This is a genomic window from Sporosarcina sp. SAFN-015, from assembly GCF_051966875.1.
In the GTDB taxonomy this organism is placed as follows: Bacteria; Bacillota; Bacilli; order Bacillales_A; family Planococcaceae; genus Sporosarcina.
Window position 1 is genome coordinate 1 of the sequence record NZ_JBQCKP010000014.1, and the last position, 45,048, is coordinate 45,048.

Sequence of the window (45,048 nt, forward strand, 5' to 3'; positions counted from 1 at the left end):
AATCATCTGTATATTTAACCATAATAAAACACCCCAAAAGTTAGATTTTCAACTCTAACTTTTGGGGTGCACTTCACGATTCTTCCCGGTGCGTGCAGGCAGTTTTTCATTGTTCCATCTGTTTCGCCAAACAATGCACGGCGGTTTCTGCTGCTTTTTGTTCGGCTTCTCCGATGAAATGCACTTTCGATAGTAAATAAACAGCGCCAATTGTGTCTCCGCCCGCTACGATTGGGGCGATGCAGTAGGATTTCACTTTCTCGACTTGTCCAGGCACCCATTCCACTGCTTTTTCAAGCTTTTCCGTAACGATGGTGCGGCCCTTTAAGATGTCTTCCACGTCCGGAGCCAATTGGCGGTTCAAATAATCTTTTTTCGATAATTCGGATGCGGCGATCATTTCATCCCTGTGACCACCATCCCCAATAGCATATGGTCCTTTCCTCACCTATTTTAATCGCTGACGCTTTGATCTTGCCGGAAGGATGTTAATAACGTTGATTTCTCTATCATTTTCACGAACCACATAAAAAACAACATAATTTAGCATTCGATGCCGGCTCAGCCTTCAAAGGGTCCATGCTCAACCGTTCTGCCGACATACGGAAAAGAAGATAATAGACGATCAATTTCATCAATCATGTTATCTTCTTTAGAAAACCACCATTCAAGCACATCTTCTCCTTGTTCCGCAAAGAAAGCCTGAATTTGGTCTAAACAGTTATTGAATTCCTCTGTGAAATGAACCGAATAACTTCGGTTATTTTCTTCTCTCATGCCGCAATTCCTTTAGTTCTTTCGCAGTAAAGCGTGGCATATCAGGATTATCATAATAACGTTGGAGGGATTCCATTAACTCTGGATATACTTCAATTTGTTGTGCTAAGTTACCATCCTCTTCATCCATAAAAGACGTTTCATGAACTTCTAATGAAAACAGTTTTCCTTCTACAACAAACATTGCTGCATTTTGATCATTCAAGGCATTCGCAAGTTCTTCTTTTACATTTTTACTTAATGCACCCATTACGCATCACCTCAATAGATTTCTTTTCTTTATTATAGCACAGCAAAAGGTCCTTACTGATTATTCAGAACCCCCCACTCGCTGATTTTTCTCCTCCATGACGACAAATGAAAAACAGCCCATCCACACTTGGCAAGAATATGATATTAAATAGACGTTTTCCTCGTTGAAATGCAAATAACCTATTGTTATATTCGTTATAACAGTACTAACAAGGGTGTGAAAAGATTGGGGTTAATTGAAAAAAAAGTTACCAAGATCGGGAATAGTATTGGAATAACGCTGCCTTCGGAGATTTTAACACAAGCGGGATTATCGCAAGGATTCGACGTACAAATTGAAGTAAAAGACGGAAACATCCTTTTAAAAAATAAGGAGCATTTACAACATTCTAAATGATGCGATTAAGAAGCACGACAGAGCATTTAAAGGGCTAGTGGATGAATAATGGATTTGATTGTTTACTTAACACCTCATCAAGTAATTGCCATTTAGAAGTCAACGTTAGTTCAGCAGTACCCCCAGTATGCTAAGATGATTGATGATAGTCTAAAAATAGGACTCACTGAATTGGGGGAGTTATAATAAACTTATCCAATTGAGCGGAGTGAAAAAGATGAAAAGACAGTATGATAAAGAATTTAAAATGGATGCAGCCAGGTTAGTTGTGGAAGCGGGAAAAACAGCAGCCCAAGTGGCAAGGGACTTGGGTATCGCGGAACAGACGCTTCATAACTGGATTAAGAAATATAAAGAAGACAAGGACGGCAGTAGTTTTATCGGCAGCGGGCATAGTGCACCTGAGAAAGAGGCTATGCTGGATCTTCAGAAAAAGGTACGTGACCTAGAGGAAGAGAACGCCATCCTAAAAAAGGCTATGGGCATCTTCGCAAAAACCAGAAGTAATTTATAACTTCATCGAAGAGCACCGGCACGAATTTCGTGTCGCGAAGATGTGTCAGGTCCTAGGTGTATCTAAAAGCGGTTATTATAACTGGCGTGCTCGTGAGAAAAGTCCGCAGAAAGAGCGTCATGAAAGCCTTGTTCGCCATGTGAAGCGAGTACATCTTGCATCCAGAAAAATCTATGGTAGCCCCAAAATTACAGAGAAGTTAAATCAAGAAGGCATTAGCGTCTCGCAAAAAACAGTCGGCCGGATTATGAAAGAAGAAGGAATTAGATCCCAGACGGTCAAAAAATATAAAGCAACCACTAACTCTAAACATTCATTGCCTGTTTATCCAAACCTATTGAATCAAGAGTTTCATGTAGACGAACCAGGCAAGGTATGGGTCGGTGACATCACGTACATCTGGACAAAAGAAGGCTGGCTATACTTGGCGACCATCATGGATTTATATTCTCGACGGATACTCGGCTGGTACATGAGTGAACGAATGACAAAGGAGCTTGTCATCACTGCCCTCAAACGGGCAATCGGTCGTCAAACTCCATCTGAAGACCTTATTCACCACTCGGATCGAGGAAGCCAATATGCATCCCATGACTATCAAAATATCCTTCGAGGGTATCGTATAACCACAAGCATGAGCCGGAAAGGCAACTGTTACGACAACGCTTGCATTGAATCTTTCCATAGTATTATTAAACGTGAGTTGATCTATCACGAAACCTATAAGACGAGACAACAGGCGAAAGACAGCATCGTTGAGTATATTGAATGTTTTTATAACACAATTCGAATCCATTCAACAAATGGCTATTTGTCCCCAATTGATAAGGAAAATGCCTATTATCAGTGTCTATTAGTAGACGTCGAGGGAAGCCCCTTAACCTTGTCGTAAGTGAATAGAGTGAAACTCTGTTCGCTTATGACAAGGCGAACAAGCAAAGCGCGTTAGTTAGATTATACAAGTAGCTATGAATCTCAATTTATTGTGTCCAATTTATTGACTTAGTATCACCATTAGCTTCGCAATTTTCTCGGATATCCCATCTTTGTCATGAATGTGAACTTATAAAAGATAACACTGTTCTGTTCCATCATTAGGTGATGCAAGATATAAATTCTAAACCCTTACTACACCTGTATTTATCTTCGTCTTTCTTTTTCTTAAAGACAAACAACATTTGCCCGTAGTACCGAAAAAAACGGCGAATCGCCGCTTTTTTTGCTTATTATGGCTCAGAACTGATATTTTTAGTATCTATAATCAAGCACACACCTGTGGTGGGTTAATCAGCAACTTTCAGCGGTGTACTGCTTGTATAAAGAAACAAATCATAATGATTAAATACATCTATAATGTCTGTAAAAACTGGATGACCATTTTCTAACTTACCTACATGAATTCCTGTTAATACGTTTCCATTTGCACTAGGACGATAAATGGCTCCTCCACTATCGCCTTTGGCAGAATAATTTGCCCAGTCATCAGGAACTACTACAGACACTATTCTAGTGAATGGAGGGTTTTCCCAATTGTTAGACACAAAACCTTTCTGGATAACTCTTCCACATGTTTTAGGTGTACTTATACCAACACGACAAATTACTTGACTAAATGCAGGGCTTGTCGATGCAGCATTTACGAAATAATTATCAAATTCTTCTGATGCACTATCATCTGAAACTACTTTAATACCGTTAGTAGCATAGCGTCCACCTAACAACGCATTATCCATTATTTTCACTAAAGCAGCGTCTAAATTCACATAGCCTGCTGCAGTATGCTGGCGACCCACGTATGAACTCCATTGTCGTACACGACTGCCTGTACCGTCACTGGCTGTTGTTCCAGAGTTAAAACAATGAGCAGCAGTCAATAAAAAATATTGACCATTTTTATATGCTATCCCTGCTACAGAACAAGAACCGCCAGTTAGTTGAATACCGAGACCTGCCCCTAGTTTATTCCAATTTGATTTTACAGATTTCTCTGAAATGCTTTTTCCACTAAACTCCTTTAATCTAAACTCTAATACATCAGAGTGATTTTCCATAAGCTTTTCTAATAAACTATTATCTAAGTACTCAGCAGAAAACTTAACTTTTCCTTCAAATATATCTGGAACCAATTCAAATATAGGTAACTTTGATTCATCTCCGTAATAGTTTTTTACTTCTTCATAAATTATCATTTGCTGTTTAAATAAATCATCAAATGTGTAATTAGTTACTTCTGTTTTAATACCCCTTTTCTGAAGCTCATTGATTAATTCTCTTATGGCTTTATTGGAGATATATTCGCTCTCCTTATATCTAAAATGCAAAACGTCGTCCTCATCAAAGTATAAATCTCCAATCAACCCTATGTTACTAGACAATGTATTCAATTTATTTGCTATGCTATTAAATTCCTCTAATTGTTTGTCTTGGTTCTGGATAGTGGTTTCGGTTATTTTTTGCTGTGCAGCAAGTGTTTGACCATCAAAACTAAATAGAAGGATGACGACACTAAAGAGGAAGGTTCCAATAAATACCACTTTCTTCAAGTGAATCTACTCCCTTATTAGTAATTATGTTGCTGCCATGACTAATAATTGACTGATAACCCGGAATACCAACTCTCGATTTTAACGAGTTATTTATCCAAAAAATTAACTAACCTAGGAATAGCTTTTTCATTTAATGAATATTTTTCATCGGCTACCTCAAAACGTCCTGTAGTACTGGAAAAAAGCCATAAATCTACGACTTCTTTGGCATCATTTTTATAAGTCACCTCTAGCTTATATCTTGACCCGACATCTGATACAGGCCCTCGATATTTATCCGCATTCTGAATGGCGTCTACAAAAATATTGATTTCATCGGATTTTTTTATTTCTTGTGGGTCCATTGCCTCTGATCCTTGGTCTATTACAATAATTGACTGAATTTCGTCTTTAAATTCAAATGTATTTTCCTCCTTTTCTTTATTATTACATCCAACTAGCAACAGTAAGCTGAATAAGATAAACAGTTTTTTCATTATTGTTCCCTTCTTTCGTTTATGGTAAACTCACAAACTCATATTTTATTCCAATATCCCTTTTCTCCTTTAAACATATGACGTGTTGTCTAAAGAAATTGTTACATTTTTCTTTTTCAGTAATCAAAAAAGCTCCTTTCTTATCGTATTATTTATATTATCAATGTTTTTATTTTACCATTTTACAGGCATATGGATTCATGGATCAATTCGCTATTTATCAATATTGTTATGGCTGCTACCTTATTATCACGTGGTGAATTTTTTATTATTCGATACTGTTCTACCCCGGCTCTCCCCTCAGCGTGAACTTGCTTCGGGTGACGGCTTCATTATTATATCTCTCATGCTCATTTTCCCATTAATGGCTTGGCAAACGATAGGAAGGCAACCGTTTTATAAAAAAACTTGGATTTCACGCGAAAAAACAGCCCACCCACCCCGATTATTCCCGGTGCGTGCAGGCTGTTTTTCATTGTTCCATCTGTTTCGCCAAAAAGTGAGCTGCAGTTTCTGCTGCTTTTTGTTCGGCTTCTCCGATGAAATGTACTTTCGATAGTAAATAGACGGCGCAAATTGTATCTCCGCCCGCTACGATCGGGGCGATGCAATATGATTTCACTTGCTCGGTTTGGCCGGGCACCCATTCCACTGCTTTTTCAAGCTTTTCCGTGACGATGGTGCAACCTGTTAAGATTTCTTCCACGTCCGGAGCCAATTGGCGGTTCAAATAATCTTTTTTCGATAATCCGGATACGGCGATCATTTCATCCCTGTCACTGATCAGGGCGGGTGTTCCGAGGGTTTCGTATAGTGTTTCTGCGTACTCTTTCGCAAATTGACCGAGCTCGGAAATAGGAGAATATTTCTTAAGGATACCCTCGCCATCCCTGTCGGTGAAGATTTCAAGCGGGTCCCCCTCGCGTATGCGAAGCGTCCGTCTGATCTCTTTCGGAATGACCACCCTCACCAGATCATCAATTCTGCGCACGATTCTGTTGCTTTCATCGATAGCATACCATTGATTTCTGTCTTCCTTACATAACTAATGTTTCAATCGAGGGCATATGAAGCAATTAAAAACACAAATATACATTTACTTTTATGAGATGATTTTTTATTGTTGTTTGAAAAAGGTTTTTAAAAAAACAGATTAAAAAAAGTTTAAATGATACAGCAAACCATAGCAAATTAACATTGATCCTTTAAATGTTTTTGACTATCTGAGCGGTCTCACCATAAGTAAAATTTCCCAGCACCAAAAATTATGTAATAAATATACAGGGTACAGTGCTTATTCTCATAAGATTACTTATGAAATAATCGAAAGTATTCCTGTCTAATAATAGAAATTAGATATGGGAAAATACTCTAGTTCTTTTGACATGTTTTAAGAGTGTTTAGTTCAATTTCGATAATTGAACATGACGTATTGGCACCTGTAGTTGGGAAAATTGCTTATACGCTTGTATTTTGATTAAGAAATTGACACAATCAGGTTATAAGAAATTCAATTCCCACTATTATGAATAATTCCGCATTTAATAAAAAAAGGGAGGTTACGTGAATAGAAAAATCTAAAAAATTGCTAGAATTCTATTAGCGTTATGGTATTCAGGTGGAATGGTATAGCAATTACAGAGTTGATTTCTTCAACAGTGATCCATAATGTAACTTTTGATATTTAATGAAGAATGCAATGGTAATCCTCTGAATTTTACCACTCTGTAAAAAAGATTATTACTTAGAAGTAGATTTATTATAATCCTGTGTATCTAAAATATCTATTTACAAACAAAAACAGGGAGGGATTTTCATGGATAAAAAGAGTAAAAAGTTTATGATTTCTTTTATCTTATCTTTCTTTTTTCTATCGTTATTCAATTTTTCATTGGAATTTAACGTGAGTGCAGCAGTACCCCCTGTATGCTCAGATGATGTAAAAGCAGTACAGGCAATAGATGATGATTTAATTACAATTCAATGTTCTTCTAAGGATCAATGGGCTGCTATTAGATCTAATGCAACGTATTCCAATGTAAATGGAAATTTCGTTAATTATTCAAATACGGGAGGGTATACGAAAGCTAGACGAGATTTTGATTCGATGCCCGGGAGAGTTACAGTCAACACGTCCAGTACAATGGTAAAAGACACAGGCGAAGGGCTACATTTAACACTATATAGATCAACTGGCACTAATACAAATCCATGGTCATTACAATATCCACGCAGCCTAATTTCAGGTACTTATGATAAAATTAGATACTATGAGGGGTCGGTAATACCTATAGAACCATAAAATATGAAAGTTGGCCAGAGCATGATAAGAAAACCAACACTCATCACTTGGGAACCTACTGAAGAACTTACTAAAGGATTTATTGAAGTAGTAAAATTTGATGTGTGTTTCAGTGATAAGGGGTTAACTATAACTCTAATTGACAAAATGAGAACTACAGTAGACATCACATATGATAAGGGGACAAACTACTTGGGAGATTATGTTGTATCTTTCCGTTATACCAGTGAAATCCCCATGTCCATGCTTGCCTCACTTGCAGAGGCAGCCAGGGATAAGAGTTGTCTAAATAATTTCGAGACTTGTTTTTATAAAGCATTGGACTCTGATTATTTAGATCGGTTCAAGCCATATTTTCCCGGCGATTTAGCAGATGGTTTGGAGCACCATATATTTCCGGTGGGCACGGGAATAGTAGAGGTTATTAGTGACTATAAACCGAGCGTTACTTTAACTAAGACCACATTCTAATCAGTAGACCTATGTCGATTAACCCAAAAACAATAATCCATCCTTGAGTGTCTAGCTCGATAGGATGGATATCGAGCAGAGATGCAAAGCACGCAAGATAGCACTATTTCAAAAAAACAGCCCACCCACCCCGATTCTTCCCGTTGCGTGCAGGCTGTTTTTCATTGTTCCATCTGTTTCGCCAAAAAATGTGCAGCGGTTTCTGCTGCTTTTTGTTCGGCTTCTCCGATGAAATGCACTTTCGATAGTAAATAGACGGCGCCAATTGTGTCTCCGCCCGCTACGATTGGGGCGATGCAGTAGGATTTCACTTGCTCGACTTGTCCGGGCACCCATTCGACTCCCTTTTCAAGCTTTTCGGTTACCATGGTGCGGCCCTTTAAGATGTCTTCCACGTCCGGAGCCAATTGGCGGTTCAGATAATTTTTTTTCGATAATCCGGATACGGCGATCATTTCGTCCCTGTCACTGATCAGGGCGGGTGTTCCGAGGGTTTCGTATAGTGTTTCTGCGTACTCTTTCGCAAATTGACCGAGCTCGGAAATAGGAGAATATTTCTTAAGGATAACCTCGCCATCCCTGTCGGTGAAGATTTTCAAGCGGGTCCCCTACGTGGATCGTGAATATTCGTGATAGTCTGTTACAAGCATGCCAAGAATTCGATAGTAAATATAAGTTTTCCTCATTGAAATAGAAATAACCAAATGTTATATTCGTTATAACAGTACTAACGGGGATGTGAAAAGATTGGAATTAATTGAAAGAAAAGTTACCAAGATCGGAAACAGTATTGGAATAACTCTGCCTTCAGAGGTTTTAACACAAGCTGGATTATCGCAAGGGGACGACGTACAAATTGAAGTAAAAGACGGAAAGATCATTTTAAAAAAGAAAGAGCATTTACAGCTTCCAGATGGGGTTGACGCAGAGTTTATGGAAATTCTGAATGACGTGATTAAGGAGCATGATAAAGCATTTAAAGGGCTAGTGGATAGATAATGGAGAAAATTGTTTACTTAACAACCAATCAAGTAATTGCCATTAATACAGTGCAAATTCATCTATATTCACCAAAAGAACCGGTAGGCGTAAAAGATCCCGGACTACTCGACTCTGCAATTAACCGGCCAAAGCAGACAGTATTTGGTAGTGATGCCTACCCCTCAATTCATGAAAAAGCCGCTGCTCTATTTGAATCTATTGCTAAAAATTATGCTTTCCATAATGCAAATAAACGAACAGCCCTTGCTTCCCTAATTGTATTTTTGAAACTCAATCACTACAGGTGGACAATGGGAATACAAGAGGAACAGGATTTTACTGTGGACATGGTAAACCATGAATACACTTTTGAAGAAATTGTCCTCACTATTAAAGAGAACACCGAAGCAATTTAGTGTTATTTAAGAATCATGTCATAGCCGATTGAAATCCTATTATGCAGGCATATTTTATTGTACAGATATGCACCTAATTAATGGACAGCATGCATTTGCATAGTTTTTAAGCAAAAAACAGCCCACCCACCCCGATTCATCCCGGTGCGTGCAGGCTGTTTTTCATTGTTCCATTTGTTTCGCCAAAAAATGCGCGGCGGTTTCTGCTGCTTTTTGTTCGGCTTCTCCGATGAAATGGACTTTCGATAATAAATAAACAGCGCCAATTGTATCTCCGGCGGCTACAATCGGGGCGATGCAATAGGACTTCACTTGCTCGACTTGTCCGGGCACCCATTCCACTGCCTTTTCAAGCTTTTCGGTTACCATGGTGCGGCCCTTTAAGATGTCTTCCACGTCCGGAGCCAATTGGCGGTTCAAATAATCTTTTTTCGATAATCCGGATACGGCGATCATTTCGTCCCTTTCACTGATCAGGGCGGGTGTTCCGAGGGGTTCATATAGTGTTTCTGCGTACTCTGTCGCAAATTGACCGAGCTCAGAAATTGGGGAATACTTCTTTAGAATAACCTCGCCATCCCTGTCGGTGAAGATTTCAAGCGGGTCCCCCTCGCGTATGCGAAGCGTCCGTCTGATCTCTTTCGGGATGACCACCCTCCCCAGATCATCAATTCTGCGCACGATTCCTGTTGCTTTCATCGGTAGCACCCCATTGATTTCTGTCTTTATTAAATCATTAAGGTTTCAATCGAGGGCATATAAGCAATTAAAAACACAAATATACATTTACTTTTATGAGATGATTCTTTATCGTTGTTTGAAAAACATATGTTAAAAAAACAAATTAAGCAGTTAAAATGATACAGCAATCCAATGCACATTTACATTGGTCTTTTTGATGTTTTTGACTATCTGAGTAGCCTCACCATAAGTAAAATATCACAGTACCAACAATTATGTAATAAATATACAGGGAATAGTGTTTATTCTGATAAGATAACTTTTGAAAAAATCGAAAGTATATCCCTGTCCAATAATAGAAATTATATACGGGAAAATAATCTATTCCTTTCAACCTGTTTTAAGAGTATTTAGTTCAATTTTGATAATTAAACATGACATGTTGGCACCTGTAGTTGGGAAAATTGCTTATACGCTTGTATTTTAAATAAGAAACTGGCACAATCAGGTTACAAAAACCAATGCACACTACTATGAATAGTCCCATATTTTTAAAAACAGAAAGGAAGGTTAAGTGAATAGAAAAATCCAAAAAAATTGCTAAAGTTCTATTACGTTATGGTATTCAGAAGGAATGGTATAGCAATTACAGAATTGGTTTTTTCCTCAGTGTTGCATAATGTACCTTTTGATATTTTATGAAAAATGCAATGTAATTCCCCGAATTTTACCACTCTTTAAAAAAGATTATTACCAAGAAGTCGATTTATTATAGTTTTAAACTGTGTATCTTACGGCGATCATTTCATCTCTCTCACTGATCAGGGTTGGTATTCCGAGGGTTTCATATATTGTTTTGCGTACTCTTTCGCAAATTGACCGAGCTCGGAATTAGGAGAATACTCCTTTAATATAAACTCGTCATCCCTGTCGGTGAAGATTTCACGCGAGTCCCCTTCATGTATGCGAAACGTCCGTCTGATCTCTTTCGGGATAACCCCCTCACCAGATAAGATCTTAGCGCTATAAGTAATTAATAATTGATTACAGGGAGGCATTAACATGAATAAATACAAAAAGAAGTTAATATTTATTTTCTCTTTTTTACTTTGCCTTTTGGTTTTAACTAATCTTTTGCAAAGAGACGTATTTGCATACGAATTAAAAGGACATCGACAAGGAAACCCTTCATTTATTTCTTACAAATGGGGAAGTGGCTTGACAAGTTCAATGATACAAAATGGATGGACAAAGGGAGGAGACAGCTGGAGAGTATCAACCAAAAGTTATGTGAGGTTTTATTATAACTCAGGCTCTGTAAATACATTCTCACAATATTATATAAGAGATTATGGCGATTATGGTGAAATAATTTATCTAAATATATCTGGAGGGCTTTTGACAAGATTTGAAGCTAAATTAAATGAATATGCAATTTTAACGAATAATGTAGCACAAAGCGTAGCAGTTCACGAAATGGGACACGCTTTAGGATTAAGCGACTTGTCTAGTGGGGCATCCATAATGAATCATAATAGAAACCGAGCCGTCATAATAACGCCCCAAACAGATGACTTAAATGGTATTAGAGCTATTTATGGAGAATTTTAATCAAACACAAAGGAGTTGAAATAATGAAGAATACTTCCGAGCGCCCATACATCCTATTCATTATTCTACCAGTACTTTTATTAGCTTTTGGTGCGTTCATAATTATTCCTTTTGCAACTAGTAAGGAAAGTTCTAAAAATGTTGAAGTAGTTTTAACGCATGATTTGAATGTGCTTGGCGAACTATCCGATATGGTTACTAACTCCGACTATATTGTCTTAGGTTCTTACACTAGCTTCGATTCTACTTGGAACATGGCGAGCAATCCTCACAACCCAATGGATGAGTCAAATGACAAATATGTAGAGGGGAAATTATTTAATTTTAAGATTGAGGAAGTCTTAAAGGGCAATATTAGAGATGAGGTTATTAAGATTAACCACAGACATTCTGAAATTGTAGATCTAGAAATTACTTCAGGAGACGAGGTTATTTCTCCAGAAGGGTTACTAATCAAGTCGCCATCTAAGATTACAGTCCATAAAGTTAACAACAATTACCCTTTATTTATAGAACCGGAGTTTGGAGGAAGGTATATAGTCTTTTTAAAGAAGGATCAGTTTGATGAGATTTATTTAAGGCCGGGTGAACCTTACTTAATAAAAGTAAATAAAAATGATACGGTAGCATTACAAAGTAAACTGCTCAGTCCTGATTTGAGTTCATTCATAACCGAAAATAGAGGAGAGAAAAATATTACAATAATAAATGAATTTAGCACCACTATTGATGATAAAGTCTCTGGTATGGATTTAATTCAAGTACTCGAAAAAATCAAAGGTGAACTAGAATAGGTAGCTACGAATAATTGAGGAGCAATACCCGGTAACTATGCAAACCGTATTATGCGAATATGACTTTTTTTTAAAAAACAGCCCACCCACCCCGATGCTTCTCGGTGTGTGCAGGCTGTTTTTCATTGTTCCATCTGTTTCGCCAAAAAATGTGCTGCGGTTTCTGCTGCTTTTTGTTCGGCTTCTCCGATAAAATGGACTTTCGATAGTAAATAGACGGCGCCAATTGTGTCTCCGCCCGCTACAATCGGGGCGATGCAGTAGGATTTCACTTGCTCGACTTGTCCAGGCACCCATTCCACTGCCTTTTCAAGCTTTTCCGTTACAATGGTACGACCCTTTAAGATGTCTTCCACGTCCGGAGCCAATTGGCGGTTCAAATAATCTTTTTTCGATAATCCGGATACGGCGATCATTTCGTCCCTGTCACTGATCAGGGCTGGTGTTCCGAGGGTTTCATATAGTGTTTCTGCGTACTCTTTCGCAAATTGACCGAGCTCGGAAATAGGGGAATATTTCTTAAGGATAACCTCGCCATCCCTGTCGGTGAAGATTTCAAGCGGGTCCCCTTCGCGTATGCGAAGCGTCCGTCTGATCTCTTTCGGGATGACCACCCTGCCCAGATCATCAATTCTGCGCACGATTCCTGTTGCTTTCATGCATGATGCCTCACTTTCCAAAAATTAAAACCGTCTTCCGTTCGGATATAGTATGCATCATGCTTGGACATTTTATGCAATAGTTCCTTTAGACGGAATCCACGGATGATGGTTCCTTAATGGACGAATGCAAAATCCTCATCATCGCTTCAAGGACGTCAAATTCCGTCTTCTTGCCTGTATGGCGCTCATCCACCGTAATGATCAGCCTTCCGTCTTCCATCGTAAAACCGACAGCACGGCCGAATTCCATCGAGTCGGCTACTATTTTAGCTCCGTCCGTTTTTGCTGTTCCTTCTTCGGTCAGACGGATTTCGATGACAGCACGCTGCTTTTTGATTGATTCGACGCCTGCCATGCGCCCCCATGCTTTAATCCGTCCGACACGCAGCAATAGGTCGGCTTCTAACGGCAGATCACCGAAACGGTCTGTCATTTCATCGACAAGCTCGGAGTAATCCTCCTCGCTTTCGATCGCTTTCACCCGTTTATACATTTGTATCTTCTGGAATCCGTCTTTGATATATGAATCCGGCAAATACGCATTGATCGGCAATGAAATCTCGACGTCCGGAATTTCCGATTTGACGATGCCTGTCTGTTTTTCTTCGATTGCGTCTTGCAACATTTGCGAATAAAGGTCAAATCCGACAGAATCGATGAAGCCATGTTGCTGGGAACCTAGCAAGTTCCCGGCTCCGCGAATCGACAAGTCCCGCATCGCAATTTTGAACCCGGATCCGAGCTCCGTAAATTCTTTAATTGCTTGCAGACGGCTTTCCGCGACTTCCGTCAGCACTTTGTCGCGCTGGTAAAGGAAGTAGCCGTATGCGACGCGGTTCGAACGTCCGACCCGTCCGCGCAGCTGATACAGCTGGGATAAGCCCATTCGGTCTGCGTCATGGACGATGAGCGTATTGACGTTTGGAATATCAATGCCTGTCTCGATAATCGTCGTCGTGACGAGCACGTCGTATTCGCCTTCCAAGAAGCTCAGAATAACAGATTCCAGCGTCGACTCATTCATTTGCCCATGGGCGAAGGCGACACGCGCTTCCGGGACGAGCTGTTTGATTTCATCGACCTTGCGCGTCATGTCCTCAACGCGGTTGTATAGGTAGAATACTTGCCCACCGCGCCCGAGTTCGCGCTCGATCGCTTCTCTCACAAGGGCAAAGTTGTGCTCCATGACATACGTCTGTACCGGGAAACGGTTCGCTGGAGGCGTTTCAATGACAGACAAATCCCGGACACCAAGCATCGACATATGCAGCGTTCTTGGGATTGGCGTCGCCGTCAATGTAAGGACGTCGACATTCGTTTTCAGCTGCTTCAATTTCTCTTTATGTGTTACGCCGAATCGCTGTTCTTCGTCGACGATGAGCAGGCCTAGGTCTTTATAGACAACGTCTTTAGAAAGAAGACGATGAGTGCCAACGACGACATCGATCGTACCCGCTTTCAAGCCTTTCAACGTTTCTGTCTGTTCTTTCCGCGTGCGGAAACGGTTCAATAGTGACACTTCCACCGGAAAGCCGGAGAACCGCTCCTTCATTGTCTCATAATGTTGCTGGGCAAGAATGGTTGTCGGGACGAGGAAAGCGACTTGCTTACCGTCCGCGACCGCCTTGAAGGCAGCACGGATTGCCACTTCCGTCTTCCCGTATCCGACATCCCCGCAAAGAAGACGATCCATTGGACGCTCCCTCTCCATGTCCTTTTTCACTTCCGCGATGGAACGGAGCTGGTCTTCCGTCTCGTCATATGGAAATGCATTTTCGAAAGATCGCTGCAAATCATCATCAGCGGAGAACGCGTACCCTTTTTCCGACTCACGCTTCGCATAGAGTTTGATCAGATCATCCGCGATGTCTTTTACTGCGGATGACACTTTGCTCTTCGTCTTCTTCCATTCTGCACCACCGAGCTTATGGAGTTTTGGTTCCTTCTCCCCGGAAGCTACATATTTCTGGATCAGATCGATTTGATCCGCAGGGACGAAAAGTTTATCCTCTCCGCGATAGCGAATATCGAGGTAATCTTTATGGATGCCGTTCACTTCGAGTGTCACGACGCCATAATATTTACCGATTCCGTGGTGGACATGGACGATATAGTCGCCAGGCTTGATTTCCGAATAGCTTTTGATGCGTTCCGCGTTTGTCATTTTCTGGGGACGAGTTTTTCGCTTCGGTTTCCCTTTGAACAGCTCGGCGTCCGTAATGACAGCAAGACGGTGGAACGGCAACTCGAATCCTGCTGACAGATCCCCCTCAATGATGGAAATGGATCCTGCAGATCCTGCATCTGTCGGCTTGCCGTTCAATGTCGCATCCATCTCGTAATCTCTTAGAATCGATTGGACTTTCTTCATCCGTTCATCGCCATCAGCAACGATAAAAACATTGTATTTCCCTTGCTGCCAACGTTCCATTTCATTTTTCAACAGGTTCATCTGGCCATGAAATTCTTGCATTGGTTTGCAGGAGAACGAAACGGTTTTTTTCAAGACGATGCCAGGAACTGCCCGTACGAACAAGGATAAGTAAGATTTCGGCTGATCGAGCATTTTGTGCATCTCTTCGAATGAAAACGAGATTTTCGCATCATGGACGATCTTTCCATCTTCAAGAAGCGTCAGAAACCATTCCTTCTCTTCGCTTTCCATAGAAGAAGAAACTTCAAGAATTCGTCCGATTTCATCAAATAAGACGATGCCGTTTTCCGGAAAATAATCACCTAGATAGGATGGAACCCGATCTGAAAACGATACATGCTTCATCATCCCTTCCGGAGTGATGCCATCCCGCAAAAGGTCGATGTCTCGGGTGATGTTCATTGTCAGGGATTCTTTTGCCTCTTCATTCTTCATCCGCTTCAAACTTGCACTGAGAGCGTCCTCTAAATTAGTGGCGATTTGTGATAGTTCGGCGGCACCCCAAACATGTTCCGTCGCGGGAAGGATCGTCACCTCTGTCAGTTTGTCGGTCGAACGCTGGTCTTCTGCAGAAAATGCCCGGATGGAGTCGACATCCGTGTCGAACAGCTCGATTCGGATCGGGTTCTCTACATTCAATGGATACACGTCCAAAATACCGCCCCGAAGAGCGAAATCGCCCGGCGCAGTTACCATTTCCTGTCTTCCGTAACCCATTTCCACAAGCTTTCGCGTCCACTCGTCCACGTCGATACTGTCATCCAGATGGACGGACAAGGAATTTTCGAGCCATCTATCTTTTGGAGGAAGAAGTTTCTTCATTCCCGCAACTGGCGTAATATAAATTCCTTTCCCAACACGCGCCATATGGTCGAGCGTATCGATCCGGCTTGCACGAAGTTCATAACTAGCCACAGAAAAATCGGCAGCGACCAATTCCTCTGCAGGATACAAGTGAACGAGTGATTCTCCAAGCATTTTTACAAGGTCTTCATATGTACGTTGTGCTTGCAGCATGTTGGGAGTGATGATCAGGATTGGCCTGTCAGCGGACTGCTGGACAGTCTTAAAAAAGACGGCTTTTGCACCGCCCGATAGACCCGCCAAAAGTTGACGGTCCTGTCCCGTTTTCAGTTCCTCAACGACTTTAGTAATCTCTTTGTCTTGTAGAAATAATTCTATGAGCGCATCCAATGATCATTTTCCTCGCTTTGCAATAAATAAAATTAAGTGAAAAAAGCTTTGCGCGCGCAATACGCCAAAGCAGAAATTCTATTGTATCCATTTCCGTAATGCATAGTAATCGGGATTCATTCGCAGCGACTGTTCACATTGCTCACAAATGCAACGGACCGTCATCGAACCATTTTCATCATACTCTATGAATTGCTGGTCATGCCCTACATGCCCTTCTTCCATCCTTTTCAGTTCTCGGATGATTTCATCGGCAGATGAAAGTGGAATGCTGCCGACCTCCGTATTGCAATGTCTGCATGAATAACGAATGTCCTTCGGTTTCATCAGTATCATCGGCCCCTTTTTAACAAAGTATAGGCTAGGGAGTCGATGATTATTCCTTATGAACCATTATAGTTATTCATAACCTCTAAAAATGGGTTTTTAAGCCAATCTAGGCATGCAGAAGCGCTTTTTTCAACCATCTCTTCAATAAGCGGCTGCTCTTCCTTGCTAAATGGGGCCAGTACATAGTCTGGCACTTTCATGCCGCCAGTCGGACGTCCGATTCCGATACGGATCCTATTGAAAGCATCGGAGCCTAGATGGGCAATCAATGATTTCATACCGTTATGGCCGCCAGCGCTTCCTTTTTGACGCAATCGCAGTTTGCCCGGAGCGAGGTCCAAGTCGTCATAGAGGACGACGATGTCTTCGAGCTCTATGTCGTAATAATCCATGAGTGGTTCGACACATTCCCCAGAGAGATTCATATACGTCAAAGGTTTAACGAGCATCACTTTGCCTTCCGGACGGTGGATAATTGTGTAGGCGCCGTTGAATTTCAGTTGCATAGCAGGGGCATCCAATCGACTTGCCAATTCATCGATTACATGGAAGCCGACGTTATGCCTCGTTTTTTCGTATTGCTTCCCCGGGTTTCCGAGGCCAATTATCATTTTCATAAGGCATATCTTCCTTTTGAATAAATTATAAAAAAGGGCGCACGCTTTGCACGTGCGCTCCTAAATTGTGCTATTATTCTTCTCCCTTTTCTCCCTGATTCTCTCCGACAAGTTCAGGTTCTGCTTCAGCATCCGGGAGGTTTTCTCCGTCCAATTCCTCTTCGGAACGTGGAGCGGAGATGGTAACGAGTGCGTACTCGTCATCCGTAATAATTTCAAAATTCGTTTTCCCACGCACGTCTGCTACTGTCAATGTGTCGCCGATTTGCATTTCGGAAACATCGACTTCAAATGACTCCGGAATATCTGAAGGTTTGACTTTGATCGTCACTTCACGGTTCGGCTGCTGTACGACGCCGCCTTCCTTCTCGCCGACTGATTCGCCGACAAGATGTACCGTCACATCGACTTCAAGCTCTTCAGACATATTGATTGCGAGGAAATCCGCATGGCGGATATCGCCTTTTAAAGCATCTTCCTGAAAATCGTTCAAGACGACGTTCAATTCCTTGCCGTTGACTTCAAGCTTGATAACTCCATTGCGTCCGACTTCGCGCAATGTTTTCATTAAATCGCCCTCTTTTACGGCGATTGGTGTAGATTCTGTATTATATCCATAAACAACCGATGGGATAAACCCGTCATTTCGTAATGCTGTCAAAGCTGATCTCGTTTTTGTTTCTCTTGGTTTCGACTGAATTGCTGTACTCATTTGCGTAGTCACCTTTCCTAAAAAAGTATATTCTATCTCTTGAAATACCCAAAATCAGACGACATGAAACTAACTGACTTGCTTATTCAAACAATGTGCTGACAGATTTTTCTTCAAATACCCGTTTAACTGCTTCACCCAAAAGCTTAGCAATCGACAATTGCTTGATTTTCGGTGATTTTTTACTTTCCGGCAGTTCGATTGAATTCGTAATGACCAATTCTTTAATTTGTGAATTGTCGATCCGCTCGATTGCAGGGCCGGATAACACCGGATGCGTACAGCAAGCGTACACTTCCTTTGCACCGCTCTCGATAATCGCGTTCGCTGCGATTGTAATCGTTCCGGCAGTATCGATGATGTCATCGATCAAAATTGCTGTTTTTCCTTCGACGTTTCCTACAATGCTCATTACTTCGGCAACATTCGGACGTGGACGGCGCTTATCGATGATTGCGATTGGAGCTTTCATGCGGTCTGCCATTTTACGTGCACGTGTTACGCCGCCATGATCCGGGGATACGATAACAAGTTCATTGCCTTCCAAGCCTTTGCTTTTGAAGTATTCTGTTAAGATCGGCTCTGCCACGAGATGGTCGATCGGAATGTCAAAGAAGCCTTGGATTTGCGGTGCATGTAAATCGATTGCGATAACACGGTCTGCGCCCGCTTTTTCAAGCAAGTTCGCTACGAGCTTCGCCGTAATCGGTTCACGGGAACGCGCTTTGCGGTCTTGGCGTGCATAGCCATAATAAGGCATAACAACATTGATTGTACGGGCTGATGCGCGCATCAATGCGTCAATCATGATAAGGAGCTCCATCAGGTTATCATTGACTGGGTTGGAGGTTGATTGGATGACAAAAACATCGCAACCTCGGATACTTTCTTCGATATTGATTTGAATTTCTCCGTCACTGAAACGTTTGACGGAGCACTTGCCGAGTGGGCGTCCGATTTCGTCCGCCACTTCTTGTGCAAGAGTTTCGTTAGAATTTAAAGAGAATATCTTCAGTTTATCATTAGGATAATGATTAGCCATCATGGTCCCCCTGGTTAGTTAAGATTTAATTTTGTTGCGTATCCTTCTTTATTCTCCTGGCGCGCACGCCCAATTGCAAGTGAACTTTCTGGTACATCTTTTGTAATGGTTGATCCAGCCGCGACATAAGCGCCTTTGCCAACTTTTACAGGTGCCACCAGATTGGAGTTGCATCCGACAAATGCATTATCTTCGATTGTTGTCTGATACTTGTTTTTACCGTCGTAATTCACTGTGATCGTTCCGCAGCCGATGTTGACATGTGTGCCGACTTCCGCATCACCAATATAGCTTAGGTGGGAAACCTTGCTTCCTTCTCCAAGACTTGACTTTTTAACTTCAACAAAATTGCCGATTTTTACATTGTCGCTGAGTTTGGATTCCGGACGGATATGTGCGAACGGGCCTACTGTCGTACCGGACCCGATGATGCTGTCCCGTACAACTGACGAATGGATGGTTGTATGATCGCCAATTTCACTATTGACGATATGACTATTCGGTCCAATGATACATTTATTCCCAATGACCGTCTGTCCTTCGATCATCGTGCCTGGTTGAAGAACTGCATCCTTGCCGATTTTTGCATCCGCGCTAATATACGTACTGCCTGGGTCGATGATTGTAACACCGTTTCGCATATGAGATTCTGCAATCCTCTGACGCATCACTCTTTCTGCCTCAGACAGGATGACCCGGTCGTTAATGCCGATTGTTTCACTGAAGTCATCCGTTACGTAGGCTGAGATTAATGCTTGTTCAGACTTTAGGATGCCGATGACATCGGGCAAATAATATTCGCCTTGTGCGTTATCGTTCTTCACTTTTTTCAAAGCTTCGAACAGGGCACGATTGTCAAAGCAGTATGTTCCCGTATTGATTTCGGTCACTTTCCGCTCTTCCGTTGATGCATCTTTGTGCTCAACATTGCGAAGGACGTTTCCTTGCTCATCCCGAATGATGCGGCCGTAACCTGTGGGATCGTCGGCATGCGCGGTCAGAATTGTCGCTTTCGCCTTCGTGTCGGAGTGGTGTGCAATCAATGCTTGCATCGTTTCCGATTTAATGAGCGGTGTGTCTCCGCAGACGACGAGCGTCATTCCTTCGAGTTCGCCTAGCCGGTCCTCTGCCTGCTGAACCGCATGTGCCGTGCCAAGCTGTTCTGCCTGTAGGGCATATTCGCTTTTGGCACCAAGTGTTTCTTCTACCATTTCTGCGCCGTGGCCGACAATCGTTACGATTTTATCCGCGCCGATTCCGAGGATATGGTCGACAACGTGTTCGACCATCGGTTTTCCACAGACAGGATGCAATACTTTATATAAATCGGACTTCATCCGCGTCCCTTGCCCTGCAGCTAGGACGATGGCATATGTATTCGTCATTTGCTGGCCTCCATCCATAATTTCATTATTGACTATAGCTGAAAATAATATAAATTTCAACTATCCCCCCTTGACAATGTAATGTAATTCTTTTAATATTGTTCGTTTCTTTTTTTATTTGTGTATGAAAATGGGAATTTCCACTTCAAGCGGTTGAGTTCCACCCAAATTCCTGCTGACCTTAGCAATAAAAAAGAAAAAAGCTGTCACAGAAAGTCATATTTACTGACTTCTGTACAGCCCATCGAACAGCGAAGGGTTCGATTTGCCTTAATTACCCTCGCAAAAGCCGTTCTTCGTTACAGCTTTCGATGCAATCCTTCTTTGAAATAAAAGAAGCCGTTACAGAATGACTTCTGCACAGCCTCTGTGATGCTTTTCAACTAGTATAACTTACGCTCCAGCCTCTTCGAGCACTCCTTTTTCCTCAACCATATGATACGCGGTTAGGACGGCGTCTTGGACTTTCATCCTCGCTGAAGTGTTGATCGGGTGTGCGACGTCACGAAATTCTCCTTCCGGCGTACGCTTGCTCGGCATCGCGACAAACAATCCGTCATTCCCCTCAATGACACGGATGTCATGTACGACAAACTCACCATCCAAGGTAATCGATGCGATCGCCCTCATCCGGCCGTCCGTCTCAACTTTCCTCAGTCTTACGTCTGTTACCTCCATTATTCCCCACTCCCTTTGTTGTTTCTCTAGCTTCAAACGCCGAGGCGTCCTGCGCTTTCGTTTTATGCTCAACGATTATATTCTACAAAAGTAAGCATTTCCCTTTTATTTTTACAAACTTTTTCTAAAAAACTTTTTTATCAACTTTTGGACACAAAAAAATGGCTGGCCTGCTCTTCATCCAAGCTGGCCGCCACTTATTATTTATTCCCCTGCAAGGGCGATAACTTCAATTTCGACAGTTGCATCTTTCGGCAGTCTTGCCACTTCCACTGTGGAACGTGCAGGAGTGTGGGAACCGAAATGTTGTGCGTATACGTCATTCAATGCTGCGAATTGGTTCATGTCCTTAATGAATACGGTTGCCTTGATGACTTGATCAAGGGAAGATCCCGCTTCTTCCAAAACTGCTTTCAAGTTGGCGAAAACTTGGTTCGTCTGCTCTTCGATCGTTCCTTCGACGAGAAGCCCGTCCGGCGTCATTGGAAGTTGGCCAGATGTATAAACCAGTCCATTCACTTTCACTGCTTGTGCATAAGGTCCAATTGCTTTTGGTGCATTTTCAGTAGCTACATAATTCATTCCGTTTTTCCACCCTTCTTGAAATAGTTTCCTTCTTCCAGTTCAATCGTACGATCCTTTTCATTCACCGCACGGAGCTTGACTAAGGACAAGTAATCGTCAACGAGCACTTCCTCCGTATGTTCCGCCTCTACTAAGACAGCGGTACCCGCAAGCTCGCAGTCGAACTCCTCCAATAAGTTCTTCATGCCGGCCATCGTTCCGCCCGCTTTCATGAAGTCATCGGTGATCAATACTCTTTTGCCGCTCTTCATGCTTCTCTTCGATAATACCATTGTCTGGATACGGCGTGTAGAGCCGGACACGTAATTGATGCTGACGGTCGAACCCTCCGTCACTTTACTGTCCCTACGGACGATGACAACAGGGACATTCAAATGGCGTGCAATCGCATGGGCAATCGAAATGCCTTTCGTCGCAACTGTCATAATGACGTCGATCTCCGTATCGCCGAATGCAGAAGCAAATACTTTACCGATGCGATCCATCATTTTAGGATCCCCTAAAAAATCGGTCATATATAAATAACCGCCAGGCAACAACCGATCCGATCGACCAAGATTTTCTTTAATAAGGGCGATCACTTCACGGACTTCCGTTTCGGAGACTTGCGGAATGTATTTCACTCCACCAGCAGCACCCGAAACAGTCATCAGTTTGCCTGTCCCATTCTCCTCGAAAGTCTCCTTGATGATTGTCAGATCTTCACTTATGGATGACTTTGCGGCATGATAGCGCTCGGAGAAGAAAGTGAGCGGTATGAGTGTATGAGGATTTTCCAATAGATGACGCGTCATATCGACGAGTCTTCCGCTCCTTTTCCACTTCATGATTAACAACCCCTAAACCCGAATGTTTTATCCGTAGATTACCATAATTATACGCCTTTAATCAAGCAGGAAACGTTCTCCCACCATTCTTACAGCATGAACTTCCTTGCAGAAGCCCTTTAGTCCATTGTAAATCCTTGAGACTCTTGCCTCCTGCCGGACGAATCCGAAAACGGTCGGTCCGCTTCCGCTCATCAATACTGCATCTGCTCCAAATTGTTCCATCTTTTCTTTTAAGACGACGACTTGCGGATGTAATTTCATCGTCACCGGCTCCAGGACATTTCCTAACGATGCACACATTTTGTTGTAACTTCCCGAATGCAATGCTTCAAGCATACCTGCTGTGTCAGGATGCTTGATGGAATTGACATCGAGGTTACGATAAATATCCGCCGTAGAAACGGAGATTGAAGGTTTTGCAAGGATGACCCAGCAATTAGGTGGTGCCGGCAAATGCTGGATCTTCTCTCCGCGCCCTTTCGCAAGCGCCGTCCCTCCATGTACGCAGAACGACACATCTGATCCGATCTTTGCACCAAGTTCCGCCAATTCATCTGCACTTAGCTGCAGGTTCCAAAGCCGATTTAAACCGCGTAATGTCGCCGCAGCGTCGGAACTGCCTCCCGCGAGACCCGCAGCTACAGGTATTTTCTTGTCGAGTGTAATCTCGACCCCGTCGCGAATGCCGTATTTCCGTCTCAATAAATCGGCTGCCTGATAGGCTAGATTTTTTCGGTCATTCGGGACGAACCGCTCGGACACCCTAATATTGATATGCCCGTCATTCGATGGGCGAAGCCAGACACGGTCAGCCAAATCGACTGTCGTCATGATCATTTCCACTTCATGAAAACCGTCGGGGCGTTTATGTAGGACATCGAGTGTCAGGTTGATTTTTGCAGGTGCTTTCTCATATAGCATCCAGCCCCCTCCATTCCAAGCTTGTCATTGTTCCCTATTTTACCATAGGGCGAATGGATTTCACCCTGAAAAATTACAAAAGTTATGAGTGGTTGCTAAGAGACGACAGGATTCATACGGAAACAGCCGGGGCAAAGGTATGAAAATGACAATATATCTTAGGGAGTGATGGATAACTTTCAGGAAAGACCGATACCTTTTCATGACAGTCTTTTGCCAATATGCGTTGATCCGCTAAAAGAAAAGAGCTGCACGGCGTCTAGTACGACATCCATGCAGCTCTTCCTTTGTCAGTCGTTCATGAGATGGGTGGATCTTAGCTGTCGTTCCGTTTTTCCGCCAATCCACGCTCCGCCATTTGAATGGCATACTTCACCATGTTTCCAGCGTCACGCGATTTGATGCCTCCCCAACCTTCCCGCTGAACAACATCGTAAAAGCCAAGCTCTTTCGCAATCTCTTCCTTCAAGTGCTCAGACATTATACTACGTCTTCTCGCCATTGGGTTTTTCCTCCTTATCGACTGACAACTCTAGTATGAGCAATGGGCATAAAAAAACACCTATGCGCATCCGTTAAGGAAGACATAGGTATTTTTTATAAAAAACAATACATGATTGCTATAAAAACCTATTTGATGATCAACGCAGTGGCGTCCCCATCATCCAGAACTGTTATTTCGACTGCTTCCGTCAAAATATCCGCGTAGCTGTAAGACACCCTTTCAAAAGCATTTTCATCCTGGTCCAGTTCAACAACAAAAACTGCCCGATACGTCTCACGAAGGACTCCGGCACGTTCGATTGTTTTCTTACGGCCGCCGTTTGCTCTTAAATGCAAACGTTTCCCCAAGTGAGCATCCAATGACTTCTTAATGTCCGCTAATGTTTTTGGCACGTCGCTTACACCTCACTGGATACTAGTATAACACTTTTAAAAAGTTCTGTCAATTAAAAGAAGAATTTTATCAGTAAAACCTTATTGATGTCAATTCTTTTTTCGTCCTATTCGACGAATTCACCCATTAATTCCCCTATTTGTCATGATTTTTTAAAATCCGCATGTAAAACATTCGACAAATCCCCGAACTCCTTAATCGATAATGTCTCACCTCTTCTGCCCGGATCCATGCCGATCCGCTCGAACGCCTCAAGAATTTGCTCCTTTTTCGCCTTTCCGTCAGGCAACGAGGATTGCAAATTGTTCAGCAACGTCTTCCTTCTTTGGACGAATGAACCTCTTGCCACCTCGAATAGAAAGTCTTCGTCTATTACTTCCACAGGAGGTTTTGTTTTTTTTGTGAGCTTCAGCACAGCTGATTCGACATTCGGTTGCGGAATGAAAACCGTTTTCGGCACTATCATCGATACTTCGGCATCCATGTAATATTGAACCGCGATTGATAATGACCCATATGCTTTCGTACCTGGAGACGCAGTAATACGATCTGCAACTTCCTTTTGCATCATGATCACCATGCCACGGATGGGTACTTTTCCTAGCAAAAACTTCATAATGATTGGCGTCGTCACATAATAAGGGAGATTCGCCACGACGACAATATCGTCGTATTCGCTAAATTGCTCCTCGACAATCTTATTCAAATCTGCTTCGAGGACATCTTGGTTGATGATCGTGACATTGTTATACGGCGACAATGTATCTTCCAACACAGGCAGCAGACGTCCGTCGATTTCAAATGCAACGACCTTTCCTGCAGTACGAGCCAAATGCTCCGTCAATGCCCCGATGCCCGGACCGATTTCGATGACTCCTGTCTTGTCCGTCAATTCGGCATGCGAAACGATGTTACGTAATATATTCGGATCGATCAAAAAGTTTTGCCCTAAGCTCTTTTTGAATGAAAATCCGTGCTTCTCCAAAATTTCCTTCGTTCTAATGGGCGTTGCAATATCTTTATTCATGGCCATCCTCCTCGTGCAGGACTTTCAATGCCTCCATTAATTGATGTTGCCCAATCCGGAACATTTCAAGTCTTTTTTTCAATCCTTTGCCGTTCACTTGTCCGATTTGCAGTATTTCACTTAGCCGGTCGCGCCTTTTTTTCGCATCGGGATGCCCAATAAGCCTTTCATCCAAAAGCATCCGCAAAGGAATGTCCTCGATTGGCTGGACATCGACTGAATAGACCGCTTCGAGTGCTTTTTGAATATCTTCATCCTTCGCATGCTCGATGCCAAGTCCTTGGCCGTTTTTTGCAATCGTTTTCGATTTATGCAAAAATGCGTGTTTGACTCCAGGAATCTGTTCTTCAATAATGGAGCGAATCCGCTTGCCCGGAAAGTCGGGGTCTGTAAATACGATGACTCCACGTGTCTCCTGGGCGTGGCGAATTTTATCCAACGTCTTTTCGTCGATTGCCGATCCATTTGTTTCAATTGTGTCGGCCCCTGTTGCTCTTTTGATTGCAATTGTGTCAGATTTGCCTTCGACGACGATGATTTCTTTTATGTTCACAGTGCCCCTCATTTCATTAGGTTACGTTTGTTTAATTTTACGTGTTGAATAGGCTCTTGTACAGGCAATCGAACAACGAAGGGTTTGATTTGCCGTATTTCTGCGCACTTTGCAGATATTAAGGCAGCCTTTGGTCAAAATCATGAAAAAAACCGCGGGACTGGTTAGCCCCACGGATCGATGTGGAAATAAAATAATTACTATGAAATTAGTCAATCACTTTTACTTTCACTGTACGACGGCCAAAATTGTATGCTGCCGACTTTGTTGGTACATGAAGATCAATCTTCTTCCCTTTGATTGCGCCGCCGGTATCCCCAGCGATAGCGTACCCGTATCCTTCCACCCATACTTTGGAGCCGAGCGGGATGACGCTAGGATCTACGGCGATCACTTTGAGATTCGGATTGGCTCTTAAGTCGATGCCTGTTGCCGTCTTCCCTGTACATCCGTTACAGTGCGCTGTATAGGCAGTAGCAGTTACATAGAATTCTTTTCCGCCTGATGGTGCTGCTGAGCTGCCGCGTGATACTGCGACATTGGATTTTTTATTGTATGCACTTGCAACAACCACTTTGGAACCGACCGCAACAATTTTCTTTTGCGGTTCCTTAATGACTTTCTCATTCAATAACGTTCGAGATACTTCCTTGCCATTCTCTTTGACAATTTCAAACTTGCGTTCAACAGACCCCTTCTTGCCTTCTTGGACAACTTTTTCGCGTCCTTTCAGCAATTTGGCATCACTCTTCGTTACAACCGCAAAGTTTGTTGGTTCTTCCACTACATCGGTGACCTTTTCTACACGTACGACTTCAACTATTGAACCCGGCTTCACGTATCCGTCCGCCTTCCGGTTCAGCTTGTCGTGTTCATTCAATTGAATGTTCTCTCTCTTTAAAAAGTCAGCGACCGTAGTCGAAGTTGACCACATTTGTTTCTCATTTCCGCCATCGATAAGCGTCAATTGGAACGCTTTTTGAACATTGATTCGTAGATCATCTTCTAGGTTTTCATCCAGATTTGGCATGACCTTATCATGTTCTGTAAGGTCCATTCCGGCAGCGGCCAAAATATCGCCGACTTTACGATCCGTAGTCCAAATCTTTTCGATTTCTTTTCCTGTATGAATTTCTACTTGCTTTGCCTGTTCCCACCTGATCGATAACCCTTCTTCGACCGGGGTATTCACTGAGGGTGTTACTAAATCGTGTTCAGCAACTTCGATATCTTGACTTGCAAGAAGTTGCCCAACTGTATGTGCAGATGTTTTTATTTCAATTTGCTCATCGTTCACATGAAGCGTGACCGATTTCTTAGATCCTTCGTAAAGAACAAGTGAAATGATTGAAACGAATAGCGCCAATGCAACAGCAACAGCTACTATTTGTTTACTCCTCAATGACATCGAGAACAGATTTTTCATGGTACTTTTTGTCATGAAAAAACTCCTCCTTTATCACTCGGCTGATTATAAAGGTTCCTTTTCAACGTGTCAACTCATTAGAACCTCAAGTCATGCGACTATGTATCGTTGAATTCAGGCAGGAAGCTATACAATCAGCCTTCGCATTATTTCGAAATACGGAAGATCTTTAAAGCATTTTCGGTCGTTCGTTTTGCCACCTCTTCAACGGAAATTTCTTTCAATCGCGCGATTTCTTCCGCCACAAGCGTGACGAGAGCCGGCTCATTCCGTTTTCCGCGATGAGGGTGCGGAGCAAGGTAAGGAGCATCTGTTTCAATCAACAAATGATCCAAAGAAATGTCTGTCGCAACTTGTTTCGGCATCTTTGCGTTTTTGAAGGTGACAGGTCCGCCAAGGGAGATGAGGAAGTTCATATTTATGCATTCTTTTGCAGTCTCGACGCTTCCGCCATAGCAGTGCATGATCCCGCCCGTAATGCCGGCATCCTCTTCTTTCAATATCCTGACGACATCCCCGGTAGCGTCACGATTATGAATGATAATCGGTAAATCGACTTTCTGTGCAAGCCTTATTTGCTTTCGGAACAATTCTTGCTGAACGTCTTTCGGAGATTTATCCCAATAATAATCCAGACCCGTTTCCCCGATGCCGACGACTTTCGGATGCGCTGCCAAGGACTCGATCCATTCCAAATCTTTTTCGGTACAATCAATGGCGTCTACTGGATGCCAGCCGATGACCGCGTAAATGAAAGGGTATTCCTCAGCCAGTTCCATCGCCTTCTCAATCGTCACACGATCGAAGCCGACGACAACCATTGTGTTGACCTCCGCATCAATAGCGCGTTGAATGACTTCTTTAACATCTTCTTCATATTGCTCTGCATTCAAATGGACATGAGTATCGATATACATTTTGCGTCTCTCCTCACAAGCTTCATTCTATTTCAATGAAATATGACTTTCGTTACAGTATGGTGACAAATTGGTTAAAAGATAAAGACGGCGCCTCTATTAAGAAACGCCGTCCTTTTCAATTACTTTACTTTTGCGCCGTTTTCCATAGATGGATCAACGGTTGCCAATTTCAAAACGCCATTTGACTCGCCCGATAAAATCATACCTTCGGATAATTCGCCGCGTAATTTCACCGGCTTCAAATTGGCGACAACAATGACTTTTTCACCGATCAACTCTTCCGGTTCATAATGCTCGGCAATGCCGGAGACGACTTGGCGTTTTTCACTGCCTAAATCGAGTTGGAATTTCAATAGCTTGTCCGCTTTTGGAATCCTCTCACACGCAAGAACGGTCGCGACACGCAAATCAATTTTTGCAAAGTCATCGATCGTGATTTCTTCCGTTTCGTCTTCGACTTCAGCCGGCTTTTCCTCCTGCTTTTCTTTTGGCGCAGTAATAGCCATTTGGTCACGGATATAGACGATTTCCACTTCCGGATCTAGACGAGGGAAGATCGGAACTCCCTTTTCCACAACTTTCGTCCCTGCAGGAATAACATCGAAATCACCTAACGTTTCCCACGCAAGCATTGTTTCATCCAATCCGAGCTGTTCAATGATCTGAATCGGTGCCTTCGTCATGAACGGCTGCAATAGAACTGCAATTTGGCGAAGTGATGCTGCAAGATGAGCCATGACGGATGCCAATTTCGCTTTATCCGCCTCTTCTTTTGCAAGCACCCACGGAGATGTTTCATCGATATATTTATTCGTCCGTGAAATGATTGTCCATAACTCCGATAGGACAACGCTGAATTGCATCTTTTCCATCGAAACTTCATATTTCTCGATTGCGTTCTTCGTGAAGTCACGCAGTACATTGTCGAATTCGGTCGGCTCAAGCCCCTCTGTAGGAATGACGCCGTCGAAATACTTATTGATCATAGATACCGTGCGATTCAACAAGTTGCCAAGGTCATTGGCCAAGTCGTAATTTGTCCGCTCGACGAATGATTCAGGAGAGAATGTTCCATCTTGTCCAAACGGCAATTCACGAAGAAGGAAATAGCGTGTCGCATCCAATCCGTAACGCTCCACGAGCATTTCAGGGTAGACGACATTCCCCTTTGATTTCGACATTTTACCGTCCTTCATCATAATGAAGCCGTGTGCAAACACTTTTTTCGGCAAAGGCAGATCAAGTGCCATCAGGAAAATAGGCCAATAAATTGTATGGAAACGGACGATATCTTTTCCGACGACATGTACGTCTGCAGGCCAGTATTTATTGAATAGAGTTTCATCATCAGAGCCGTATCCGAGCGCTGTGATGTAATTCGTCAATGCATCGACCCAAACATAAATGACATGTTTTGGATCTCCTGGTACTTTTATGCCCCAATCGAATGACATACGGGAGACGGATAAATCTTCAAGGCCCGGTTTGATGAAGTTATTGATCATCTCATTTTTCCGTGATTCCGGTTCAATGAAATGCGGATTGTCTTCGTAAAATTGTAGAAGTCGGTCCGCGTACTTCTGCATGTTGAAGAAGTATGATTCCTCTGCTACCCTTTGCACCGGACGATGACAGTCAGGACAGTTGCCATCTTCAAGTTGAGCCTCGGTGAAATATGACTCACATGGGACACATTTCCATCCTTCATACTCGCCTTTGTAAATATCACCATTGTCGAGGAACTTTTTAAAGATTTTTTCGACAGCCGCTTTATGACGATCCTCCGTTGTTCTAATTAAATCATCATACGAGATGTCCATCAGCTTCCATAAATCAATAGCAATATCCGCGATACGATCAACGTATTGCTGCGGAGGAAGGCCTTCCTCTTCTGCTTTCTCCTGGATCTTCTGTCCGTGCTCGTCCATTCCCGTCAGGAAGTGGACGTCGAATCCACGCAGTCTTTTATAGCGAGCCATCGCATCGGATGCTACGGTCGTATAAGCAGTTCCTATATGAAATTTCCCACTCGGGTAATAAATAGGAGTCGTAATGTAAAATGTTTTTCGCTGTTCAGCCACCAAAATACCTCCTGTGTTTCAATCTATACTAACCATTTTATCTAAAATTCAACAAAAGCGCTATGTAGACACCTAGAAATTCGTTAATCCCCTCATAAACCTCTTTATACACGCATAAATCGTCTAAAATGCTCATAAACATGCAAAGCACGTGTTAAACGCCTGTAAGCACCCACAAACCGCTCCAACTGTGCATAAATGCCGAAATCTATTCATTATTAAATTTCCTTAATAATGCTCAACTCGTCTTTCGCTTCCATTTCCCTAAATCTCAGTTGGAATGGCTACTTATTACCTCAATGACAATATAAAAGTTAAATATCAAAAGTCCTGTTTTCATCATCCAATCTATTATTCTCTACATAATATTAAGAAGGTTTTATTGACGTTAAATGGAAGAGTTGGTATGATATTTGATAGACAAGAGAAATATGTCGAATTTTGACGAAAATTTAATCGTTTAGGAGGAATTCTTGTCATGAAATCTACAGGAATCGTTAGAAAAGTCGACGAGCTAGGACGTGTCGTCATTCCAATCGAGCTTCGCCGTACACTTGGAATTGAGCAGAAAGATGCTTTAGAAATCTATGTCGATGATGACAAAATTATCTTGAAGAAATATATGCCAAATATGACTTGTTCTATTACTGGCGAGGTGTCCGACAATAACTTGCAACTTATTGACGGAAAGCTAATTTTAAGCCCGGATGGTGCTAGACAACTCATTAAAGAGATTGAAGAGAAGATAAAATAATATTATCCTATCAATAATAATTTAAATCCAGAACAAATAACCGTTCTGGATTTTTATTATGAATTTTCGTTTATATGGTACTCCTGATAAACATCCCTTTTAGGTAGTCCTCTTTCAGATGCCACTAATTTAATCGCTTCCTTCGATGAAATGTTTTCCTTTTCCATCACCATTTCCACATGGGTTGGAATGCTTATATCCTTCCACCAATTTTCAGCCACTTCTTCTACATTCTCATTCCCTGCAATGACGATACAAAATTCCCCTCTTATTTCATTTGATTCCACCCAAGAAACGGCTTCCTCAAGCGATCCGCGGAGAAATTCCTCATACCGTTTCGTCAATTCCCTCGCCAGTACGATTTGGCGCGAACCTCCGAATGCTTCGGCAAGTGATTTGACCGTTTCCTTCAAGCGATGGGGCGCTTCATATAGTAGCAAAGTCTCCTCCTTCTGCTTCAGCTTTCGCAATTGCTCGTTGCGCTCCTTTTTCTGTCGCGGCAAAAATCCGAAGAACGAGAAGGGCTGCGTTTGGAGCCCCGAAGCTACTAATGCACTGATGGCAGCATTGGCTCCAGGAACTGGAACGACATCGAATCCCTCTTGAATCGCTTTCGTAGCAATATCATTACCTGGATCGGATATACACGGCATTCCCGCGTCACTCACCAAGGCGACAGTCTTTCCTTCCGCCAGTAACGACAGAATTTTTCCCCCGCCCTTTTCGAGATTATGCTCGTGGTAACTCATAAGCGGTGTCTTAATGTCGAAGTGATTGCAAAGCCTGATCGTATTTCTCGTATCTTCCGCTGCTATCATATCCGCTTCCTGAAGAATTCGGATTGCACGGAATGTCATGTCTTCCAAATTACCAATCGGCGTCCCAACGAGAAATAGCTTCGCATCCTCCGCTTCAGCGCTTTTCTGTGATTTCATCGATACGTTGCCCCTTCCTTATATATCGTTCCTTTGCAGGCCTCGTTAATTGTTTGAACTGATATTCAGCCCGCATCGCATCCTGCTTCGTTTCATAGCTTTCCCGGTAAATGAGGCGAACCGGAAGCTTGGCACGCGTATATTTTGCACCTTTTCCTTCATTATGGGTACGGATGCGCTTCTCCAAGTCATTTGTATAGCCGGCATAATAAGAGCCGTCATTGCATTCAAGGACATAGAACAGATGCTCATTCATCTTGTCCATATAATAAAAGCCTCACTTCTTCTGTATACTCCCCATTTTCTCCATAGACATAAAGGGGTGACAATATTTTCAAGTCTGGCTTGCCGTCTTTTATTCCTTCTATTAGCAACGTATTGGCTTCTTTGCCTTCCTTCGGGTACACGAAACGGATCCTTTTCGGTTCCAACCTGTTCGCACGCATCGCTGTTACAATGTCTAGCAGCCTTCCGGGTCTATGAACAAATGCCGCTTTCCCACCTTGCTTCAACAACTCACTCGCGGACTTTACAGCTTGTTCAAGTGTCAGACGGATTTCATGTCTAGCAATAGCGACATGCTCTTTTAAGTTTTTCTCGCTCGCTTCACTCGCAGGGAAATAAGGTGGATTGCAAGTAACCGTATCATATTTTTCATAGCCGATCTTGCCTGAAATTCCGATTACGTCGTCATTTAAAATAGAAATCCGTTCATCTAATCCATTATAGCCAACACTTCGCCGTGCCATATCCGCAAGTCTCTCCTGCAGCTCAACTGCAATAATATCGGCATTGGTCCGGGCACTTAAGAAAAGTGGGATTGCTCCGTTGCCCGCACATAAATCGACAATCTTCCCCGAACGGATCGGCACATACGCAAATTTTGCCAGTAGGACGGCATCGAGTGAAAATGAAAAGACGGAAGGACTCTGAATGATCCTTAAGTTTTCCGCCAATAGATAATCCAGTCGTTCATCGTCCTTCAATAAATTCTCCATATCTTCTCCTCCGGTTGAATTAAATCTTCTTCTATAAAACCTTCGCTATATAAGATAAAAAAAAGAAACAGACATTCTTATACAGCGTTGCATCGGACGCTTTCAGCGGGCACGGCTTCAATCTCCTCGGTAGTTGCTCCCAAAGCTTTCTCTTTTGGGACCATAAGCTACAGCGTTGGGAACACCGGCTGAGGCAACGCCCGCGGAAAGCGAGTGCTGGAACGAAAAGAAACTGTCCAGTTATAGACAGAAAAGAGCCGATGCCTACGTAATTATAGGATCGGCTCATCTCATGCATTCTGTTTGCTCAGGAAGGATAGGCAGAACAAACAATCTTCCCCTTTACGGCTGCTTCCATAATGGACATTACAGACGTGATATCCTTCATTATATAACCTGGCCAAGTTGTCCACCCCTTCGCCGATATCGACCTTATGGGGCTTAACAGGCGGTCTTTGTTCATCTATCAATTGGGTTTTGTCAGTCAGTTCTTCAAGCCGTGTCCGGAGATGATGGTTTTCCAGTTGAAGTGAGTGGTTCTCTTCCGTCATCTTCGCCACAAATCCAATAAGTTCCCGGAATTGCTCATGCATGGCTTCGAGCTGCTGCTCAAACTCCATTACTCTGTCGAGAAAGTTCCCTTCTTTCAACTATTTCACCCCATCATTTCGTCAATTGAGCTACTGAGTTTTTTCGACTCTCTATTTCTTCCCATGAATATTCCAAGACCTGTTCCTGATCCGCTAAATTCACTTGCAAAATTCTCTCAAGCAAATTCAAGCCAACCACTTTTCCTGGTCCTTCAGGCGTCTGCACCCGCTCGCCGATATCAGGCATGAGGGCTTTTGCCTCTTCATATTCATCGTTTTCGTATTTTAGGCAGCACATAAGGCGGCCGCATAATCCGGAAATTTTTGATGGGTTGAGCGATAAGTTCTGATCTTTGGCCATCTTGATGGAGACAGGTTCAAAATCGCCCAAGAATGTCGAACAGCAGAGCATTCTTCCGCACGGTCCAATTCCTCCAAGCATTTTCGCCTCATCACGGACACCGATTTGACGCAACTCGATGCGTGTACGAAAAATTGCGGCAAGATCTTTTACGAGATTCCGGAAGTCGACTCGTCCTTCCGCTGTGAAATAAAAGACGATCTTATTACGATCAAACGTGTATTCCACATCGACAAGCTTCATATCCAGTTCATGCTCCCGTATCTTTTCGACACATTTGCCGAAGGCTTGCTCGGCATCTGCCCGGTTTTCATCCACTTGGAGTTGGTCTTCCATAAGTGCCTTGCGGATAATTTTCTTAAGTGGTAAGACGACGTCATTTTCATCGACTTCCCTCACAGGACTAGCAACTTTTCCGTATTCGATCCCACGGGCTGTTTCCACGATGACATAGTCACCGACAGTAAGCGGATAATCGAGCGGATCGAAATAATATATTTTACCCGCTTTTTTAAAGCGGACACCTACAACATTATACAAGCGTTAACCCCTCCTGCAAATTGAGCACCAGCTGTTCCATTAAAAGCGTTCGGTTCATATTGCCGTACAGCTTTTTCTTCGCTTGTAGAACCGCTTCCATATTGGATGATAGGCGGCTGTAAGTCATCTTCATTGAAAGACCACGGAAAATCTGTTGCTGATCGGGAAACGACAACTCCGATTGCAGCCCAGCTTTCATCGAGACGATATCACGGTATGCATAGAGAAGCAAGTCGAGACCACGTTCTACATCTTCCTTCTCTTTCATTGCCGGCAACCATTCAGATTGGATGAATAGAAGCGCTTCGTTTACATTGCGATCTGATGCTTCAATCAATTTTAACACTGTTTTTCGCATGTGTGCAAATTGATCATTTTCCGCAAGCTCTTTCGCTTGCGCGATATCCGCTGTCATCATTGTAACCGTCGCAGCCATCGATGCAGTAATTCCTGCATCGGTCAATTTTGCAATCAACTCTTCCCTCTGAGGCGGAAGAAAACTGACGCGCTGGCATCTAGATTGAATCGTCGGGAGAATTGACTGATACGAATCAGTCAGAAGAATCGCAGTCACTTCCCCTTCTGGCTCCTCTAAAAACTTCAACAATGTATTAGCAGCCGACACATTCATCCGATCCGCGCGGGAGATGATATACATTTTACGCCCTGGCTCGTATCCTTTTCTCGTCATTTTCATGATCAAAGAAGACATTTGCTCTTTTTTGATGTCTTGTCCATCTGGTTCGATTTTCGTCACATTCGGGTGATTTCCTGATGCTACCCGTTTACAATTACTACATGTTTCACATGGAACAGCATTTTCGGGATTTTCGCAAAGTAATAATTTTGCAAAATGGATGGCTGCCTCTTCTTTTCCAGTACCCGCCTCGCCATCGAAGAGATAGGCGTGGCCAATCCGGTTATTCCGGTAGGTCGCTTCAAGTCTGTCGATGACGGCCTTCTGCCTCCGCTTGATGCTATTTTCCATGCTTGTACCTCCTTGCCACAAAAAACGTGTAAAACACGCACTCATCTATATAGATTAATGAGAAGCCCTTTGATTTCTCCGATTTTCCCTAGCAACTCGACAGACGTATGCTCATCATTCAATAAAGCTTCCGCCAATTCAATGAGCTTTTCGTCAATCGTCTGGACTGTTTTCAATCTTCTTCCTTCTCCGAATTGATTCCACGTATGTGATTGTTTCAATCCCATTCCGGATTCAACCGACTCTTTCAAGAAACGGCGGATGAGCATCTTAAATTTTGCCATATCCCTTAAATTCCGTGAACGGGCAAGACGGTCCCCTGCCGAAGAAATATCCCCAAGAAGTCTTGTAATCTGTTCCCCGTGCAAGCGTTCTTCCTGTTTCAGAACCATTTGACCAAACCGGGCGCTTCCTTGCGTCGTACGCAAGGGATCATTTCTGAATTTATCAGGCCCGGTCCGATACTCTCCATTCACTTTCATTACTATATCACCTCATTTCATCAGAAGTGATGAAATTGTTCAATCGGCAAGACGAATACCGTAGCGCCGCCCACTTCCACCTCTACAGGGTAGGGAATATAAGAGTCGGCGTTGCCGCCCATCGGTGAAACGGGGGCAACCATCTGATCGCGCGAACGGCAATTTTCGCGGATTAGTTCTAAAGCTTTCGGAACGAGGCTGTCATCCGTTCCGATGAGGAAAGTTGTGTTTCCTGAACGTAGGAACCCTCCTGTACTGGCTAGTTTCGTAGCACGAAAATCATTTTTCGTCAACGCCGCAGACAAACGGTTGCTATCTTGGTCCTGTACAACTGCCACAATCAATTTCACGGTACCCTCTCCTTTTAGCTTTTTTATATTATTTTACGAATACTGTTGATAAGCAATCATTTTCCAAATCAAGAGGTTAAAAGACCTCTACTACATTATATCATGAATCCTGTTTATTAATGAGTTGAGAACTTATAATTTTCCAAACATTTTCAGTTACTTCAGATAATGGTTTGCTGGCGTCTGTGCTGATGATGCGATCAGGGAATTGTTTGAGCAGTAATTGGTATCCTTCGTAAACCTTTTTGTGAAACTGTAAGGTTTCGTTGTCCAATCGGTTTTGTTCCCGCTCGCCGCTATTAGCAATTCGCTGGAGTCCTTCTTCCGGTGAGATATCGAAAAAGATGGTTACGTCGGGCATTGTTCCTCCGATGGCAAATGAGTTGATCGTCATGACTTCCTCCATGCCAAGTCCTCTTGCATAGCCTTGGTAGGCGAGTGAGCTGTCGATGAAACGGTCGCAGAGGACAATTTTCCCTTCATCCATTGAAGGGATGATTCTTTCGACAAGGTGCTGTCTCCGTGCCGCGGCATATAGGAGCGCCTCTGTCATGCCGTCCATTTCCTGATGTTCATTGTCGTGAATAATTTCCCGGATTTTTTCAGAGATGCGGATGCCTCCCGGTTCTCGGGTTAATATGGCCTTTTCGCCTTCTTGCTCTAACCTCTTATATATTTCTGCAATGACAGTTGTTTTCCCTGCCCCTTCAGGTCCTTCAAATGTAATAAATTTTCCTTTTGACATGTTTGATTCCTCCGACCTTCATTTCAATACAAATAGCTCTTTTTCGGCAAGACGAACAGTGCCTTGGAACCTTGCTCCGACCTTCATTAATGCCGATAATTCTTGGATGTGGCTTTCCTTGATCTCCTCGCCTTTAACCAATAACGGGATGCCTGGCGGATATGGGATAACAGATGCCGCTGAAATGCGTCCTTCTGCTTCATTCATCGATATCCATTCAGTTTCCATGTCTGTTATAGAAATTGGAGGGTATGCAAGCGTGGAGATGCCATCTGGCCAAGCAGCTAAACTTATTGAAATAGGGGTATCTCCTACTTTACCCAAGTTAGTGACTGCTGCAACCATTTTTTCCTTCCAAGCTTGTAATGGAGGAGTGAATTGTTCATTCCACAATGGTAGTATGAATAATATTTGGTACGTATCTGCGAGCTCCGCGTATATCCCTTCTGCTTCAAGAGCTGCTTGCAATGCGAATCCGGAATGCCCTTCAGCGCGTATTAACAGCTTTAATGGATCGTCCGTCTCCACAATCTCCAGGCGATCGATCCTCTTCAGCATCTGAATAAATGAGAATCGTAGCGCAACAAAATTACGTTTATCGTTATCCTTGTAGGAAGCAACGTATGCCCTCGCATCATCTAAGGAGGCCATAATTACATAAGACGGACTGCTGGATTGCAGCATCTGTAAGTAATGTGCAATTTTCTTTTCCGATATGTGATCCGATCGGACGTGCAGGAAAGATCCCATTGTCATGGCCGGTAACGTCTTATGTGCGGAGTGCACGACGACATCCGCCCCCATTTCAATCGCAGAGCGTGGAAACGGCTCGCCGATGATGAAATGCGCTCCATGCGCTTCATCAACTAAGACAGGGACAGAACGAGAGTGGCATAGTTCGATGATCTCCCTTAGCCCCTCCCCTGCGATGCCGTAATATGTCGGGTACGTCAAGACGACGGCTTTCGCATGAGGATACGCAGCGAGCGCTCTTTCCACCTGATCTGGAGTTAAGACGCCTGGAGTACGAGTATGCGCATCCCACGGTGGGCTGAGCAGTACTGGACGGGCTCCTGTCAATTCGATCGCATGGAAGACCGATTTATGGGCATTGCGCTGAACGATTATCGTGTCGTCCGCCCGGCAAGCAGCATAGATCATCGCCAAATTGCCAACCGTTGAGCCATTGACGAGGAAAAAGCTCCTGTCTGATCGGTATAGGTCGGAAAGAAGGCTTTCGGCTTCTTGAATAACCCCTTCCGCTTCATGAAGATCATCTAATCCGGTAAGCTCGGTAAAGTCGTATGTTAGTGCTTGCCTCATTTTATGGGGCAGCCCTGATAAAAGTCCATGCTTGTGCCCCGGTACGTGAAATGAAACCGGGGTCTGTTCGTTGAAATATTGTAACGCCTGCACAAGCGGGCGATCATTTTGATTCATTTAACGTTCCACTTCCTTTATCTGATTCTATTATAAAGGAAGTCTGTCATTGAAGGGTGAACTCTTTATCAGGAATTGAAAAAAGCCGGATTTCTCCGGCCCAGCCTGTTGACAAACGCTCGCATCCGTTGTTGCTCGTTTCGCTCGTCCGCTCATGAACTTTAGTTCTATTCGCGTCTTCGCTCAACTTCGCGCCTAGGCTGACAAGCGCTTTCAATCAGGCTGGGGAAGTCCCTGGCAATTGCTATTTGTCTTAAAAAGCATGTTTTATTCTCGACAAACCGATGGAAAGGAATACGATTGCAAACCCAAGCAATACAATGAGCGGCATGACGATATCCCCAATATTGCCGCCTTCCGAAATGAGCGTCGTAAATCCTTCCATTGCCCATGTCTGCGGAATGACTTTGGCGATTTTCTGCATAACGTCCGGCACGATGCTAATTGGCCAATAGACGCCGCCAAGCATGCAAGTCGAAATAATCACCAATGTGCCGATTGCGTTCTGCTGCTCGACCGTCTTCACGAAGCCTGCTATCGCCATACCGAGACCGACGACACAAAGGAGCAAGGCCGTGACGAGGAAAATCAATGCTACTGGTGTTCCCCAGTTGACGTCAAATAATATGGACGATAGCAAGATAAGAAGGAAAAACTGTATCCAGCCGACAATGAAGAACGATAAAAAATAGCCAAACAGCACTTGAAGACGGGTGACGGGTGTCGTAAACAATCTCGACCAAATACCTGTCTGCCTTGCCTCTAGCAGTATACCTGTCATCGAAAGCATCATAATCATAACGAACATGATTGAAAATCCTGCGGAGCTATAGGAAATGCCAGTTACCGGATTCCCCGAGGATATACTTGTTTGTTGTTCAGTCCAAACTTGGATTTGACCCCCATTATCGGTGATCCGTCCGTAGACAGATTCCCAGCTTTCATCAAAATAAGAACTTCCCACCTGTGCCGCCGCAACGTAAACGCCTACACCTTGTATCACCTGATTTACTTGTTGTTTGACGAGAGGCGCGGTTGCCATGCCGGGTGAAGATTGAAAACTGATGGCCGGCTCTTCATTGCGCAACTTAGATGCAATTCCTTTTTCCAATCTTACAATGCCCTGTACCTCTTTACTCGCCAATAACTCCTCTGCCTCGCTTGCTGCAACAAGCTCATACGTGATCATTCCATCGAGCATTAATCTCTGAATGATGTCCTTGGAAAGCGCCGTCTGTTCCTCGTCGACCAATGCGATCTGTAACGAATGAACCGCATCTTTTCCAAAAATGCTTCCGAATAAAAAAGTGAATAACAGCGGCATCGCGAACATTACGACTAACGCCGATTTTTTCTTGAATGTCCGTTTGATTTCAAACAGGCAAATCGATAAGATTTTCTTCACCCCGCATACCTCCTATGCAATCCGGCGTTTAAGCCGGAGGGAACTGATGAAAATGGATCCAACCCCTATACCGAGCAAAACCACTGCCGGCAGCCATAACGTGGACCATGCTGTTCCTGTCATGATCGAAGTGAAGCTCGTCAATGCCCATGAATTCGGCATTGCCATGGCAATTTTCCGCATTGCTTCAGGGAACAAGGAGAGAGGCAACATCGAGCCTCCAATCAGTGCCATTACTTGAACGCCTATGGTTCCGACGATATCCGCCATTTTCTCGTTCGACGTGAATGCTGCTACAACCATTGCCAATCCAGCTACCGAAAAAATATAAAAGAAGGTGATAAAAAGGATTTGCAGGATGGACGGACCCCAGTCGACCTTCAACAGGAAATGAGTGGCTCCTATGAAGATTAAAAATTGAATCCATGCAAATAGTAACGTGCCGATGAATTTCCCAGCCAGTAAGGAATGGACGGAAGTCGGTGTCATCATTAATCGTGACAGCGTTTCACTCCGCCTCTCCTGATGAAATGACTTTCCGCCCGCCATTGCGTTGAATAAAAGGAACATCGCCGCCATGGCCGCAGCATAGTACTTCATGGAGCTTACCGATTCTTCTTCAGGCGGCTCACTTACATAGGATCGTTGTTCATTCACCACTTTCCCTATCGAAGCGGCAAGGTCATATTGGATGGCCTCCCTATCGTCCGATGACAAGACTGCCGCCTCCGTCAAAATGGCACTTGTCGAATTTGTAATTGCTTGCGACATGTGAGCGAACGTTTCGATCAACTGCTGAATGACGATCGCTTCCGTTTCTTGCCCGGATATTGGCAGGATGACTGCACGGTCCTCCGTTCCAGTGCCCCATCCATCAGGAAATAACAAGCCGACATGCACTTCCTGTTCATCCATCCAATCCATAAGTTGCTTCTCCGACTCCGCCAGTTCGACTGTGATGGCAAGCCCATCATCATCCAGTGTCCGGATGATGATGTCGGACATTGCGTCTGTTCCAGAGGAGTAGACGCCTAAAATCGTTTCGGGCATACTAACGCTTCCCATCACCCCTTTCAAGGCGGAACCTAAAATGACTGTTAACAAAATCGGCATGAGAATCATCATCAGAATGGCTTTACGGTCTTTCAAGTGGATTTTCGCATCTTTAACGGCTATCAAAAGGCTCTTCATTTCAGTCCCTCCTATTCACGCAAAGAGCGTCCCGTTAATTGCAAAAATAACGTTTCCAAATTAGCTTCTTTAAGCTGCATATTGTGTATCGTCATCCCTGATCGACTCGCTAGCAGAATGATATCCGAAACTATTTCCATTTTCGACTGCAAATGCACATCGATTTCCTCCGAGGCTTGGACAGTAACCTTTGCCACTCCGATTAGCTTCTTTACTTGTTCAATAAATGTGGGGTGCAATGAATCGACTGTAAGCTTCAACACGGTTCCTCCCGCTAAACGATTGCTCAAATCCCTTTTCGTGCCGCTTACGATGAGCTTGCCTTCATCAATGATCGCAATCCGCTTGCAAAGAAATTCGACTTCTTCCATATAGTGACTCGTGTAAATGACAGTCATTCCTCGTTCATTCAATGCTTTCACCGTCTCTAAAATATGATTCCTCGATTGGGGATCAATGCCGACTGTCGGTTCGTCCATAATGAGCAGCTGCGGCTCATGCATGAGAGCAGCCCCAATATTGATGCGCCTCTTCATCCCGCCTGAAAAGGTTTCGATGCACCCTTTCGCCCGTTCGGTGAGCCCTACGATTTCAAGCACTTCCTTCGCACGGGATTTCGTCTTTTTGCTGGATAACCCGTACATCTTCCCCCAAAACATTAGGTTATCGAGCGCTGACATCGTCGGATAAAGTGCGATGTCTTGCGGAACAACTCCTATCATCTGTTTCGTTTCCTTCAGATGTTTGCCTACAAGCTTTCCATTCATCCGGATTTCACCGGATTCATACGGAATCAGCCCGCATATCATCGAAATGAGCGTCGACTTTCCCGCGCCATTCGGACCAAGCAAGCCGAATGATTCTCCTTTTTCAACCTGAAATGATACCCCTTTAATGACCTCGTCTGCATTAAAACTCTTTTTCACATTCGAAAGTGTAAGCAATCTCCGCAGCCCCTTTCTTTACTTCCATCTTAATAAGGAATTCCTTTTTTTACATCGAGCGCGCGATAGACTTTAAAGGCATGAAAAAAACGGCATCGATATGCCGTTTATCACGTACGTATGCAAAAAGTAATGTCAAAACCTCGTTATTCCATAACGGACGGCGTAAATAGCCGCCTGCGTCCGATCACGGAGCCCAAGCTTTTGAATGACATTGGAAACATGGTTCTTGACCGTCCCTTCGGTAATGAACAACGTATCCGCAATTTCCTTATTATTCATACCTTCGCCAAGATGAGTGAGAACTTCCATTTCCCGGTCAGATAAGTCTTCTATTCTTTCCGGCATTTTAATGGGGCTGCTATGATTTTTCATTCTAAGCTCTGCCAGCACTTGCGAAGTGAACTCCTTCGGCAATACGACACCGCCATGATGGACGGTAAGAACCGCTTGGACAATCGTATCTGTCGGCATATCCTTCAGCAAATACCCACTCGCCCCTTCTTCAAGTGCATCAAAAATATATTCACTGTCATTAAAAGTCGTCAAAATCAATACTTTCACATCAGGCAGACTGTCTTTTAGTAGCCTTGTCCCTTCAACACCGTTCACGCCGGGCATCCGAATATCCATTAACACAATATCCGGGAGAAGCGCAACCGCTTTTTGCAACGCATCACTACCATCCACGGCCGTTCCGACAACCTCAATCTCTGGCCGTAAGCCGAGCAATGTGCCGAGCCCTTCTCTTACTAACGGTTGGTCATCGACGATCATGATCTTGATCATACTTATACCCCCACTTCCTTCTGTTGAAATGGCAATGCAATATAAATCCCGAAGCCTTCCCCCTCCACGCTTTCGATTGCAAATGAACCTCCATGCTCCGCAACCCGTTCCTTCATATTAATCAACCCAAAATTCGGGTGAATATTCTTCTGTCCGATTCCATTGTCCTTAATCGTCAAACGGACTTCCTTTTCCGTTACAAAAATCTCTACAAGGCAAACATCTGCATTCCCGTGCTTCTTTGCATTTGTTAGACCTTCCTGTATAACCCTTTTAATCGTCGGCTCCAACGACTTGGGAATTGAAGAGAATTCACCTTTCACTAAAAGGCGTGTTTCCATAAGCGTCATCGTGGAAAACTCATCAAGCAGCTCCTGCAACACCTTGTGGAAGGAAATTCCCCGATCGTCCTCTTTCAATGTCCTGACCGACACTCGAAGTTCATGAAGGGAATCCCGTGTCAACTGCTCGCAGAGGGCAATCACTTCTTTCGCTCTTTCTGCATCTCTTTCTGCCATCTCACGAGCCACTTGCAACTGGACAACCAATGCCGTCATTTTATGGCCGACTGTATCGTGGATTTCTCTCGCTATCTCATTCCGCTCCCGAATGGCCGTCAACTGCTCCACTTGTTCGGCATACTCCCCCAATTGCCTGTGCGCAGCCTGCAAAGCTTCATGCGACTCATTCAACTGCCCATATTGAAGCGAAATCGTCTCTTTCGCATGATGGAAATTTCGAATGAGGCTCCCGACGAATGCACCATAAAAGACGAACATTCCGTTGACAATATTACTTGAGAGAGAGAATCCACCAGTCTGAAGATAGATCCGTAAGCTGATCATTATCCATACTGCGATAAACAGACCTGAAAAAAGACTAAGAAGCTTTTTTTGATCGTATAGTATAAAAACGGTTGTGGACAAGATGCCGAAAAAGATTAAGTACAAGTATCCGCTCTCGGCAAATAAAAAGCCGAATCCCGTAATGATAATAAAGTCAATTGAAGAACAGAGAATCCGTGTCTTCTCTCGAACGTTAGCCATTTGAATAAAATGACTAATGATGAAAATAGGAATGGCAACAATTATATAGGTCGTCCGGAAATCCTCAATTCCACTCGTCATTTGAAGAAAATAAGCACTCAGAATGACGAGCATCAGGACTCTCACTAATGAGAATAAAAACAAAGAGAAACTTTTCATGCACACTCCTCCAAACATTTATTCATCGGTCCGTTTTTATGCATCTAATAATCTAATCATGAACTACATAATTTCTTAAAGCAATAGTATCCTTTTAGTAACTATAGTTGGAGTGAAATAAAAATGAATGAAAGTTGCTAGAATTGATATGGAGAATAGGCTTTATTTTAAATAAGGGAGAGGATTTTTTGAAGCTGAAAACTTGGGGATGTATTGTTTTTTGTTTGTTTGTTCTCATTATTGGTTGTTCTAGAAATGAGCTAGTTGAAAGCAAAATTCAATTCCCTGAAGACATTCCAAACTTTGTAGCAGAGAGTGATGTAGAAAAAATTAATTGGGAAAATAAAGCAGTTACATTCAATGGAAATATAATCGGTAATGAAAATAAATCAGGCGTAATTGGTGCTGACATGCCAAGCATTACTACCAAACAAAAGTGGATGTGGCATCTTTGGGGGATTGAGGATCCTGCAGCAACCAATCTAACGGTCGTTGGTTTCCACAGAGATTCGGGCACTATCCATAAAATATTAACATCAGGTTGGATGACAGGCTTAGGAGGAGCAAATAATGGAGCAGATGCACACGCACCTTCCAATGTACGCATTCCTGAGCGAGGGGAATGGGCAATATTGCTTTATACCGATGAAGAATTATTTGATGTATTGATCTATGAAATTAATGAATGATGAGTCTACTTAATTTCAAACACAAAAAAAACCATCCCCACAGGGGATGGCCTTTGCCCGGCGACGTCCTACTCTCACAGGGGGAAGCCCCCTACTACCATCGGCGCTGAAGAGCTTAACTTCCGTGTT

The 45,048-nt window shown here is 43.3% G+C and carries 50 protein-coding genes, 1 rRNA gene and 2 pseudogenes; 10 read left to right on the forward strand and 43 right to left on the reverse strand.

Going from position 1 to position 45,048, the window contains the following annotated elements; all coding sequences use genetic code 11:
- Positions 1-106 precede the first annotated feature (106 nt).
- The 3 genes from ACTHPA_RS17565 to ACTHPA_RS17575 all read right to left on the reverse strand — a co-directional run bounded on the left by ACTHPA_RS17565 (position 107) and on the right by ACTHPA_RS17575 (position 1,027).
- Positions 107-448, reverse strand: a complete 342-nt coding sequence (locus ACTHPA_RS17565) for a stage V sporulation T C-terminal domain-containing protein (RefSeq protein WP_440502135.1) — start codon at positions 446-448, stop codon at positions 107-109.
- A 113-nt stretch (positions 449-561) separates the two neighbouring features.
- Positions 562-777 carry a hypothetical protein gene (locus ACTHPA_RS17570; protein WP_440502137.1) on the reverse strand — a complete coding sequence of 72 codons (216 nt, stop codon included), beginning with the start codon at positions 775-777 and terminating at the stop codon, positions 562-564.
- Positions 761-1,027 carry a hypothetical protein gene (locus ACTHPA_RS17575; protein ID WP_440502139.1) on the reverse strand — a complete coding sequence of 89 codons (267 nt, stop codon included), beginning with the start codon at positions 1,025-1,027 and terminating at the stop codon, positions 761-763. Before ACTHPA_RS17575 ends, ACTHPA_RS17570 begins: the two co-directional genes overlap by 17 nt.
- Before the next feature lie 228 nt (positions 1,028-1,255).
- Between ACTHPA_RS17575 and ACTHPA_RS17580 the strand changes: the two genes are divergently transcribed.
- Both ACTHPA_RS17580 and ACTHPA_RS17585 read left to right on the forward strand, forming a co-directional pair.
- Positions 1,256-1,426 (forward strand): AbrB/MazE/SpoVT family DNA-binding domain-containing protein, encoded by a 171-nt coding sequence (locus ACTHPA_RS17580; protein ID WP_440502141.1) that lies wholly within the window; start codon positions 1,256-1,258, stop codon positions 1,424-1,426.
- 217 nt (positions 1,427-1,643) lie between these two features.
- Positions 1,644-2,832 (forward strand): IS3 family transposase gene (locus ACTHPA_RS17585; protein ID WP_440502143.1). Its coding sequence is split into 2 segments (ribosomal slippage): positions 1,644-1,912 and positions 1,911-2,832, totalling 1,191 coding nucleotides; the frame shifts between segments, so codons are not numbered across the junction.
- 391 nt (positions 2,833-3,223) lie between these two features.
- On the opposite strand, the gene ACTHPA_RS17590 is transcribed toward ACTHPA_RS17585, so the two are convergent.
- The 3 genes from ACTHPA_RS17590 to spoVT (ACTHPA_RS17600) all read right to left on the reverse strand — a co-directional run bounded on the left by ACTHPA_RS17590 (position 3,224) and on the right by spoVT (ACTHPA_RS17600) (position 5,956).
- On the reverse strand, positions 3,224-4,474 hold the full coding sequence (locus ACTHPA_RS17590) for a trypsin-like serine protease (RefSeq protein ID WP_440502217.1): 1,251 nt from the start codon (positions 4,472-4,474) through the stop codon (positions 3,224-3,226).
- A gap of 98 nt (positions 4,475-4,572) precedes the next feature.
- Complete coding sequence (locus ACTHPA_RS17595; RefSeq protein ID WP_440502145.1) at positions 4,573-4,962, reverse strand: hypothetical protein; 390 nt, start codon at positions 4,960-4,962, stop codon at positions 4,573-4,575.
- A gap of 472 nt (positions 4,963-5,434) precedes the next feature.
- Positions 5,435-5,956, reverse strand: coding sequence for a stage V sporulation protein T (spoVT, locus tag ACTHPA_RS17600; protein WP_440502219.1), 522 nt, complete (start codon positions 5,954-5,956; stop codon positions 5,435-5,437).
- Between the two features lie 822 nt (positions 5,957-6,778).
- Here spoVT (ACTHPA_RS17600) and ACTHPA_RS17605 point away from each other — a divergent pair.
- Positions 6,779-7,264, forward strand: coding sequence for a hypothetical protein (locus ACTHPA_RS17605; protein WP_440502146.1), 486 nt, complete (start codon positions 6,779-6,781; stop codon positions 7,262-7,264).
- 21 nt (positions 7,265-7,285) lie between these two features.
- On the forward strand, positions 7,286-7,735 hold the full coding sequence (locus tag ACTHPA_RS17610) for a hypothetical protein (protein WP_440502148.1): 450 nt from the start codon (positions 7,286-7,288) through the stop codon (positions 7,733-7,735).
- Between the two features lie 161 nt (positions 7,736-7,896).
- Here ACTHPA_RS17610 and ACTHPA_RS17615 read toward each other — a convergent pair.
- A pseudogene (locus ACTHPA_RS17615) lies at positions 7,897-8,353 on the reverse strand (stage V sporulation T C-terminal domain-containing protein); the annotation flags it as partial.
- Between the two features lie 120 nt (positions 8,354-8,473).
- On the opposite strand from ACTHPA_RS17615, the gene ACTHPA_RS17620 reads away from it, so the two are divergent.
- Entirely contained in the window at positions 8,474-8,734 is a 261-nt protein-coding gene (locus ACTHPA_RS17620; RefSeq protein WP_440502150.1) for an AbrB/MazE/SpoVT family DNA-binding domain-containing protein, read from the forward strand.
- On the forward strand, positions 8,734-9,132 hold the full coding sequence (locus ACTHPA_RS17625) for a type II toxin-antitoxin system death-on-curing family toxin (RefSeq protein ID WP_440502152.1): 399 nt from the start codon (positions 8,734-8,736) through the stop codon (positions 9,130-9,132). The genes ACTHPA_RS17620 and ACTHPA_RS17625 overlap by 1 nt, the downstream gene beginning before the upstream one ends.
- Positions 9,133-9,294: 162 nt before the next feature.
- On the opposite strand, the gene spoVT (ACTHPA_RS17630) is transcribed toward ACTHPA_RS17625, so the two are convergent.
- Positions 9,295-9,831, reverse strand: coding sequence for a stage V sporulation protein T (gene spoVT, locus ACTHPA_RS17630; protein WP_440502154.1), 537 nt, complete (start codon positions 9,829-9,831; stop codon positions 9,295-9,297).
- Between the two features lie 774 nt (positions 9,832-10,605).
- Positions 10,606-10,871 (reverse strand): annotated as a pseudogene (locus ACTHPA_RS17635) (hypothetical protein); the annotation flags it as partial.
- A 4-nt stretch (positions 10,872-10,875) separates the two neighbouring features.
- Between ACTHPA_RS17635 and ACTHPA_RS17640 the strand changes: the two are divergent.
- Both ACTHPA_RS17640 and ACTHPA_RS17645 read left to right on the forward strand, forming a co-directional pair.
- On the forward strand, positions 10,876-11,424 hold the full coding sequence (locus tag ACTHPA_RS17640; protein ID WP_440502156.1) for a matrixin family metalloprotease: 549 nt from the start codon (positions 10,876-10,878) through the stop codon (positions 11,422-11,424).
- A 23-nt stretch (positions 11,425-11,447) separates the two neighbouring features.
- Entirely contained in the window at positions 11,448-12,218 is a 771-nt protein-coding gene (locus tag ACTHPA_RS17645; protein WP_440502157.1) for a hypothetical protein, read from the forward strand.
- A gap of 122 nt (positions 12,219-12,340) precedes the next feature.
- On the opposite strand, the gene spoVT (ACTHPA_RS17650) is transcribed toward ACTHPA_RS17645, so the two are convergent.
- The 18 genes from spoVT (ACTHPA_RS17650) to metG form a co-directional block, all read right to left on the reverse strand.
- Positions 12,341-12,877 (reverse strand): stage V sporulation protein T, encoded by a 537-nt coding sequence (spoVT, locus tag ACTHPA_RS17650; protein ID WP_060205952.1) that lies wholly within the window; start codon positions 12,875-12,877, stop codon positions 12,341-12,343.
- An 88-nt stretch (positions 12,878-12,965) separates the two neighbouring features.
- Positions 12,966-16,508, reverse strand: coding sequence for a transcription-repair coupling factor (gene mfd / locus ACTHPA_RS17655; RefSeq protein WP_440502159.1), 3,543 nt, complete (start codon positions 16,506-16,508; stop codon positions 12,966-12,968).
- A 78-nt stretch (positions 16,509-16,586) separates the two neighbouring features.
- Positions 16,587-16,835 carry an anti-sigma-F factor Fin gene (locus ACTHPA_RS17660; RefSeq protein ID WP_440502160.1) on the reverse strand — a complete coding sequence of 83 codons (249 nt, stop codon included), beginning with the start codon at positions 16,833-16,835 and terminating at the stop codon, positions 16,587-16,589.
- A gap of 56 nt (positions 16,836-16,891) precedes the next feature.
- Positions 16,892-17,455, reverse strand: coding sequence for an aminoacyl-tRNA hydrolase (gene pth / locus ACTHPA_RS17665; RefSeq protein ID WP_440502162.1), 564 nt, complete (start codon positions 17,453-17,455; stop codon positions 16,892-16,894).
- Positions 17,456-17,528: 73 nt separating this feature from the next.
- Positions 17,529-18,167, reverse strand: coding sequence for a 50S ribosomal protein L25/general stress protein Ctc (locus ACTHPA_RS17670; protein WP_440502164.1), 639 nt, complete (start codon positions 18,165-18,167; stop codon positions 17,529-17,531).
- 82 nt (positions 18,168-18,249) lie between these two features.
- Positions 18,250-19,209, reverse strand: coding sequence for a ribose-phosphate diphosphokinase (locus ACTHPA_RS17675; protein WP_440502166.1), 960 nt, complete (start codon positions 19,207-19,209; stop codon positions 18,250-18,252).
- 14 nt (positions 19,210-19,223) lie between these two features.
- Complete coding sequence (glmU, locus tag ACTHPA_RS17680) at positions 19,224-20,594, reverse strand: bifunctional UDP-N-acetylglucosamine diphosphorylase/glucosamine-1-phosphate N-acetyltransferase GlmU (protein ID WP_440502167.1); 1,371 nt, start codon at positions 20,592-20,594, stop codon at positions 19,224-19,226.
- Between the two features lie 393 nt (positions 20,595-20,987).
- Entirely contained in the window at positions 20,988-21,272 is a 285-nt protein-coding gene (gene spoVG, locus ACTHPA_RS17685) for a septation regulator SpoVG (RefSeq protein ID WP_440502169.1), read from the reverse strand.
- Between the two features lie 204 nt (positions 21,273-21,476).
- Complete coding sequence (locus ACTHPA_RS17690; RefSeq protein WP_381444424.1) at positions 21,477-21,854, reverse strand: RidA family protein; 378 nt, start codon at positions 21,852-21,854, stop codon at positions 21,477-21,479.
- Positions 21,851-22,684 carry a pur operon repressor gene (gene purR / locus ACTHPA_RS17695; protein WP_440502172.1) on the reverse strand — a complete coding sequence of 278 codons (834 nt, stop codon included), beginning with the start codon at positions 22,682-22,684 and terminating at the stop codon, positions 21,851-21,853. The genes ACTHPA_RS17690 and purR overlap by 4 nt, the downstream gene beginning before the upstream one ends.
- Positions 22,685-22,741: 57 nt before the next feature.
- The gene (gene ispE / locus ACTHPA_RS17700; protein WP_440502174.1) at positions 22,742-23,608 is read right to left on the reverse strand and encodes a 4-(cytidine 5'-diphospho)-2-C-methyl-D-erythritol kinase; all 867 of its coding nucleotides are present in this window, start codon (positions 23,606-23,608) and stop codon (positions 22,742-22,744) included.
- Positions 23,609-23,924: 316 nt separating this feature from the next.
- Positions 23,925-24,110: a small, acid-soluble spore protein, alpha/beta type gene (locus ACTHPA_RS17705; protein WP_440502175.1), complete on the reverse strand. Its 186-nt coding sequence runs from the start codon at positions 24,108-24,110 to the stop codon at positions 23,925-23,927.
- A gap of 128 nt (positions 24,111-24,238) precedes the next feature.
- Positions 24,239-24,505: a biofilm formation stimulator Veg gene (gene veg, locus ACTHPA_RS17710; RefSeq protein ID WP_440502177.1), complete on the reverse strand. Its 267-nt coding sequence runs from the start codon at positions 24,503-24,505 to the stop codon at positions 24,239-24,241.
- A 143-nt stretch (positions 24,506-24,648) separates the two neighbouring features.
- The gene (rsmA, locus tag ACTHPA_RS17715) at positions 24,649-25,533 is read right to left on the reverse strand and encodes a 16S rRNA (adenine(1518)-N(6)/adenine(1519)-N(6))-dimethyltransferase RsmA (RefSeq protein WP_440502179.1); all 885 of its coding nucleotides are present in this window, start codon (positions 25,531-25,533) and stop codon (positions 24,649-24,651) included.
- Entirely contained in the window at positions 25,526-26,086 is a 561-nt protein-coding gene (gene rnmV, locus ACTHPA_RS17720) for a ribonuclease M5 (RefSeq protein ID WP_440502181.1), read from the reverse strand. The genes rsmA and rnmV overlap by 8 nt, the downstream gene beginning before the upstream one ends.
- A 208-nt stretch (positions 26,087-26,294) precedes the next feature.
- Positions 26,295-27,527, reverse strand: a complete 1,233-nt coding sequence (locus ACTHPA_RS17725) for a ubiquitin-like domain-containing protein (RefSeq protein ID WP_440502183.1) — start codon at positions 27,525-27,527, stop codon at positions 26,295-26,297.
- A 131-nt stretch (positions 27,528-27,658) separates the two neighbouring features.
- Positions 27,659-28,429, reverse strand: coding sequence for a TatD family hydrolase (locus ACTHPA_RS17730; RefSeq protein WP_440502185.1), 771 nt, complete (start codon positions 28,427-28,429; stop codon positions 27,659-27,661).
- Positions 28,430-28,551: 122 nt separating this feature from the next.
- Positions 28,552-30,513 carry a methionine--tRNA ligase gene (metG, locus tag ACTHPA_RS17735; RefSeq protein WP_440502187.1) on the reverse strand — a complete coding sequence of 654 codons (1,962 nt, stop codon included), beginning with the start codon at positions 30,511-30,513 and terminating at the stop codon, positions 28,552-28,554.
- Positions 30,514-30,991: 478 nt separating this feature from the next.
- Between metG and ACTHPA_RS17740 the strand changes: the two genes are divergently transcribed.
- On the forward strand, positions 30,992-31,267 hold the full coding sequence (locus ACTHPA_RS17740; RefSeq protein ID WP_239433317.1) for an AbrB/MazE/SpoVT family DNA-binding domain-containing protein: 276 nt from the start codon (positions 30,992-30,994) through the stop codon (positions 31,265-31,267).
- Positions 31,268-31,323: 56 nt separating this feature from the next.
- Here the strand turns inward: ACTHPA_RS17740 and rsmI are convergent, their stop codons facing one another.
- The 15 genes from rsmI to ACTHPA_RS17815 form a co-directional block, all read right to left on the reverse strand.
- Positions 31,324-32,202 carry a 16S rRNA (cytidine(1402)-2'-O)-methyltransferase gene (gene rsmI / locus ACTHPA_RS17745; RefSeq protein WP_440502189.1) on the reverse strand — a complete coding sequence of 293 codons (879 nt, stop codon included), beginning with the start codon at positions 32,200-32,202 and terminating at the stop codon, positions 31,324-31,326.
- Positions 32,180-32,467 carry a GIY-YIG nuclease family protein gene (locus tag ACTHPA_RS17750; RefSeq protein WP_440502191.1) on the reverse strand — a complete coding sequence of 96 codons (288 nt, stop codon included), beginning with the start codon at positions 32,465-32,467 and terminating at the stop codon, positions 32,180-32,182. The genes rsmI and ACTHPA_RS17750 overlap by 23 nt, the downstream gene beginning before the upstream one ends.
- Positions 32,451-33,200 carry a tRNA1(Val) (adenine(37)-N6)-methyltransferase gene (locus ACTHPA_RS17755; protein ID WP_440502193.1) on the reverse strand — a complete coding sequence of 250 codons (750 nt, stop codon included), beginning with the start codon at positions 33,198-33,200 and terminating at the stop codon, positions 32,451-32,453. The genes ACTHPA_RS17750 and ACTHPA_RS17755 overlap by 17 nt, the downstream gene beginning before the upstream one ends.
- Positions 33,201-33,490: 290 nt before the next feature.
- Entirely contained in the window at positions 33,491-33,850 is a 360-nt protein-coding gene (gene yabA / locus ACTHPA_RS17760) for a DNA replication initiation control protein YabA (protein WP_440502195.1), read from the reverse strand.
- Positions 33,851-33,863: 13 nt separating this feature from the next.
- Positions 33,864-34,691: a PSP1 domain-containing protein gene (locus tag ACTHPA_RS17765; RefSeq protein WP_440502197.1), complete on the reverse strand. Its 828-nt coding sequence runs from the start codon at positions 34,689-34,691 to the stop codon at positions 33,864-33,866.
- Positions 34,684-35,679, reverse strand: coding sequence for a DNA polymerase III subunit delta' (holB, locus tag ACTHPA_RS17770; RefSeq protein ID WP_440502199.1), 996 nt, complete (start codon positions 35,677-35,679; stop codon positions 34,684-34,686). The genes ACTHPA_RS17765 and holB overlap by 8 nt, the downstream gene beginning before the upstream one ends.
- Positions 35,680-35,720: 41 nt before the next feature.
- A complete protein-coding gene (locus tag ACTHPA_RS17775; RefSeq protein ID WP_440502201.1) occupies positions 35,721-36,161 on the reverse strand; it encodes a YaaR family protein in 441 nt (146 codons plus the stop codon).
- Positions 36,162-36,181: 20 nt separating this feature from the next.
- Positions 36,182-36,511, reverse strand: a complete 330-nt coding sequence (locus ACTHPA_RS17780) for a cyclic-di-AMP receptor (RefSeq protein WP_060206001.1) — start codon at positions 36,509-36,511, stop codon at positions 36,182-36,184.
- A gap of 100 nt (positions 36,512-36,611) precedes the next feature.
- Complete coding sequence (gene tmk, locus ACTHPA_RS17785) at positions 36,612-37,256, reverse strand: dTMP kinase (protein WP_440502202.1); 645 nt, start codon at positions 37,254-37,256, stop codon at positions 36,612-36,614.
- Between the two features lie 18 nt (positions 37,257-37,274).
- Positions 37,275-38,696: an aminotransferase class I/II-fold pyridoxal phosphate-dependent enzyme gene (locus tag ACTHPA_RS17790; protein ID WP_440502204.1), complete on the reverse strand. Its 1,422-nt coding sequence runs from the start codon at positions 38,694-38,696 to the stop codon at positions 37,275-37,277.
- 253 nt (positions 38,697-38,949) lie between these two features.
- The gene (locus ACTHPA_RS17795; RefSeq protein WP_440502206.1) at positions 38,950-40,101 is read right to left on the reverse strand and encodes an ABC transporter permease; all 1,152 of its coding nucleotides are present in this window, start codon (positions 40,099-40,101) and stop codon (positions 38,950-38,952) included.
- Positions 40,102-40,113: 12 nt separating this feature from the next.
- Positions 40,114-41,292 (reverse strand): ABC transporter permease, encoded by a 1,179-nt coding sequence (locus ACTHPA_RS17800; RefSeq protein ID WP_440502208.1) that lies wholly within the window; start codon positions 41,290-41,292, stop codon positions 40,114-40,116.
- 11 nt (positions 41,293-41,303) lie between these two features.
- Positions 41,304-42,236 carry an ABC transporter ATP-binding protein gene (locus ACTHPA_RS17805; RefSeq protein WP_440502210.1) on the reverse strand — a complete coding sequence of 311 codons (933 nt, stop codon included), beginning with the start codon at positions 42,234-42,236 and terminating at the stop codon, positions 41,304-41,306.
- A 135-nt stretch (positions 42,237-42,371) separates the two neighbouring features.
- Complete coding sequence (locus tag ACTHPA_RS17810) at positions 42,372-43,025, reverse strand: response regulator (protein ID WP_440502212.1); 654 nt, start codon at positions 43,023-43,025, stop codon at positions 42,372-42,374.
- A 2-nt stretch (positions 43,026-43,027) separates the two neighbouring features.
- Positions 43,028-44,230 carry a sensor histidine kinase gene (locus tag ACTHPA_RS17815; protein WP_440502214.1) on the reverse strand — a complete coding sequence of 401 codons (1,203 nt, stop codon included), beginning with the start codon at positions 44,228-44,230 and terminating at the stop codon, positions 43,028-43,030.
- Positions 44,231-44,418: 188 nt separating this feature from the next.
- On the opposite strand from ACTHPA_RS17815, the gene ACTHPA_RS17820 reads away from it, so the two are divergent.
- Positions 44,419-44,919: a hypothetical protein gene (locus ACTHPA_RS17820; protein WP_440502216.1), complete on the forward strand. Its 501-nt coding sequence runs from the start codon at positions 44,419-44,421 to the stop codon at positions 44,917-44,919.
- A gap of 55 nt (positions 44,920-44,974) precedes the next feature.
- Here the strand turns inward: ACTHPA_RS17820 and rrf are convergent.
- Positions 44,975-45,048: ribosomal RNA gene (rrf, locus tag ACTHPA_RS17825) — 5S ribosomal RNA — on the reverse strand; the annotation flags it as partial.

Coding starts and splice junctions, on each gene's coding strand:
- ACTHPA_RS17625 (WP_440502152.1), top strand. CDS start 8,734: ATGGAGAAAATTGTTTACTTAACAACCAATCAAGTAATTGCCATTAAT.
- glmU (WP_440502167.1), bottom strand. CDS start 20,594: ATGACGAATACATATGCCATCGTCCTAGCTGCAGGGCAAGGGACGCGG.
- ACTHPA_RS17730 (WP_440502185.1), bottom strand. CDS start 28,429: ATGTATATCGATACTCATGTCCATTTGAATGCAGAGCAATATGAAGAA.
- ACTHPA_RS17800 (WP_440502208.1), bottom strand. CDS start 41,292: ATGAAGAGCCTTTTGATAGCCGTTAAAGATGCGAAAATCCACTTGAAA.
- ACTHPA_RS17640 (WP_440502156.1), top strand. CDS start 10,876: ATGAATAAATACAAAAAGAAGTTAATATTTATTTTCTCTTTTTTACTT.
- ispE (WP_440502174.1), bottom strand. CDS start 23,608: ATGCTATATGAGAAAGCACCTGCAAAAATCAACCTGACACTCGATGTC.
- ACTHPA_RS17775 (WP_440502201.1), bottom strand. CDS start 36,161: ATGAAAGTGAATGGAGAGTATCGGACCGGGCCTGATAAATTCAGAAAT.
- pth (WP_440502162.1), bottom strand. CDS start 17,455: ATGAAAATGATAATTGGCCTCGGAAACCCGGGGAAGCAATACGAAAAA.
- ACTHPA_RS17610 (WP_440502148.1), top strand. CDS start 7,286: ATGATAAGAAAACCAACACTCATCACTTGGGAACCTACTGAAGAACTT.
- ACTHPA_RS17570 (WP_440502137.1), bottom strand. CDS start 777: ATGAGAGAAGAAAATAACCGAAGTTATTCGGTTCATTTCACAGAGGAA.
- ACTHPA_RS17575 (WP_440502139.1), bottom strand. CDS start 1,027: ATGGGTGCATTAAGTAAAAATGTAAAAGAAGAACTTGCGAATGCCTTG.
- spoVG (WP_440502169.1), bottom strand. CDS start 21,272: ATGGAGGTAACAGACGTAAGACTGAGGAAAGTTGAGACGGACGGCCGG.
- ACTHPA_RS17815 (WP_440502214.1), bottom strand. CDS start 44,230: ATGAAAAGTTTCTCTTTGTTTTTATTCTCATTAGTGAGAGTCCTGATG.
- holB (WP_440502199.1), bottom strand. CDS start 35,679: ATGGAAAATAGCATCAAGCGGAGGCAGAAGGCCGTCATCGACAGACTT.
- ACTHPA_RS17645 (WP_440502157.1), top strand. CDS start 11,448: ATGAAGAATACTTCCGAGCGCCCATACATCCTATTCATTATTCTACCA.
- ACTHPA_RS17740 (WP_239433317.1), top strand. CDS start 30,992: ATGAAATCTACAGGAATCGTTAGAAAAGTCGACGAGCTAGGACGTGTC.
- ACTHPA_RS17790 (WP_440502204.1), bottom strand. CDS start 38,696: ATGAATCAAAATGATCGCCCGCTTGTGCAGGCGTTACAATATTTCAAC.
- ACTHPA_RS17670 (WP_440502164.1), bottom strand. CDS start 18,167: ATGAGTACAGCAATTCAGTCGAAACCAAGAGAAACAAAAACGAGATCA.
- spoVT (WP_060205952.1), bottom strand. CDS start 12,877: ATGAAAGCAACAGGAATCGTGCGCAGAATTGATGATCTGGGCAGGGTG.
- ACTHPA_RS17725 (WP_440502183.1), bottom strand. CDS start 27,527: ATGACAAAAAGTACCATGAAAAATCTGTTCTCGATGTCATTGAGGAGT.
- tmk (WP_440502202.1), bottom strand. CDS start 37,256: ATGTCAAAAGGAAAATTTATTACATTTGAAGGACCTGAAGGGGCAGGG.
- ACTHPA_RS17810 (WP_440502212.1), bottom strand. CDS start 43,025: ATGATCAAGATCATGATCGTCGATGACCAACCGTTAGTAAGAGAAGGG.
- ACTHPA_RS17660 (WP_440502160.1), bottom strand. CDS start 16,835: ATGAAACCGAAGGACATTCGTTATTCATGCAGACATTGCAATACGGAG.
- spoVT (WP_440502154.1), bottom strand. CDS start 9,831: ATGAAAGCAACAGGAATCGTGCGCAGAATTGATGATCTGGGGAGGGTG.
- ACTHPA_RS17705 (WP_440502175.1), bottom strand. CDS start 24,110: ATGGCGAGAAGACGTAGTATAATGTCTGAGCACTTGAAGGAAGAGATT.
- ACTHPA_RS17675 (WP_440502166.1), bottom strand. CDS start 19,209: ATGGCTAATCATTATCCTAATGATAAACTGAAGATATTCTCTTTAAAT.
- ACTHPA_RS17605 (WP_440502146.1), top strand. CDS start 6,779: ATGGATAAAAAGAGTAAAAAGTTTATGATTTCTTTTATCTTATCTTTC.
- ACTHPA_RS17755 (WP_440502193.1), bottom strand. CDS start 33,200: ATGGAGAATTTATTGAAGGACGATGAACGACTGGATTATCTATTGGCG.
- ACTHPA_RS17750 (WP_440502191.1), bottom strand. CDS start 32,467: ATGGACAAGATGAATGAGCATCTGTTCTATGTCCTTGAATGCAATGAC.
- rsmA (WP_440502179.1), bottom strand. CDS start 25,533: ATGAATAAAGATATTGCAACGCCCATTAGAACGAAGGAAATTTTGGAG.
- ACTHPA_RS17595 (WP_440502145.1), bottom strand. CDS start 4,962: ATGAAAAAACTGTTTATCTTATTCAGCTTACTGTTGCTAGTTGGATGT.
- purR (WP_440502172.1), bottom strand. CDS start 22,684: ATGAAGTGGAAAAGGAGCGGAAGACTCGTCGATATGACGCGTCATCTA.
- rsmI (WP_440502189.1), bottom strand. CDS start 32,202: ATGAAATCACAGAAAAGCGCTGAAGCGGAGGATGCGAAGCTATTTCTC.
- ACTHPA_RS17690 (WP_381444424.1), bottom strand. CDS start 21,854: ATGAATTATGTAGCTACTGAAAATGCACCAAAAGCAATTGGACCTTAT.